At 68.7% G+C, this 56,453-nt stretch carries 52 protein-coding genes (1 of these 52 only partly in view); 40 read left to right on the plus strand and 12 right to left on the minus strand.

The genetic code is table 11. The features are described from left to right. Positions 1 to 26 precede the first annotated feature (26 nt). Together N177_RS19110 and N177_RS19115 are read left to right on the plus strand one after the other, a co-directional pair. The gene (locus N177_RS19110) at positions 27 to 2,534 is read left to right on the plus strand and encodes a GcvT family protein (RefSeq protein ID WP_023434070.1); all 2,508 of its coding nucleotides are present in this window, start codon (positions 27 to 29) and stop codon (positions 2,532 to 2,534) included. A 60-nt stretch (positions 2,535 to 2,594) separates the two neighbouring features. Continuing rightward, complete coding sequence (locus N177_RS19115; protein WP_023434071.1) at positions 2,595 to 3,230, plus strand: YrbL family protein; 636 nt, start codon at positions 2,595 to 2,597, stop codon at positions 3,228 to 3,230. A 28-nt stretch (positions 3,231 to 3,258) separates the two neighbouring features. On the opposite strand, the gene N177_RS19120 is transcribed toward N177_RS19115, so the two are convergent. Together N177_RS19120 and N177_RS19125 are read right to left on the minus strand one after the other, a co-directional pair. Next, complete coding sequence (locus N177_RS19120; RefSeq protein ID WP_023434072.1) at positions 3,259 to 4,347, minus strand: AI-2E family transporter; 1,089 nt, start codon at positions 4,345 to 4,347, stop codon at positions 3,259 to 3,261. Continuing rightward, on the minus strand, positions 4,344 to 5,336 hold the full coding sequence (locus tag N177_RS19125; protein WP_023434073.1) for a GlxA family transcriptional regulator: 993 nt from the start codon (positions 5,334 to 5,336) through the stop codon (positions 4,344 to 4,346). The genes N177_RS19120 and N177_RS19125 overlap by 4 nt, the downstream gene beginning before the upstream one ends. Before the next feature lie 176 nt (positions 5,337 to 5,512). Here N177_RS19125 and N177_RS19130 point away from each other — a divergent pair, with 176 nt between their 5' ends. Genes N177_RS19130 through N177_RS20810 form a run of 4 tightly spaced genes read left to right on the plus strand, consistent with a single transcriptional unit; the run spans position 5,513 to position 10,784 of the window. Then, positions 5,513 to 6,763, plus strand: a complete 1,251-nt coding sequence (locus tag N177_RS19130) for a sarcosine oxidase subunit beta family protein (RefSeq protein ID WP_023434074.1) — start codon at positions 5,513 to 5,515, stop codon at positions 6,761 to 6,763. A gap of 13 nt (positions 6,764 to 6,776) precedes the next feature. Continuing rightward, positions 6,777 to 7,154, plus strand: coding sequence for a sarcosine oxidase subunit delta (locus N177_RS19135; protein ID WP_023434075.1), 378 nt, complete (start codon positions 6,777 to 6,779; stop codon positions 7,152 to 7,154). After that, positions 7,151 to 10,165, plus strand: a complete 3,015-nt coding sequence (locus N177_RS19140; RefSeq protein ID WP_023434076.1) for a sarcosine oxidase subunit alpha family protein — start codon at positions 7,151 to 7,153, stop codon at positions 10,163 to 10,165. Before N177_RS19135 ends, N177_RS19140 begins: the two co-directional genes overlap by 4 nt. After that, positions 10,158 to 10,784 carry a sarcosine oxidase subunit gamma gene (locus tag N177_RS20810; RefSeq protein ID WP_023434077.1) on the plus strand — a complete coding sequence of 209 codons (627 nt, stop codon included), beginning with the start codon at positions 10,158 to 10,160 and terminating at the stop codon, positions 10,782 to 10,784. Before N177_RS19140 ends, N177_RS20810 begins: the two co-directional genes overlap by 8 nt. A 132-nt stretch (positions 10,785 to 10,916) precedes the next feature. Here N177_RS20810 and N177_RS19150 read toward each other — a convergent pair whose 3' ends face one another. Further along, a complete protein-coding gene (locus N177_RS19150; RefSeq protein WP_023434078.1) occupies positions 10,917 to 11,225 on the minus strand; it encodes a YjiS-like domain-containing protein in 309 nt (102 codons plus the stop codon). A 167-nt stretch (positions 11,226 to 11,392) separates the two neighbouring features. On the opposite strand from N177_RS19150, the gene N177_RS19155 reads away from it, so the two are divergent. The 9 genes from N177_RS19155 (at position 11,393) to N177_RS19195 (ending at position 21,234) form a co-directional block, all read left to right on the plus strand. Continuing rightward, positions 11,393 to 12,313, plus strand: coding sequence for a LysR substrate-binding domain-containing protein (locus N177_RS19155; RefSeq protein WP_023434079.1), 921 nt, complete (start codon positions 11,393 to 11,395; stop codon positions 12,311 to 12,313). Between the two features lie 203 nt (positions 12,314 to 12,516). After that, on the plus strand, positions 12,517 to 13,932 hold the full coding sequence (gene cysG, locus N177_RS19160) for a siroheme synthase CysG (RefSeq protein ID WP_023434080.1): 1,416 nt from the start codon (positions 12,517 to 12,519) through the stop codon (positions 13,930 to 13,932). 17 nt (positions 13,933 to 13,949) lie between these two features. Further along, positions 13,950 to 14,252 carry a DUF2849 domain-containing protein gene (locus N177_RS19165; RefSeq protein WP_023434081.1) on the plus strand — a complete coding sequence of 101 codons (303 nt, stop codon included), beginning with the start codon at positions 13,950 to 13,952 and terminating at the stop codon, positions 14,250 to 14,252. A 17-nt stretch (positions 14,253 to 14,269) separates the two neighbouring features. Continuing rightward, entirely contained in the window at positions 14,270 to 15,940 is a 1,671-nt protein-coding gene (locus N177_RS19170) for a nitrite/sulfite reductase (protein ID WP_023434082.1), read from the plus strand. Next, a complete protein-coding gene (locus N177_RS19175) occupies positions 15,930 to 16,679 on the plus strand; it encodes a phosphoadenylyl-sulfate reductase (RefSeq protein WP_023434083.1) in 750 nt (249 codons plus the stop codon). The genes N177_RS19170 and N177_RS19175 overlap by 11 nt, the downstream gene beginning before the upstream one ends. Further along, a complete protein-coding gene (locus tag N177_RS19180) occupies positions 16,676 to 17,182 on the plus strand; it encodes a DUF934 domain-containing protein (protein ID WP_023434084.1) in 507 nt (168 codons plus the stop codon). Before N177_RS19175 ends, N177_RS19180 begins: the two co-directional genes overlap by 4 nt. 334 nt (positions 17,183 to 17,516) lie before the next feature. Then, positions 17,517 to 18,035: a 2Fe-2S iron-sulfur cluster-binding protein gene (locus tag N177_RS19185; RefSeq protein WP_244444313.1), complete on the plus strand. Its 519-nt coding sequence runs from the start codon at positions 17,517 to 17,519 to the stop codon at positions 18,033 to 18,035. After that, the gene (locus tag N177_RS19190; RefSeq protein ID WP_023434087.1) at positions 18,032 to 19,015 is read left to right on the plus strand and encodes an FAD binding domain-containing protein; all 984 of its coding nucleotides are present in this window, start codon (positions 18,032 to 18,034) and stop codon (positions 19,013 to 19,015) included. The genes N177_RS19185 and N177_RS19190 overlap by 4 nt, the downstream gene beginning before the upstream one ends. Beyond that, a complete protein-coding gene (locus N177_RS19195; RefSeq protein WP_023434088.1) occupies positions 19,012 to 21,234 on the plus strand; it encodes a xanthine dehydrogenase family protein molybdopterin-binding subunit in 2,223 nt (740 codons plus the stop codon). The genes N177_RS19190 and N177_RS19195 overlap by 4 nt, the downstream gene beginning before the upstream one ends. An 83-nt stretch (positions 21,235 to 21,317) precedes the next feature. On the opposite strand, the gene N177_RS19200 is transcribed toward N177_RS19195, so the two are convergent. Beyond that, a complete protein-coding gene (locus N177_RS19200; RefSeq protein WP_023434089.1) occupies positions 21,318 to 22,133 on the minus strand; it encodes a class I SAM-dependent methyltransferase in 816 nt (271 codons plus the stop codon). Positions 22,134 to 22,332: 199 nt separating this feature from the next. Between N177_RS19200 and N177_RS19205 the strand changes: the two genes are divergently transcribed. Then, the gene (locus tag N177_RS19205) at positions 22,333 to 23,304 is read left to right on the plus strand and encodes an AraC family transcriptional regulator (RefSeq protein WP_040486182.1); all 972 of its coding nucleotides are present in this window, start codon (positions 22,333 to 22,335) and stop codon (positions 23,302 to 23,304) included. Positions 23,305 to 23,346: 42 nt separating this feature from the next. On the opposite strand, the gene N177_RS19210 is transcribed toward N177_RS19205, so the two are convergent. From N177_RS19210 to N177_RS19225, 4 genes are all read right to left on the minus strand, one after another. Continuing rightward, positions 23,347 to 24,723 carry a glutamine synthetase family protein gene (locus N177_RS19210; protein WP_051402484.1) on the minus strand — a complete coding sequence of 459 codons (1,377 nt, stop codon included), beginning with the start codon at positions 24,721 to 24,723 and terminating at the stop codon, positions 23,347 to 23,349. A gap of 71 nt (positions 24,724 to 24,794) precedes the next feature. Then, positions 24,795 to 26,003 carry a GNAT family N-acetyltransferase gene (locus tag N177_RS19215; RefSeq protein ID WP_023434092.1) on the minus strand — a complete coding sequence of 403 codons (1,209 nt, stop codon included), beginning with the start codon at positions 26,001 to 26,003 and terminating at the stop codon, positions 24,795 to 24,797. A 108-nt stretch (positions 26,004 to 26,111) separates the two neighbouring features. Next, positions 26,112 to 27,290 carry a vWA domain-containing protein gene (locus N177_RS19220; protein WP_040486183.1) on the minus strand — a complete coding sequence of 393 codons (1,179 nt, stop codon included), beginning with the start codon at positions 27,288 to 27,290 and terminating at the stop codon, positions 26,112 to 26,114. 6 nt (positions 27,291 to 27,296) lie between these two features. Further along, a complete protein-coding gene (locus tag N177_RS19225) occupies positions 27,297 to 28,274 on the minus strand; it encodes an AraC family transcriptional regulator (RefSeq protein WP_023434094.1) in 978 nt (325 codons plus the stop codon). 78 nt (positions 28,275 to 28,352) lie between these two features. On the opposite strand from N177_RS19225, the gene N177_RS19230 reads away from it, so the two are divergent. Next, on the plus strand, positions 28,353 to 29,558 hold the full coding sequence (locus N177_RS19230) for an MFS transporter (RefSeq protein WP_040486184.1): 1,206 nt from the start codon (positions 28,353 to 28,355) through the stop codon (positions 29,556 to 29,558). A 54-nt stretch (positions 29,559 to 29,612) separates the two neighbouring features. On the opposite strand, the gene N177_RS19235 is transcribed toward N177_RS19230, so the two are convergent. Beyond that, positions 29,613 to 30,143 (minus strand): hypothetical protein, encoded by a 531-nt coding sequence (locus N177_RS19235; RefSeq protein ID WP_023434096.1) that lies wholly within the window; start codon positions 30,141 to 30,143, stop codon positions 29,613 to 29,615. Positions 30,144 to 30,349: 206 nt separating this feature from the next. Between N177_RS19235 and N177_RS19240 the strand changes: the two genes are divergently transcribed. The 3 genes from N177_RS19240 (at position 30,350) to N177_RS19250 (ending at position 34,792) form a co-directional block, all read left to right on the plus strand. Beyond that, positions 30,350 to 30,751 (plus strand): hypothetical protein, encoded by a 402-nt coding sequence (locus tag N177_RS19240; RefSeq protein ID WP_152527969.1) that lies wholly within the window; start codon positions 30,350 to 30,352, stop codon positions 30,749 to 30,751. Next, positions 30,748 to 32,943, plus strand: coding sequence for a pyrroloquinoline quinone-dependent dehydrogenase (locus N177_RS19245; protein ID WP_023434098.1), 2,196 nt, complete (start codon positions 30,748 to 30,750; stop codon positions 32,941 to 32,943). The genes N177_RS19240 and N177_RS19245 overlap by 4 nt, the downstream gene beginning before the upstream one ends. 148 nt (positions 32,944 to 33,091) lie before the next feature. Further along, positions 33,092 to 34,792, plus strand: coding sequence for a catalase (locus N177_RS19250; protein ID WP_023434099.1), 1,701 nt, complete (start codon positions 33,092 to 33,094; stop codon positions 34,790 to 34,792). Between the two features lie 265 nt (positions 34,793 to 35,057). Here the strand turns inward: N177_RS19250 and N177_RS19255 are convergent, their stop codons facing one another. After that, positions 35,058 to 36,257, minus strand: a complete 1,200-nt coding sequence (locus N177_RS19255) for an aminotransferase class V-fold PLP-dependent enzyme (RefSeq protein WP_023434100.1) — start codon at positions 36,255 to 36,257, stop codon at positions 35,058 to 35,060. Positions 36,258 to 36,433: 176 nt separating this feature from the next. Here N177_RS19255 and gcvA point away from each other — a divergent pair, with 176 nt between their 5' ends. After that, positions 36,434 to 37,348 (plus strand): transcriptional regulator GcvA, encoded by a 915-nt coding sequence (gene gcvA, locus N177_RS19260; RefSeq protein WP_023434102.1) that lies wholly within the window; start codon positions 36,434 to 36,436, stop codon positions 37,346 to 37,348. Positions 37,349 to 37,454: 106 nt separating this feature from the next. Continuing rightward, positions 37,455 to 38,069 (plus strand): ATP-dependent Clp protease proteolytic subunit, encoded by a 615-nt coding sequence (locus N177_RS19265; protein WP_040486185.1) that lies wholly within the window; start codon positions 37,455 to 37,457, stop codon positions 38,067 to 38,069. A 92-nt stretch (positions 38,070 to 38,161) separates the two neighbouring features. Here N177_RS19265 and N177_RS19270 read toward each other — a convergent pair whose 3' ends face one another. Further along, on the minus strand, positions 38,162 to 38,842 hold the full coding sequence (locus N177_RS19270; RefSeq protein WP_023434104.1) for an HAD family hydrolase: 681 nt from the start codon (positions 38,840 to 38,842) through the stop codon (positions 38,162 to 38,164). 101 nt (positions 38,843 to 38,943) lie between these two features. Here N177_RS19270 and N177_RS19275 point away from each other — a divergent pair, with 101 nt between their 5' ends. Beyond that, complete coding sequence (locus N177_RS19275) at positions 38,944 to 39,759, plus strand: ion transporter (RefSeq protein ID WP_023434105.1); 816 nt, start codon at positions 38,944 to 38,946, stop codon at positions 39,757 to 39,759. Positions 39,760 to 39,788: 29 nt separating this feature from the next. Here N177_RS19275 and moaA read toward each other — a convergent pair whose 3' ends face one another. Then, positions 39,789 to 40,814 carry a GTP 3',8-cyclase MoaA gene (gene moaA, locus N177_RS19280; RefSeq protein WP_051402495.1) on the minus strand — a complete coding sequence of 342 codons (1,026 nt, stop codon included), beginning with the start codon at positions 40,812 to 40,814 and terminating at the stop codon, positions 39,789 to 39,791. A 266-nt stretch (positions 40,815 to 41,080) separates the two neighbouring features. On the opposite strand from moaA, the gene N177_RS19285 reads away from it, so the two are divergent. The 17 genes from N177_RS19285 to N177_RS19360 form a co-directional block, all read left to right on the plus strand. After that, positions 41,081 to 41,662 (plus strand): TorD/DmsD family molecular chaperone, encoded by a 582-nt coding sequence (locus N177_RS19285; RefSeq protein WP_023434107.1) that lies wholly within the window; start codon positions 41,081 to 41,083, stop codon positions 41,660 to 41,662. Positions 41,663 to 41,754: 92 nt separating this feature from the next. After that, positions 41,755 to 41,958: a hypothetical protein gene (locus N177_RS19290; RefSeq protein WP_023434108.1), complete on the plus strand. Its 204-nt coding sequence runs from the start codon at positions 41,755 to 41,757 to the stop codon at positions 41,956 to 41,958. 60 nt (positions 41,959 to 42,018) lie between these two features. Beyond that, complete coding sequence (locus tag N177_RS19295) at positions 42,019 to 44,913, plus strand: formate dehydrogenase subunit alpha (protein WP_023434109.1); 2,895 nt, start codon at positions 42,019 to 42,021, stop codon at positions 44,911 to 44,913. Between the two features lie 14 nt (positions 44,914 to 44,927). Continuing rightward, on the plus strand, positions 44,928 to 45,524 hold the full coding sequence (gene fdh3B, locus N177_RS19300; protein ID WP_023434110.1) for a formate dehydrogenase FDH3 subunit beta: 597 nt from the start codon (positions 44,928 to 44,930) through the stop codon (positions 45,522 to 45,524). Positions 45,525 to 45,528: 4 nt separating this feature from the next. Continuing rightward, on the plus strand, positions 45,529 to 45,720 hold the full coding sequence (locus N177_RS19305; RefSeq protein WP_023434111.1) for a hypothetical protein: 192 nt from the start codon (positions 45,529 to 45,531) through the stop codon (positions 45,718 to 45,720). 102 nt (positions 45,721 to 45,822) lie between these two features. Further along, complete coding sequence (locus N177_RS19310; protein WP_023434112.1) at positions 45,823 to 46,962, plus strand: formate dehydrogenase subunit gamma; 1,140 nt, start codon at positions 45,823 to 45,825, stop codon at positions 46,960 to 46,962. A gap of 16 nt (positions 46,963 to 46,978) precedes the next feature. Then, positions 46,979 to 48,325: a c-type cytochrome gene (locus tag N177_RS19315; protein WP_023434113.1), complete on the plus strand. Its 1,347-nt coding sequence runs from the start codon at positions 46,979 to 46,981 to the stop codon at positions 48,323 to 48,325. Further along, positions 48,322 to 48,450 carry a hypothetical protein gene (locus tag N177_RS22275; protein WP_023434114.1) on the plus strand — a complete coding sequence of 43 codons (129 nt, stop codon included), beginning with the start codon at positions 48,322 to 48,324 and terminating at the stop codon, positions 48,448 to 48,450. Before N177_RS19315 ends, N177_RS22275 begins: the two co-directional genes overlap by 4 nt. Positions 48,451 to 48,487: 37 nt before the next feature. Beyond that, complete coding sequence (locus tag N177_RS19320; protein ID WP_023434115.1) at positions 48,488 to 48,679, plus strand: DUF6494 family protein; 192 nt, start codon at positions 48,488 to 48,490, stop codon at positions 48,677 to 48,679. 10 nt (positions 48,680 to 48,689) lie between these two features. Beyond that, the gene (locus N177_RS19325; RefSeq protein WP_023434116.1) at positions 48,690 to 49,439 is read left to right on the plus strand and encodes a biotin/lipoate--protein ligase family protein; all 750 of its coding nucleotides are present in this window, start codon (positions 48,690 to 48,692) and stop codon (positions 49,437 to 49,439) included. A 2-nt stretch (positions 49,440 to 49,441) separates the two neighbouring features. Beyond that, entirely contained in the window at positions 49,442 to 49,915 is a 474-nt protein-coding gene (locus N177_RS21765) for a DUF6505 family protein (protein WP_244444321.1), read from the plus strand. Further along, positions 49,915 to 50,958, plus strand: coding sequence for a DUF6352 family protein (locus N177_RS19335; protein WP_023434118.1), 1,044 nt, complete (start codon positions 49,915 to 49,917; stop codon positions 50,956 to 50,958). The genes N177_RS21765 and N177_RS19335 overlap by 1 nt, the downstream gene beginning before the upstream one ends. 1 nt (position 50,959) lies before the next feature. Beyond that, positions 50,960 to 51,253: a hypothetical protein gene (locus N177_RS19340; RefSeq protein WP_040486186.1), complete on the plus strand. Its 294-nt coding sequence runs from the start codon at positions 50,960 to 50,962 to the stop codon at positions 51,251 to 51,253. A 318-nt stretch (positions 51,254 to 51,571) separates the two neighbouring features. Further along, positions 51,572 to 52,747 carry an FIST signal transduction protein gene (locus N177_RS19345; protein ID WP_244444315.1) on the plus strand — a complete coding sequence of 392 codons (1,176 nt, stop codon included), beginning with the start codon at positions 51,572 to 51,574 and terminating at the stop codon, positions 52,745 to 52,747. 13 nt (positions 52,748 to 52,760) lie between these two features. Then, complete coding sequence (locus N177_RS19350; RefSeq protein WP_023434121.1) at positions 52,761 to 54,725, plus strand: putative bifunctional diguanylate cyclase/phosphodiesterase; 1,965 nt, start codon at positions 52,761 to 52,763, stop codon at positions 54,723 to 54,725. Between the two features lie 87 nt (positions 54,726 to 54,812). After that, positions 54,813 to 55,679, plus strand: coding sequence for a diacylglycerol/lipid kinase family protein (locus N177_RS19355; RefSeq protein WP_040486187.1), 867 nt, complete (start codon positions 54,813 to 54,815; stop codon positions 55,677 to 55,679). Continuing rightward, on the plus strand, positions 55,676 to 56,453 hold the 5' portion of the coding sequence (locus tag N177_RS19360) for an inositol monophosphatase family protein (protein ID WP_023434123.1). Its footprint extends 50 nt past the window's final position; only the first 778 of its 828 coding nucleotides appear in the window; the start codon lies at positions 55,676 to 55,678; its stop codon lies off the right edge, out of view. Before N177_RS19355 ends, N177_RS19360 begins: the two co-directional genes overlap by 4 nt.

A 56,453-nucleotide genomic window follows, 5' to 3' on the forward strand; every position in this document is an offset into this window, starting at 1 on the left:
GCGGTAACCGGCGGGAGTGGGTCGGAATGAAGTCTCGGGCCAAGGCGGTCGTCATCGGCGGGGGAGTCGTCGGGGTCTCGACGCTCTATCACCTCGCGAGGAAGGGCTGGTCGGATGTCGTTCTCGTCGAGCGCAAGGAGCTGACATCCGGATCGACCTGGCACGCCGCCGGCCTCCTGCCGCTCTTCAACATGAGCTATTCCGTCGGCCAGCTGCACAAATACTCCGTCCGCTTCTACCAGGAGCTCGCCGAGGAGACCGGCATGGACACCGGCTTCCGGAAGGTGACGAACGTGCGCATGGCGCGCACCGCCGACCGGTGGGACGAGTTCATGTACTACGCCGGCATCGCCCGGACGATCGGGATCGACGTGAGGACGCTAACGCCGTCCGACATCAAGGCGACCTGGCCCTATGTCGAGACGGACGGCATCATCGGCGCCATCCAGCATCCCGAGGACGGCTACATCCAGCCAGCCGACCTGACCCAGGCGCTCGCCCGCGGCGCCCGCGACCGGGGCGCCGAGATCTACCGCAACACCGCCGTCACCGCGATCGAACGGGCCGGTGACGGCTGGGTCGTGCACACCGGCAAGGGCGAGATCGCGTGCGAGCACGTGGTGTCGTGCACAGGCAACTTCGCGAGGCTCACGGGCCAGATGATCGGCCTCGACATCCCGGTCATCCCGGTCGAGCACCAGTACATCGTGACCGAGCCGCACCCGGCGATCCAGGAGTTCCGCAAGGCCGGTGGCCCGGAGCTCTGCGTCTTGCGCGAGGCGGATTCCTCCTGGTACATGCGCGAAGAGGCGGGCGGGCTGCTGCTCGGGCCATACGAGCTCGGCGCGCCGTGCTGCTACGTCGACGGCCCGCACGAGCAGTCGGAGTACGAGCTCTTCCAGGAGGACATCGAGCGGCTGATGCCGCATATCGAGACCGCGATCGCCCGCGTGCCCTATTTCGGCGAGGTCGGCATCAAGAAGACCTATAACGGCGCGATCGCCTATACGCCCGACGGCAGCCCGATCGTCGGGCCCGCGTGGGACCGCAAGAATTTCTGGCTGAACGAGGGACATTCCTTCGGCGTCACCGCCGCGGGCGGCGCCGGATGGCAGCTGGCCGAGTGGATCGTCGAGGGCGAGCCAACGATCGACATGCTGGGCGTCGATCCGCGCCGCTTCGGCCCGTACGCGACGAGGAGCTACCTCAAGGCGAAGAACGAGGAAGCCTACGCCAACGTCTTCACGCCGCACTACCCCGACGAGGAGCGCTCCGCCGCGCGGCCGCTGAAGACGACCCCCTGCTACGACCGGATGGCGGCGCGTGGCGCCGTGTTCGGATCGGTCTACGGCTGGGAGCGGCCGAACTGGTTCGCGCCCGAGGGCTATGCCGTTCCGGAGGAGGAGCTCGGCACCGGCGACGTTCTCCTCAACCACAACCATCCCCCCGCCGACCACACGGGCCGGATACGCGAGCGCTGGTCGTTCCGCCGCTCGAACTACTTCCCCTTCGTCGGCGACGAGGTGAGGAACGTCACCGAGAATGTCGGCGTGCTCGACATGACGGCCTTCGCGAAGATGGAGGTCTCCGGGCCCGGCGCGCGCGAATGGCTCGAATCGATCCTCGCCAACCGCATTCCGAAGAAGGCAGGCCGCATCGCGCTCGCCCATCTCCTGACGCCGAAGGGCGGCGTGAAGTGCGAGTTCACCGTCTACGAGTTTGCGCCCGGCCGCTTCTACCTCGTCTCCGCCGGGGCCTTCGAACGCCACGACCACGACGTGCTGCGCAAGCTCGCGCCCGAGGACGGTTCCGTCCACCTCTCGACGATCACGAACCGCTGGGGCGTGCTCGTCCTGGCGGGGCCGCGGTCCCGCGACGTGCTCCAGAAGCTGACGGACGCCGACCTCTCGAACGAGGCCTTCCCCTGGCTTTCGGGCAAGATCATCTCGGTCGGTCCGGCCTTCGCCCACGCGCTGCGCGTCAATTTCGTCGGGGAGCTCGGCTGGGAGCTCCACCACCCGATCGAGATGCAGAACGCGATCTTCGACCTGCTCTTCGAGGCGGGCGAGGAGTTCGGCATCAGGCCGTTCGGCATCCGCGCGATGGATTCGATGCGGCTCGAGAAGTCGTACCGCCTCATCCCGCGCGAGCTGTCGGTGGAGTATTCGGCGCTCGAGTCGGGGCTCGAGCGGTTCGTGCCGGTCAACAAGGGCGAGTTCCTCGGGCGCCAGGGACTGACGGAGTGGCGCGAGCGCGGCTTCGCCAACGCCTTCGTCACGATGGAGGTGCACGACGTCGCGAACGCCGACGCGCGCGGGTCCGAAGCCATCTGGAAGGGCGACGAGGTCGTGGGCCGTTGCACCTCCGGCGGCTATGGCTGGCGTGTGGGCAAGTCGCTGGCCCTCGCCATGGTGCGGCCCGAATTCGCGGCGCCGGGCACGGAGCTCGAGGTCCAGATTCTCGGGGAGTACCGCCGCGCCACGGTCGTGGCGGAGTCGCCGTTCGATCCGGAGAACGCCCGCCTCAGGGCTTGACGGGCGGCAGCGGCAGGAGCAGGTGTTACACGTCTGTCATGGAACCGACGTGTCACCGTCATGCTGCGCCTGCGCTCCGCCGACCTCATCTCGTCCGGCGCCTTTCGCTCCTGCTACCGCCACCCGGAGGACCCCAAGCTGTGCGTGAAGATCGCGCGGCCGCGGGCGGCGGCGGGACGGGCGGGGCATCTCGACCGCCTGTTCCGCCGGCGGATGGCGGGCGCGAACGAGCGCGAGTGTCGCGAGTACGGGCGACTGAGCTCGGCCGGTGTGCCGCTGTCACGGTACTTCCCGGCGGTTCACGGTTTCGTCGAGACCGATTTGGGGCGCGGCCTCTGCCTCGACCTCGTCGAGGGTAGCGACGGACAGGGGCCGTTGAGCCTGACCGACATCATGGCCGGCCGGATCTGGCCGGACCTCGATGCCGAGTTCGTGCTCGACGAGGTGCGGCAGTTCGGACGGTTCTGCGAGCGGTACGGCATTCTTGCCTCCTGCGACGAGCCCAGCAATATCGGCTTCGTGCGCGAGGGGGCGGGCTTCCGGCTCGTGGCCTACGACCTCAAGCTGCGCCCGAACAAGGAACTGATCCCGATCTCGACGCTGTTCCTCGCGCAGCGGCGGCGCAAGATCGCGCGTCGGTTCGATAGGCTCTTCGCGCCGCTCGCCGCGGCGCTGCGGTGGCCCACCGCGACCTGATCGTCCCTGCGGCCGTGCCCCGACGCGATCATGCCTGCGTCACGGACGACCCCGGCGCCTTGATGCTCGGAATGTCGCCGTCGTTCGACAACACCACGGCGACCCAGCGCCAGGCGGGGACCTGGGAGGCGACGATCAGGACCGTCACCATGATCGGCACCGACAGGAACATGCCGACGACGCCCCAGAGCGCGCCCCAGAACGTCAGCGACAGGATGATGACGAGCGGGCTGAGGTTCAGCGACCGTCCCATCAGCGCCGGTTCCACCACGTTGCCGATGAAGAGCTCGATCGCCGTCACGCCGAGCCCGACGATCAGGAAGGGGCCGAGCGTGTCGAACTGGACCAGCGCCACGAGGGTCGGCGCGATCGTCGCGATCACGGAGCCGATATTCGGAATGAAGTTCAGGATGAAGGCGAGGAGGGCCCAGGTTTCCGCGAAATCGAGGCCGAGCGGCTTCATCACCGCGTAGGCCGCGAGCCCCGTCATCGAGCTGACGACGAGCTTCACCCAGAAGTAGCGCTCGATGCTCTCGTTGATGGCACGGATGACGTGATGGGCCTGGTGCTCCGGCCCCGCATCGAGGACGCGACCGAGCTTCGACCAGAAGACCGGCCGCTCGGTGAACATGAAGGCGAGGTAGAGGACCACGAGCGAGATGCCCGTCAGCATCGCGCCGGCCGACCCGAGGATGCGCGGCAGCCGTTCCGCCAGGTTGATCTCCCGGAAGGCCGCCGCGAAATCGGCGGACAGGTCCTCCCCGGCGAAGCTGCCGAGGTCGCGCACCAGGTCGTCCATCCTCTGGAGATATCGCGGCATCGCCTCGACCACCGCGTTCACCTGTTGCGAGAGGATCGTGGTGAAGACGAAGAGCACGAAGGCGATGATCGCGATCCCGATCGCGGCGGCGACGCCGCGCGGCATCGCTCGGCCCGCCACGCGAAACCCCGCGATCCGGTTGATCATCGAGTTCAGCAGGACGAACAGCATCAGCGCCACGACGATCGGCACGAGGAACGCCCGCGCCCACCACAGGCCGGCGATGACGATCGCGGCGAGGATGACGTTGATGTACCAGGCCGGCGGCCCGGCGACCTGCCGCGACGGCGGGTTCACTCCGTCAGCTCCCTTTCGCGCCGCTCCGTCAGAGGCGAGCGGTTGAAATACTCGCGGTAGACCTTCGAGAAGTGCGAGGCGGAAACGAAGCCGCAGGCGACCGCCACCTCGACGACGGGCAGGTTCGACTGGCGCAGCAGGTGACGCGCACGGTCGAGCCGGAGCTCGAGATAGTAGCGCGCCGGCGAGCGCCCCATGGAGCGGCGGAACAGTCGCTCGATCTGCCGGCGCGAGAGCCCGCTCGAGTTCGCGAGGTCGCCGAGCGAGAGCGGCTCGGAGAGGTTCGATTCCATCAGCTCGATGATCTGCAGCACCTTCGGGTTCTGGATGCCGAGCCGGGCACGCAGCGGCAGCCGCTGGCGATCATGCGAGTCGCGGATCCGGTCGGCGAGGAGCTGCTCGCAAACACGGTTGACGATCGCCTCGCCCAGATCCTCCTCGATCAGCGTCAGCATCATGTCGAGCGGGGCGGTGCCGCCGGCGCAGGTGTAGATGTTGTGGTCGATCTCGAAGAGGTCGGAATAGACCTCGGCCTTCGGGAAGTTCTCGGAGAAGCCCGGCAGGTTCTCCCAGTGGATCGCGCAGCGCCGGCCATCGAGGAGGCCGGCCTTCGCCAGCACCCAGGCGCCGGTGCAGAGCGCGCCGACTGCGACCCCGCTTCTGTGCGCCTGGCGCAGCCAGGTGTGCAGCGCGCGCGAATCGTAGCGCTCCACCGCGATGCCGGAGCAGACCAGCAGGAGGTCGGGCCGCTCATCCCCCGCGGCCCGGCGCTTGATGTCCTCGAGCGAGGCCGTCGCCTCGATCCGCAGGCCGTTCGAGGCGAGCGCCATGCCCCCGTCGCCGGTCACGATTTCCCAGCGGTAGAAGGAGTAGCCGAGTTGCCGGTTCGCCAGGCGCAGAGGCTCGATGGCGCTGGTGAACGCGATCATCGAGAAATTCGGCACGAGGAAGAAGACGATCCGGCGCGACCCTCTTGTCGCCGCGTCCATGGGGAACTCCGCAAGTGGGCCACGGGCCTTCGCAAGGCCCGCCCGTCCGATGTCGCAATCAGACCATCCTCTCCGCCAACGTGACAATAGCGTGGCGCGGATTCGAGGGTGGCTTTCGGAAAGGCCGAAGTGCCGCCTCGCGCCGAGGCCATCACCCGGGACGACGGCTGGAGAGCATGGACCGATACTCCGCTATAAGGCTGATCCGCGAGGGGCTCAACGGCCACAAGGGCTGGGGCCGGATCTGGCGCGGCGCGACGCCGAAGGCAAGCTACGATGTCGTCGTCATCGGCGGCGGCGGCCACGGCCTCGCGACGGCCTACTACCTGGCCAAGATCCACGGCATCACGAATGTCTGCGTGATCGAGAAGGGCTGGATCGGCGGCGGCAATTCCGGCCGCAACACGACGATCATCCGCTCGAACTACCTCTTCGACGCGTCAGCCGCGATCTACAACCACGCGCTCGAGCTGTGGAAGGGGCTGGGGCGGGAGCTGAACTTCAACATCATGATGAGCCACCGCGGCGTCCTCAACCTCGCCCATGACGAGCACGAGGCGCGGGGCCTGAAGCGCCGGGTCGAGGCGAACCGCCTGAACGGCGTCGACGCCGAGTGGCTGGACGCCAAGCAGGTGAAGGAGTTCTGCCCGGTCATCAACATCTCGCACGACATCCGCTATCCCGTGCTCGGTGCGACGCTTCAGCGCTCGGGCGGCGTCAACCGGCACGACGCTGTGGTGTGGGGATATGCGCGCGCCGCGAGCGCCCTCGGCGTCGACATCGTCGAGCAGTGCGAGGTCACGGACATCCGCACGGAGGCCGGTGCCGTGACGGGCGTCGAGACCACGAAGGGCTTCATCCGCACGCCGAAGGTCGCGAGCGTCACCGCCGGCCACACGAGCGTCATGGCCAAGATGGTCGGCGTGAAGCTGCCGATCGAGAGCCATCCGCTGCAGGCGCTCGTCTCCGAGCCGATCAAGCCGCTCGTGCCCTGCGTCATCATGTCGAACGCCGTGCACGTCTACTGCAGCCAGTCCGACAAGGGCGAGCTCGTCATCGGCGCGGGGATCGACGCTTACAACTCCTACACCCAGCGCGGCTCGATGGACATCATCGAGCACCAGATGTCCTCGCTCTGCGAGCTCCTGCCGGTCGTCTCGCGCCTGAGGATGATGCGCCAGTGGGGCGGCATCGTCGACACCTGCCCGGACGCGAGCCCGATCATCACGAAGACGAAGGTGAAGGGCTTCTACATCAACGGCGGGTGGGGGACCGGCGGCTGGAAGGCGACGCCGGGCTCCGGCCACGCCTTCGCCGATCTCGTCGCCAGGGACGAGCCGAACGCCATCGCCGCGCCCTTCACGGTCGACCGGTTCTACTCGGGCGACCTCGTGGCGGAGCACGGCGCCGCCGCCGTGGCGCACTAGGGACACGAAGCACATGTTCGTCATCACCTGCCCCTATTGCGGCGAGCGCGACCAGGCCGAGTTCGTCAGCGGCGGCCAGGCCCACCGCACGCGGCCCCTGAACGCCCACGAGATGAGCGATGCCGATTGGGGCGACTGGGTCTTCATGCGCGACAACCCCAAGGGGATCTTCGCGGAGCGCTGGTTCCATTCCGCCGGCTGCCGGCGCTGGTTCAACGCCCTCAGGAACACCGCGACCGACCAGTTCCTGGCGTTCTATCCGATGGGAGAGGCTCCGCCCGCCGTCGAGGCGGTGCTGCCCGCGACGCCGGCCGGCGAGGCGCCGATCGGCTCCGGCAACGACGCCGTGAAGGTGATGCGGCCCGGCGAGAGCGAGGGGACGACGACGTGACGAGCCAGCCTTTCCGCCTGCCCCAGGGAGGTCTCGTCGACCGCTCCCGCCTCGTCACGTTCCGCTTCGACGGGCGGGAGTACACGGGCCATCCCGGCGACACGCTCGCCTCGGCGCTGATCGCCGGCGGCACGCACATGGTCGCGCGCAGCTTCAAGTATCACCGGCCGCGCGGCATCCTCGGTGCGGGCGTCGAGGATCCGGCTGCGCTCGTCGAGATCGGCTCGGGCATCCACCGCGACCCGAACGTGCGGGTGACCGAGGCCGAGATCCATGACGGGCTCGAAGCCCACGCCCAGAACGTCTGGCCGTCGCTCACCTTCGACGTCGGCGAGGCGAACGACCTCCTGTGGCGGTTCTTCCCGGCCGGCTTCTACTACAAGACCTTCATGGGCGGCCCCCGCGGCTGGATGACGTGGGAGCCGTTCATCCGCCGGGCGGCCGGCATGGGCCGGGCACCCGACGGCCCGGACCCTGACCCCTACGAGCAGACGAACCGGCACTGCGATGTCCTCGTCGTCGGCGCCGGGCCGGCCGGCCTGATGGCGGCGCTCTCGGCGGCGCGGTCCGGCGCCCGCGTCATCCTCGCCGAGGAGACCGCGGCCCTCGGCGGGCGGCTCCTCTCGCGCGATCCGGCGGCGACGCATCTGGACGACCGCGCCGCGCCCGAGTGGATCGGCGCGGTGGCGGCGGAGCTTCGCTCCCGCGAGGACGTCACCGTCCTCACCCGCACCTCGGCCTTCGGCTATTACGGCGAGAACTTTCTCGGCCTCTGGGAGCGCGTCGGCGACCACCTGCCGCGCCACGAGCGCTCGCCGAACCTGCCGCGGCAACGCCTCTGGCGGGTGCGCGCGAAGCAGGTGGTGCTCGCCACCGGTGCGATCGAGCGCCCGCTCGTCTTCCACGAGAACGACCGGCCCGGCATCATGCTGGCGAGCGCAGCCGTCACCTATGTCCACCGCTACGGCGTTCTGCCGGGCCGCAATGTCCTCGTCTTCGCGAACAACGATTCCGGATGGGGCGCGGCCTTCGACCTCGCCGAGTCCGGCGCCTCGATCGCGGCGATCGTCGACGTGAGGCGCGAGATCGACGGGGCGCTCCTCTCGCGCGCGGCGGCGCTCGGCATCGCCATCCATGCCGGATGCGGCGTCGTCGGCACGTCGGGCCGCTTCCGCGTCACCGGAGCGAAGGTGCAGCCCGTCGAAGGCGCGGGCGGCGTGTCAGATATCGCATGCGACCTGGTCGCGGTGGCGGGTGGCTGGACGCCGAACACGGCTCTTTTCGCGCAGTCCCGCGGCAAGCTCCGCTGGGACGACGACCTCGCCGCCTACCGGCCGGGCCTCTCCTGGCAGAAGGAGGCGTCCGCCGGCGCCTCGAACGGCGTCTTCGACCTTTCGGGCTGTCTCGCCGCCGGCGCCGAAGCCGGCGCGAGAGCCGCGGATGCGGCGGGCTTCTCTGCCGTGCCCGCGCCGGTGCCGGCGCTGAGGGCCGAGGAAACGCTGCAGCGCTCGATCCACTTCGTCGCCGAGGTGCCCTCGCACCGCAAGCCGGAGGACACGCGGGCCTGGGTCGACCTGCAGGACGACGTGACGACGAAGGACCTGAAGCTCGCCCTGCAGGAGGGCATGCAGTCGATCGAGCACGCCAAGCGCTACACGACGACGGGCATGGGCACCGACCAGGGCAAGGTCGCAAACCTCAACGCCTTCCGCCTCGTGTCGGACAAGCTCGGGCGGCCGATGCACGAGATCGGCACGACGACCTCGCGCCAGCCGTGGAAGCCCGTCACGTTCGGCGCGCTCGCCGGCCAGCATGTCGGCCACCACTTCCACCCGCGGCGCGGCACGCCGATGCACGACTGGCACCGCCGGCACAGCGCGGTGTTCGAGCCGGTGGGCGACTGGCTGCGGCCGCGCGCCTTCCTCAAGGCCGGCGAGAGCTTTGAGCAGGCCGTGCAGCGCGAGGCGAGGGCGGCACGGGAGGGCGTGGCGGTTCTCGATGCGACGACGCTCGGCAAGATCGACATTCAGGGGAAAGGCGCTCGCGAGTTCCTGAACCGGGTCTACACGAGTGCCTGGACGAAGCTCGCGCCCGGTCGCTGCCGCTACGGCTTCATGCTCGGCGAGGACGGCATGGTGCTCGACGACGGCGTGACGTCCTGCATCGCCGACGACCACTTCCACATGACGACGACGACGGGCGGCGCCGCGCGGATCTACCAGTGGCTCGAGGACTACGCCCAGACGGAGTGGCCGGATCTCGAGCTCTATCTCACGAGCGTCACCGAGCAGTGGGCGGTCGCCTCGCTGTCCGGGCGGGATTCCCGCGCCGTGGTCGAGGAGATCTGTGACGATTTCGACGCCGATCCCGCGACCTTCCCGTTCATGAGCTTCCGCGACACGACGATCGAGGGCGTGCCGGCGCGCATCTTCCGCATCTCGTTCACCGGCGCGCTTTCCTACGAGATCAACGTGCCGGCCAGCTACGGCCTGTGGCTGTGGGAGAAGATCTTCGAGGCCGGCGCCCGCTTCGGGATCACGCCCTACGGCACCGAGACGATGCATCTCCTGCGCGCGGAGAAGGGCTTCGTCATCGTCGGCCAGGACACCGACGGCACGGTGACGCCACATGACCTGCGCATGGACTGGATCGTCAGCGACACGAAGGGCGACTTCATCGGCAAGCGCTCGCTGTCACGTTCGGACACGGCCCGGGCAGACCGCAAGCAGCTCGTCGGCCTCCTGACGGAGGACCCCGGCCTGATGCTGGAGGAGGGCGCGCACGTCATCGCGACGGAGAACGAGCCGGCGCCGCCCGTGCCGATGCTCGGCCACGTCACGTCGAGCTATTTGAGCCCCAATATCGGGCGCTCGATCGCGCTCGCCCTCGTCGCGGGCGGCGGCGACCGCATGGGCGATCGCCTGTGGGTGACGCGGCCCGGCGGAGCGCCGATCCCCGTGCGGGTCACGGAGACGGATTTCCTCAAGCTGAAGGAGGAGGGGCATGTCTGACGCCCGCCGCCGCTCGCCCCTCCATGGGCGCAGCGAGATATCGAGCGGCGAGGCCGCAACGGTCCGCGAGCACGCCTTCCTCGGCAAGCTCGTGCTTCGCGGCGCGCCCGGCGACATCGCTCCCGCCCTGCGGGAGCTGACCGGAACCGCCGGCCCGGAGGACGCCTGCCGCTCGGCCTCGTCGAACGGCCGGTCCGTCCTCTGGATCGGCCCGGACGAGCATTGGCTGGTCGTTCCAGCCGAGACGGAGATCGAGCTCGCGCGGGATCTGGACTCCCGTCTCGCAGGCGTGCGCCATCACGTCGTCGACGTCACGGACTATCACGTCGCCATCGGCCTCTCCGGCACGAAGGCGTGGGAGGTGCTCGCCAAGCTCACGCCGTTCGACGTCCATCCGAAGGCGTTCGCTGTCGGCGCCGTGGCCGGCACGGTGATCGGACGGGGGCAGGGCGTCCTGTGGCGGCCGGCGGAAGGCAGCGCATTGGACTCCGACTACATCGTCTTCATCCGCAGCTCGATGGCCGACTATCTCTGGTGTCTCCTCGCGGAGGCGGGCCGGCAGTTCGGCATGACGCCCGAGACGCCGATCGGCGGCGAGACCTGGCGCCTCGCGCGGTAGAGCGGGATGAGGAAGAGTGGGAACCGGTTTTCCGCCCGCATCCCGCTCTGCATCAACGTGATCCAGAGGCCAAAAACGAAGCAGCCCGCCTCCGGGTGGAGGCGGGCTGCTGGAAGCCGGAAGAGCGGGCGGTCAGCGGCGGCGGAAGGCCTTGATTTCTCTTTCACGGCGCTTGCGGGCCATTTCGCGCAACGCGAGCGACGCGTTCACCTCGAGCGGCAGGCTCGCCGCATCCTCGACCTCGTAGCGGGTGAAGCCGATGTCGTTGAGGGTCTTGTCGTCGAGCTCGAGCAGGTTGCGGAAGGCCTGGCGACGCAGCTTCAGCTGCGCGCGCTCGCGGCGTTCGGCGATCAGCTTGCGAAGGAAGTCGGTGAGGCGGGGCGCGAAGGGTTCGGTACGGCCGGCCGTGCCCTGGGCAACCGGGCCGGAGATCATCGTCATCGGTCTTCTCCATTGGTAGAGCTCAGCAAATGCGCACGGATTGCGCATTCTTCAGGCAATCGACGCCTTCTGGCCCGTATATGGTGCCGGCGGCTTGTTCAATCAAACGCAAAGGACTTATCTTTAGGATCAATTCCATTGAACCAAGCCGCATCGGTGCCAAGGCCATGACGCCAACCGGAAGGCAGCTTCCGCTGCTCGAGATCGACCTCCTGAGGACCTTCGTCGAAATCGCCGAGACGGGCTCCTTCAGCCGGGCCGCGAGGTCCGTCGCACGCACCCCGTCGGCGGTGTCGATGCAGATGAAGCGGCTCGAGGAGATCGTGGGGAAGACGCTGTTCGTGCGCGACGCGCGGTCGGTCCGGCTGACGGGCGACGGCGAGGCGCTGATCGGCTATGCCCGCCGCATCCTGCGCCTGTCGAACGAGGCGGTCGGCATGTTCCGGTCGCCCGAGCTCGAGGGCCTCGTGCGGCTCGGCACGCCGGACGATTTCGGCACGCGGTTTCTGCCGAACATCCTCTCCCGCTTCGCGCGCACCCATCCGGGCGTCGAGGTGCAGGTGACGCTCGGCATGTCGAAGGGGCTCCTGAAGCGGCTGGACGCGGGCGCGCTCGACCTCGCGCTCGTGACGACCGGCGGGGGCAGGCAGATGCTGGAGCGGGGACGCGTCGTCTATACGGAACCGCTCGTCTGGGGCGGGCTCGAAAACGGCTGCGCCTACGAGCAGCGACCTCTGCCGCTCGCGCTCGCCACCAATGGCTGCGCCTGGCGGGCCAGCGCGCTCTCCGCCCTCGACGCCGCCGGCCTGCCGTACCGGGTCGCCTATTCGAGCGAGCACTGCGCGGGGCAGATGGCGGCGATCCGCGCCGACCTCGCGATCGCGCCCTTCGCCGAGAGCCTGATCGAGCCGCCGCTCGTGCGCCTCGACGAGCGCCACGGCCTGCCGCCGATCGGCGACTACCAGATGGTCATCGCGGAGGGCCGCAACCTCGGACCCGCCGCCGAGGCGCTCGTGCAGCAGGTGGTCGACGGCTTCGACGAGATGACCGGCAGGCGCCCGGACCCGGCCCAGGTCGCCGCGGAATAGCGCCAGGGGAGCGCCGGGACGCACCTCCCGATCTCCGGGGACGGCGAGCGGCGAAACGGATTTCTCCCAAGCCCTCCGATCCAGGGCATGGCCTTCCAACTTTCGGCAAGCATCTGAACTTGCTTGTTTTTTGCGCCGCACCCCGTTCCATTCGGAGGCCTGCGGGGCGATATTCCGTGCCGGTTTTCCCCGAAGGACGCGGCATGGACAAGCTCAAGACATTTCCGGTTTCGACGGTCGTCGCGGGTCGTCGCGTCGTGGTCGCCGGAGGCGGCGACGAGGCGCTCGGGAAGCTGCGCCTCCTGGCGAAGACGAGCGCCGCCGTCGAGGTCTACGCGGCGGATGTCGAGGCCGAGGTCGCGGCCTTTGCGATCGAGAACGACTATACGGTCGTGCCCCGCCCTGCCGTGGTGGCGGATTTCGCCGGCGCCGCGCTCGCCTTCATCGGCACGGGCGACGAGGCCGAGGATCGCCGGCTTGCGGACCTGGCGCGCGAGGCGAAGGTCACGGTCAACGTGGTCGACCGGCCCGAGCTCTGCGACGTGCTGACGCCGGCGATCGTGAACCGCGCGCCCTTGAGCATCGCCATCTCCACCGAGGGCGACGGCCCGGTCCTGGCCGGCATCATCCGCAGCCGCATCGAGGACATGCTGCCGCAGGGCATCGGCCGGCTCGTCTCGATGGCGGGCTCGATGCGCGACCGGGTCGCCGAACTCCTGCCGCCGGGCCGGCGTCGGCTGAGGTTCTGGCGCGACTATTTCTCCGACGAGCAGCTCGCCGTGCAGGCGGTCGAGGACGAGGCTGTGGCCCGCCGCAGCGCGCTGCGCAAGCTCGAGACGGCCCGCAGCGCCGCGGACGGCGAGGGGCATGTCTGGCTCGTCGGCGCAGGGCCGGGCGCGGCCGATCTGCTGACGGTGCGCGCCCGGCGCGTCCTCTCGGAGGCCGACGTCATCGTCTATGACAGCCTCGTCGACGAGGCCGTGCTCGAGGCCGGCCGGCGCGACGCCCGGCGCATCCATGTCGGCAAGCGCAAGGGGCGGCACTCGGCCCGCCAGGACGAGATCAACGCGGTGCTGATCGCCGAGGCCAGGTCCGGCAACAGCGTCGTGCGCCTGAAGGCCGGCGACCCGATGGTCTACGGCCGCGCCGGCGAGGAGATCGCGAGCCTGCGCGAGGCGGGCGTCGCCTTCTCGATCGTGCCGGGCATCACGGCCGCGCTCGGGGCGGCGGCGGAAGCCGCGATCCCGCTGACGCATCGCGAGCACGCCTCCTCGCTGATCTTCGCGACCGGTCATGCCGCGACGGGCGAAGCCGGCATCGAGTGGGCTCAGGTCGCCCGCCACGACGCGACGCTGTCGCTCTACATGGCGAAGTCGGTCGCCGACGAGGTGGCGGCGCAGCTGATGGCCGCAGGGCTCTCGCCCGACACGCCGGTCGGCGCCGTGGAGAATGTCGGCCGCGAGGACGGCCGGCGCTTCTACGGGCGTCTCGACGAGCTCGGCCGTCTCGCGGGCATGCGGGTCGACGGACCGGTGGTGATCTTCGTCGGCCGCGCGGTGGCCGAAGGCGAGTGGGCCGAGGCGGTGGCGTTCGCCGAGGCTGAGGCCCTGGCGGCCTGAGTAGGAGGACACGGGGCATGGCGAAGAAGCTAGTTGCCGAGCAGATGGTGTTGACGGCGAACCGGCTGGCCGACGGTCGCGTGATCTATCTCGGCGCCGACGGCTGGACGATCGACCTCGACGAGGCGCGGATCGTGCGGGGCGCGGAGGAGGCCGAGGGCGCCGAGGAGGCGGGCCGCAAGGCCGTCGCGGACCGGATCCTCGTCGAGCCCTACCTGATCGAGGTCGTGACGGTCGGCGGCGGCGTCGAGCCGGCGCGCCTGCGGGAGAAGATCCGCTGCGCGGGTCCGACCACCGGCCACTCGAGAAGCGCCGCCTGAAGGACGGATTTATCCAGATGTATCGCTACGACGAGTTCGACGCGGAGTTCGTGAACGACCGGGTCGCCCAGTTCTCCGACCAGGTGCGCCGCCGTATCGCCGGCGAGCTGACCGAGGAGCAGTTCAAGCCGCTGCGGCTGATGAACGGCGTCTACCTGCAGCTGCACGCCTACATGCTGCGCATCGCGATCCCCTACGGCACGCTGTCCTCGACGCAGATGCGCAAGCTCGCCCATATCGCGCGCACCTACGACAAGGGCTACGGCCACTTCACGACGCGCCAGAACCTGCAGTTCAACTGGCCCTCGCTCGAGGACATCCCGGCGATCCTGCAGGAGCTCGCGGAGGTCGAGATGCACGCCATCCAGACCTCGGGCAACTGCATCCGCAACACGACGGCCGACCACCTGGCGGGCGCGTCGGCCGACGAGCACGCCGACCCGCGCGTCTACGCGGAGATCATCCGCCAGTGGTCGTCGCTCCACCCGGAATTCTCGTTCCTGCCCAGGAAGTTCAAGGTGGCGGTGACGGGAGCCTCGACCGACCGCGCGGCGATCCGCGCGCACGACATCGGTCTCGAGATCCGGCGGGGCGAGAACCGGCAGATCGGCTTCCGGATCTTCGTCGGCGGCGGGCTCGGCCGCACCCCCATGCTCGGCAAGGAGATCCGCGACTTCGTCGAGGAGAGGGACCTGCTCGCCTATCTCGAGGCGATTCTGCGCGTCTACAACCGCTGGGGCCGGCGCGACAACAAGTACAAGGCGCGGATCAAGATTCTGGTCCACGAGCGGGGCATCGAGTCGATCCGCGAAGAGGTCGAGGCGGAATTCGCCGAGATCCGCGGCGGCGCGCTCGACCTGCCGCAGGAGGAGCGCCAGCGCATCGCCCGCTACTTCGCGCCGCCCCCGTTCGAGGAGGGGCCGATCGACGCGGCGCGGCTGACCGAGGCGATGGCGAAGGATCCCGCCTTCGCCGTCTGGGTCGAGCGCAACACGCACGCCCACAAGCAGCCGGGCTACACCTCGGTGACGATCTCGCTGAAGCCCATCGGCGGCGTCCCGGGCGACGCGAAGGCCGACCAGATGGACAGCGTCGCCGACATCGCCGACCGTTTCGCCTTCGGCGAGATCCGGGTGAGCCACGAGCAGAACCTGATCCTGCCGCACGTGAAGAAGAACGACCTGCCGGAGATCTACGCCGCGCTGGCCGAGGCGAAGCTCGCCACGGGCAATCGCGGCCTCGTCACCGACATCATCGCCTGCCCGGGCCTCGATTACTGCGCGCTCGCGAACGCGCGCTCGATCCCGATCGCGCAGCGCCTGTCCGAGCGCTTCGCCGACATCGAGCGGCAGCGCGAGATCGGCGACGTGTCGATCAAGATCTCGGGCTGCATCAATGCCTGCGGCCACCACCACGTGGGCCATATCGGCATCCTCGGCGTCGACCGGAAGGGCGAGGAGTTCTACCAGATCACGCTCGGCGGGGCGCCGGGCGAGGACGCCTCGATCGGCGAGATCGTCGGCAAGGGCTTCTCGGCCGACGAGGTGGTCGATGCGGTGGAAACGCTGGTCGACACCTATATCCGGCTGCGCACCGATCCCAAGGAGAGCTTCCTGACCGCCTACCGGCGGCTCGGCGAGGCACCCTTCAGGGACGCGCTCTATGGAGAGGCAAGCCGTGCGGCATAGCGACATCTCGGGGCGCCTGCCGATGGCGATGGCGCTCGACAGGCTCCTCTCCGGCGAGCCGGCCCGCGACGTGATCCGCTACGTGCTGGCGGACATGGCGCCGGGCCGCAGCGCGGTGGTGTCGTCGTTCGGAGCGGAATCCGTCGTGCTTCTGCACCTCGTGGCGCAGGTCGATCCGGACACGCCCGTGATCTTCATCGACACGCAGAAGCACTTCGCGGAGACGCTTCGCTATCGCGACACTCTGGTGGAGAGGCTCGGCCTCACGAACGTGCGCTCGACCGTGCCGGATGCCGGCCGCCTCGCGGCCTACGACACGACGGGCGAGCTCCACGCCGTGAACCCGGACCTCTGCTGCCACCTGCGCAAGACCGAGCCGCTCGAACGCGCGCTGTCGGGGTTCGACGTGTGGCTGACGGGCCGCAAGCGCCACCAGAACGCCGTGCGCCAGGCCATGCCGATGGTGGAGGAGGAGGGCGGCCGCATGAAGGTCAATCCTCTCGCCGACTGGACGCCCTCCGACACGAGCTCCTACATGGTGCTGCACGAGCTGCCGGCGCATCCCCTGATCGGCCAGGGCTACCGCTCGATCGGCTGCCGGCCCTGCACGAGCCCAGTCGCCGACGGCGAGGACGAGCGCGCCGGCCGCTGGCGGGGCACGGGCAAGACCGAGTGCGGCATTCACCTGACGCGCAACGGCGTCCCGGTCGGCGTGATCGAGAGGAGCGTGGGAGCATGAGCGCGAGACTGTGGACGCGGGACGGCTTCGCCGAAGACCGGTGGCAGGCCGTTCCCGACGAGACGGCGCTGCCGGGCGAAGGCGCGGTGATCGTCTCCTCGGCCCGCCTCGAGGAGGCGCGCGAGACGAACGCGCTCGAGCTCGGCGTCGCGCTCGAGCCGGGCGAGCCGGTGGAGGATATCGCCGAGCACCTGTCCCGGCTGTCGCTCGTCTCGCTGCCGTTCCCGGCCTTCACCGACGGCCGCTCCTACTCCGCCGCCCGCCTCCTGCGCGAGCGCTACGGCTTCGAGGGCGAGATCCGGGCGCGGGGCGACGTGCTGATCGACCAGATCCCCTTGATGCTGCGCTGCGGCTTCACGTCCTTCCTCGTGAGCCACGAGCCGACGCTGAGGCGGCTCGAGACCCGCGACCTGCCCGAGGTGCCGCTCTACCTCCAGCCGGTCGGCAGCGAGCGGGAAGTCCCCGTGGGCACGCGCCCCTGGCTACGTCGCAGGGCCGGCTGAGCGAACCACCCGCCCTCAGATCACGCCGAAAAAGGCGAGCAGGGCGAGGGTGATCACGGCCGACACGGCGATCGAGCCGAGGCAGCCGAGGCGGTTCGAAAAGAAGAAGAACATGGGCTCTCCGGGCCTGTGGTGCGGGACTTTCCGAACGTCGGCTCCGGCGCAGGGTTTCGTGCGTCGCCCCTCTCCGCCTGCAATTGCCGGCATGGCGTCCGGACACGCGTCGCCCGGCCCCCGCTTTACCTCTGCTCCCACCGCTCCAGATCAGTTGGTGATCCGAACGCGCCGGTGAACGTCACGCGTGCCGGCGCGTTGAGGCCCCGATCCCTCCCTGATGCTGAGGAGCATACCCATGCGGTTGACCGTCAACGGGCAGTCCCATGACGTCGAGTTCGACGTCAGAACCTCTCTACTCGACCTCCTGCGCGAGACGATCGGCCTCACCGGCACGAAGAAGGGCTGCGACCACGGCCAGTGCGGTGCCTGCACGATCCTCGTCAACGGCCGCAGGATCAATTCCTGCCTAACCCTCGCCGCCATGCACGAGGGCGACGAGATCACGACGATCGAGGGCCTCGGCTCGCCCGACGGGCTGAGCCCGATGCAGGAGGCCTTCTTCGAGCATGACGGCTACCAGTGCGGCTTCTGCACGCCGGGGCAGATCGTCTCGGCCACGGCGATGCTGGAGGAGGCGGGGAAGGGCTGGCCGAGCCATGTCAGCGCGAGCCTCGAGGGCGAGATGAGGCTCACGCCCGAGGAGATCTCGGAGCGCATGAGCGGCAATCTCTGCCGCTGCTCGGCCTATCCCAACATCAATGACGCGATCGCCGAAGTTGCGGGAGGCAAGTCGTGAGGGAGTTTCAATTCGCCCGCGCCGCCGATCCGGCCGGCGCCTGTTCCGCGGCGGCCGGTGCCGGCCGCTTCATCGCCGGCGGCACGAACCTGCTCGATCTCATGAAGCTCGAGATCGAGCGGCCGGAGAAGCTCGTCGACATCAGCCGGCTGCCGCTCGACGAGGTCGAGGAGACGCCGGAGGGCGGCCTTCGCATCGGTGCGCTCGTGCCGAACGCCGACCTCGCGGCGCATGCGGCGGTGCGGATGCGCTACCCCGTGTTGAGCCGCGCCCTGCTCGCCGGCGCCTCGGGCCAGCTGCGCAACAAGGCCTCGACGGGGGGCAACCTCCTGCAGCGCACCAGGTGCTACTACTTCTACGACACGGCGATGCCCTGCAACAAGCGCGACCCCGGATCCGGGTGCGGCGCGATCGGCGGCTTCAACCGGATCCACGCGATCCTGGGGGCGAGCGACAAGTGCATCGCGACCCACCCCTCCGACATGGCCGTCGCGATGCGGGCGCTCGACGCGCAGGTCGAGACGCTGAAGGGAGACGGCTCCACGCGCAGCATCGCGATCTCCGAGCTCTATCGCCTGCCGGGCGACACGCCCGAGATCGAGAACGTGCTCGAGCAGGGAGAGCTCATCACCCACGTGGTGCTGCCGCCGCCTCCGCCGGGCCGGCACGCCTACCGGAAGGTGCGTGATCGCGCCTCCTATGCCTTCGCGCTCGTCTCCGTCGCCGCGATCGTCGCCGTGGAAGACGGCAGGATCACCTCGGCCCGGCTCGCCTTCGGCGGGCTCGCCCACATGCCGTGGCGGGACCCGGCGGTGGAAGACCTGCTGGTCGGTCAGGCGCCGGGTGAGGAAGCCTTCCGCCGCGCCGCCGACAAGCTCCTCGAAAACGCCAGGGGATACGGCGGCAACGACTTCAAGATCCCGCTCGCCAGGCGGACGCTGATGGCGACCCTTCACGACATTGCCGGAGGACGGGCATGAGCGAGTACAAGATGGACCAGCCGGTCGGCGCGAGCCCGCTCGACCGCGGCGTGCAAGGCATCATCGGCGAGCCGCTGAACCGCGTCGAAGGCCGCCGCAAGGTGGCGGGCGACGTGCCGTACGCCGCAGACCACAAGGTGGAAGGCAAGCTCGCCGTCGGCGTCGCGATCTGCTCGACGATCGGCTTCGGCAGGGTGAAGGGCTTCGACACGTCGAAGGCCGAGGCGATGCCCGGCGTCCTCGCCGCCATCGTCGACGATCCCCGCATCCCGCGCGAGACGGCGGGCTTCTCCGACGAGAAGCTCGTGACCGGCAACGACCGGGTCGACAGCTACGGACAGAGCCTCGGCGTGGTCGTGGCCGAGACGTTCGAGCAGGCGCGCGCCGCCGCGAACGCCGTGAAGGTCGAGTACGATCCGGGCGAAGGTCGCTTCGACGCAGGCGCAGGCCGTGGCGGCGCCCGTCCGCTGGGCGACGAGGGCATGGTGCCCGACACGACGGTCGGCGACATCGACGCGGCGATGGCATCGGCGCCGCACACGCTCGACCGGACCTACGAGACGCCGAGCCACGCCCATGCGGCGATGGAGCCGCACGCAGCGATCGCGGTGTGGGAAGGCGACAGCCTGACCGTCTACACCTCCATCCAGATCACGTCGGGCGCGAAGAAGAAGCTCGTCAACACGCTCGGCCTCGGGTCCGACAAGGCCCGGATCGTCTCGCCCTATATCGGCGGCGGATTCGGCGGGAAGGGTGGCCTCGGCACCGAATGCGTTCTCGCGGCGATCGCCGCGAAGCGGATCGGCCGGCCCGTGAAGCTCGTCATCACGAGGCAGCAGCTCTTCCATCTCGTCTACCGCAGGTCCGACACGGTGCAGCGCATGCGGCTCGCCTGCGACGCCGACGGCAGGCTCACGGCGTTCGGCCAAGACTCGATCGTCAGCCAGAACGACGGCCGCCCGTTCTACGAGCCTGTGCCGCTCGGCTCTCTCGCCCTCTATGCCGGCGCGAACCGCAGCTTCACGACGAAGGCCTATACGCTCAACATCCCCCATTGCGGCTCCGTCCGCGCGCCGGGCGAGGCCGTCGGGATCCTCGGGGTCGAGTGCGCGATGGACGAGATGGCGGAGCAGCTGGGAATGGACCCGGTGGAGTTCCGCAAGCTCAACGAGCCGGAGAAGGACCTGACGCGAAACCGCCCCTTCAGCGAGCGCCAGCTCGTGCAGTGCATGGAGGAGGGCGCACGCCGCTTCGGCTGGGAGAGGCGGAACGCGAAGCCCCTGCAGGAGCGCGAGGGCGAGTGGTGGATCGGCCGCGGCATGGCGGCCGCAATTCGCGTCAACATGCTGACGAACGCCCAGGCGCGCCTGCGCATCGAGCCCGGCGGCAAGGTCGTCGTCGAGACGGACATGACGGACATCGGCACCGGCAGCTACACGATCCTGTCGCAGATCGCGGGCGAGATCCTCGGCATGCCGATCGAGAGTGTCGAGGTCCGCCTGGGCGACTCGCTCTTCCCGGCGGCCTTCGGCTCGGGCGGCTCGATGGGCGCGGCGAGCTCGGGCTCGGCGGTGGCGCTCGCCGCCGAGGATGCGGTGGCGGAGCTCGCCGCACGCATGGGCACGAGCGTGAAGGACCTCACGCTGAAGGACGGCCACGCGATCGCCGGGAACCGGCGCGTGCCGGTCGGCGACCTCGTCGCCCAGAAGACGATCGAGACGACGGGCACGATCAAGCCCGGCGCGATGGCGAAGCAGTACGACCAGGCCGCCTACGGGGCTCACTTCGTCGAGGTCGCCGTCAGCGGCGTCACGGGCGAGACGAGGATCCGCAAGGTGACGAGCGTGTTCGCGGCGGGCCGCATCCTCAACGCCAAGACGGCGCGGTCGCAGGCGATCGGCGGCATCATCTGGGGCATCGGCGAGGCGCTGACCGAGGAGGCGGTCACCGATCCGCGCTACGGCAACTTCGCCAACAACGACCTCGCCGAGTACCACGTGCCGGTGCATGCCGACATTCCGCATCTCGACGTGACCTTCCTGCCGGAGCTCGACGACAAGACGAACCCGCTGAAGATCAAGGGTATCGGCGAGCTCGGCATCGCGGGCATCGGCGCGGCCGTCAACAACGCGATCTACAACGCCACCGGCGTGCGCGTCTACGAGTTCCCGATCACGCTCGACAAGGTGCTGGCCGGCTTGCCGGCAGAGGCCGCATAGGGCCTGATGCAGCGGGAGGGGCGGTGGTCCGCCCCTCCAGCCGTCGCGCGGACCAGAGCTTCGTCGCGCGCGTCGGCCGGCGGTCATCTCGTGGTGATCACCACCTCGAGATACTCGCTCGGCACGATCAGCGTGTCGGAGCCGCCGCGGTTGAGGCCGTCGAGAAGCGCGCGGATGTCGCGCTCGAGCGCCTCCTGGCCGGCTTCGTCCAGCGCGGCGAATGCGCGGTTCGTCGGGCCGTACCAGGTGCGGAACACCTCCAGCCAGTGGTCCGCCGACCTGTAGCGGAAGTTGAAGACGCGGCGCTCCGCGGAGACGTGATGGCCGGGGAAGAGGTGGGCGAGCCGGTCCTCGGTCCCCCACAGCGAGGGAGACATGAGGCCCGCCGGTGGCGCGACATGGCGGCCGATCGTCTTGAAGAGCTGGCCGATGAACCCGTCCGGCGTCCAGTTCGCGAGGCCGATCCGTCCGCCCGTCCTCACGACCCGCGCCATCTCCGACGCCGCCTTCTCCTGGTCCGGCGAGAACATGACGCCGAAGGTCGAAAGGACGACGTCGAAGACGTGGTCGTCGAAGGGAAGCGCCTCGACATCCGCCTCCTTGAACGTCACGGTCTGCCGCTCCGCGTGAGCCCGCTGCCGCCCGCGTTCGAGAAGCTCGGGCACGTAGTCGGTCGAGGTGACCTGGGCGAAGCGCCTCGCCGCCGCGAGCGTCGCATTGCCGTTGCCGGCCGCCACGTCGAGAACCTTCTCGCCTGCCCGGAGGTCGACGGCCTCGCACAGGCTCTCGCCCACGATCTGCAGCGTGGTGCCGATGACGGCGTAGTCTCCCGCCGCCCAGACCGCCCGCTGGCGCTGCTTGATCGCCCCGTAGTCGGGCGCATCCACAAGGGTCGTCATTTCCGTTTCCTCCATCGCTTCCGGCTCCCGCCGCAGCGGCGACCCGCTTGACAGGTCCGGCCGAGGGGGCTGGACTGTCGCCGTCGGGGTCTGGCCGTGCGGCTATCCGGTGCCGGATCTTCTAGTCCCCGGGGCGCGGACGGCGAATGATCGGGCGTCCGCCTCTCATGACCATTCGTCCGGATGTTGGATGGGGCGGATGTCGGATCCGCTGTCGGACGTTCTTCGCTCGGTCAAGCTGACAGGCGGCGTCTTCCTCGACGTGCGGCTGACGGCGCCCTTCTGCGTCGTGTCGGAGCTGACCTCGGAGGACGTGCGCGCGATCCTGCAGAACCCGGTGCAACTCGTCTTCTTCCATGTCGTCATGGCCGGCCGCATGCTGCTCGAGGTCGAGGGCGAGCCTGCCGTCGAGGTGGAAGCCGGCGAGATCGTCCTGTTGACGCACAACGACGTGCACACCCTGGCGAGCGAGCCGGGCCTCGTGCCGGTCGAGGCACGCAGCCTCGTCGTCGTGTCGGAGGATGGCGGGCTCGCGCGCATCTCTCACGGCGGAGGCGGCGAGGAGACGCGCATGGCCTGCGGCTTCCTCGGCAGCGCGGCCGACGTCAATCCCGTGTTCCGGATGCTGCCGCGCGTCCTGAAGCTCGACCTGCGCCATGCCGCGTCGCGCGACTGGGTGGAGAGCTCGGTGCGTTTCGCCGTCGCGGAGCTGGCGCGGGGGCGGCTCGCGTCGGCAGGCGTCGTGTCGCGGCTGGCGGAAGTGCTCTTCGTCGAGGCTGTTCGCCACCACGTGCAGTCATCGGCCCCGGGAGATCACGAGCCCCGCTGGCTGACGGGCTTGACCGACCCGCACGTCGCGGACGCGCTCGCTCTGATCCACCGCGACCTGCGACGGGAGTGGGTCACGGGTGATCTCGCACGCGCCGTCGGCATGTCGCGCAGCGTGTTCGTCGAGCGCTTTACCTCGCTCGTCGGCCTGCCGCCGATCAGCTACCAGAGACGGCTGCGCATGGCGCTGGCGTGCCAGCAGCTGCGGGAGGGCCGCTTCGCGATCTCCCAGGTCGCCGACGCTGTCGGCTACGAGTCGGAGGAGGCCTTCAGCAGGGCGTTCAAGCGGGCGATGGGGACGTCGCCGGCCCAGTGGAGACTGCGATCGGCGCTGGCGCCCTGAGGCGGCGGGCCCGGTCGCCCCGCCCGGCGCTCCCGCAAGCCTCTACACGTTCAGAAGCAGATACTCGCGCTCCCAGCTCGAGATGACGCGGTTGTAGAGCTGCCATTCCAGGTGCTTCACCTCGATGAAGGCGTCGACGAAGCGGCTTCCGAAGACCTCGCGCAGCGGCTGGCAGCCGGCCAGAAGCTCGAGCGCGTCGTGGTGGTGGCGCGGCAGGCCGAAGGGCAGCGTGTGGGCGTCGATCGTCACGACGGGCTGGGGCTCGACCTTCTCCCGAAGGCCGATGAGGCCGCAGGCGAGGGTGGCGGCGAAGGCGAGATAGGGGTTCGCGTCGACTCCCGGCACCCGGTTCTCGACGCGCCGCGCGGCGGGAGGGGAGCCCGGCACCCGGAGCCCGCAGGTTCGGTTGTCCTTCCCCCAGTGCACGTTGATCGGCGCGTCGCTCTCAAGGCGGATGCGGCGATAGGAGTTCACGTTCGGGGCGAAGAGCGGCATCGCGGCGGGCACGTAGCGCTGCAGCCCGGATATGTAGTGGAGGAGGGCGTCGGAATCGCGGCCGTCCTCCTCCACGAAGATGTTGCCGCCGCCATCGGCGCGCACGATCGACTGGTGCACGTGCATCGCGGAGCCGGGCTCGTTCTCGTGCGGCTGCGCCATGAACGTCGCGTACATGCCGTGCTTGATCGCGGCCTTGCGGACGGTGCGCTTGAACAGGAACACCTGGTCGGCGAGCTCGAGCGGATCGCCGTGCTTGAAGTTCATCTCGATCTGCGCCGGCCCCGCCTCGTGCGCCATCGTGCCGATGTCGATGCGGGTCGCCTCGCAATAGGCGTAGATGTCCTCGATCGCGGGGTCGAACTCGTTCGCGGCTTCGATGCCGTAGGCCTGGCGCCCGGATTCCTTGCGGCCGGAGATGCCGACCGGCGTCGTCAGGGGCAGGTCCGGATCGGTCGACTTCTCGACGAGATAATATTCGAGCTCCGGCGCGACGATGGGTCTGAGGCCCTTCTCCTCGTAGAGCGAGAGCACCCGCTTGAGCACGGAGCGCGGCGCGAAGTCGACGAGGCTGCCGTCGTCGTAGACGCAGTCGCAGATCACCTGCGCCGTCGGCTCGTCGTACCACGGCACGACCCGGACCGTGCCGACGTCGGGCAGGGTCACGATGTCCTGGTCGACCTCGGCGGCGACCTTCGTCTCGTAGACCGTGTCGCCCGTGACGGCCTGGACGAGGATCGTCTCGGGCAGCTTGAGACCGTTCTCGATGTTCCGGATGAAGTCCTCGCGCGGGATGATCTTGCCGCGCATCATGCCGGTCATGTCCGGGACCAGGCACTCGACCTCGTCGATCTGGCGCTGCCGCAGCCAGCGCACGATGTCGTCGGTCGTCTGCGGGCGGTCTTCGTGCTCGTCGGGAATCATGGGCAGGCGCAACCCCTCGCTGTCGACCGCACAATGTGATGGAGAGCGCGCGGACTGTCGAGCGGGCGCGCTCAGCGGGCGAGGAAGCGCAGCCTCGATCTCACCGGGCGCGGCAGTCTCTCGAATGTGGCCTTCGCCATGGCCGGCACCCTCAACACCCAGACGGCGGGCAGCATGCCGGAGGGCTTCAGGATGACCGCGTGATCGGCGACGGGCACCCGGTGGTCGGCCCAGTCGTCCTTGTAGCCGCCCCCCGGCGGCAGGAGGTCGTAGATCTCCACCCCGCGCCCGGCGAGCGCCTCGACGGTGTGCTGCATCTGCAGCTTGCCCACGCCGAGCTTGTTGAGCTCCGGCGAGAAGGCGCCGAGGAAGGCGCAGTAACGTGGCCCGGAACAGAAGCCGATCTCGATCGCGATCGGCTCCCCGTCGAGCCGCAGGCAGGACGCGAGCGTGCCGCCGTCGGGCATGCGCACGAGGGCGTCGAGCGCCGCCAGGATCTCCGGGTCGGCGAAGGCGCGCCCAACGCGTCCGCTATTGGCCAGCCACTCTTCCTTCATCGCAATCCCCTGGCGCAGGAGCGCGCCTGCCTCGGCGCCGCCGGCGACGATATCGAAGCTCAGCACGCCCCGCTTCTGGAGCTGGCGGGTGGTCCGGCCGTTGCGCTTGTCCATCGACGGATGGGTCGCGGCGATCGTCCCGGCTTCCCTGACGCCACCGAGGCGGAGGGCGGGCGCCTCGCCGACCGAGCCGATCGCCTGCCCGTTCGTATTGAGCCATCGCGCGATGGCGGCATCGTCCCGCACGGCGTGGAAGAGAACGGCCGCGATGCCGAAATCCGACCGGAGCCGTTGCAGCGCCTGCCGCAGCAACGCGTCGGGCACCGCTCCGGCGACCAGCGCGTCCCCGTACTGGCACAAGGGGCGACCCGCCACCTCGGCGACCGTCCCGAAGGGCGTCGTCCGCTCGACCAGGGGCAGGGAGAGGACGAGCCTCTCGCCCTGCCTCAGCGCCAGCAGCCGAAGCTTCTCGGGCGGGCAGGCATGTCGCGCCCAGCTCGTCAGGAAGGCGTGGGTCTGGAACGGCGTGATCGCGCGCGACGCCGCCTCTTCGAGCGCGCAATGCTCGGGCCCCAGCCGATCGAGGCTTTCGAGGTCCGTGACGATCTCCACGCGGGCGTCGCGCGGGATCGCCGGCGGAGCGGCTCCCTCCGCCCCAAGCGCTAAGCCCGGCAGCGACGCGAGGCTGCCGAGATGAGCCGTGATGCCGACCAGCTCTTCCATGACCGTTCTCCACCCGTTGCGACACCCTTGGTCAGGTGGGGTGGATATTTCGCAAACGCCGGTGCCGATCGCGGTCGAGGGTTAACGCTTGCTTGGCCGAAAGGCGCATCAGCGGGACAGCTCCCGCACAGCACCCTCGAGGCCTTCGAGCGTGAGCGGGAACATGCGGCCCGCGAAGATCCGGCGGATCATCTCGATCGACTGCGTGTGCCGCCAGTGCTCCTGCGGCACGGGGTTGAGCCAGACCGCGTGGGGATAGACGCCGGTCACGCGTTCGAGCCAGGCACCGCCGGGCTCCTCGTTCATGTGCTCGACCGATCCGCCGGGAATCGCGATCTCGTAGGGGCTCATCGACGCGTCGCCGACGAAGATGACCTTGTAGTCGCTGCCATAGGTGTGAAGCACGTCCCAGGTCGGCATGCGCTCCTGCCAGCGGCGGCGGTTCTCCTTCCACACGCCCTCGTAGAGGCAGTTGTGGAAGTAGAAATGCTCGAGCGTCTTGAACTCGCTGCGGGCGGCGGAGAAGAGCTCCTCGCACATGCCGACATGCCAGTCCATCGATCCGCCGACGTCGAGGAAGAGCAGGATCTTCACGGCGTTCCTGCGCTCGGGCCGGAAGGAAAGGTCTAGATATCCCTTGTCGGCCGTGCGCCGGATGGTGTCGTCGAGGTCGAGCTCGTCTGCCGCGCCGGTCCGGGCGAACTTGCGGAGCCGCTTCAGGGCGACCTTGATGTTGCGCGTGCCGATCTCGACGCTGTCGTCGAGATCCCTGAACTCGCGCTTGTCCCACACCTTCACGGCGCGGAAGTTGCGATTGCCGTCCTGGCCGATACGGATGCCCTCGGGGTTGTACCCGTAGGCGCCGAAGGGCGAGGTGCCTCCGGTGCCGATCCACTTGTTGCCGCCCTCGTGGCGGCCCTTCTGCTCGCGAAGCCGCTCGCGCAGCGTCTCCATCAGCCTGTCCCAGCCGCCGAGCGCCTCGATCCGGGCCTTCTCCTCGTCGCTGAGGTGCTTCTCGGCGAACTTCCTCAGCCACGCTTCGGGTATGTGCGCCGGTTCGGGCGCGTCGGACAGGAGCTCCAGGCCCTCGAAGACATGGCCGAAGACCCGGTCGAACCTGTCGAGATGGCGCTCGTCCTTCACGAGGATCGCGCGGGACAGGTAGTAGAAGTCCTCCACCCGCTTGTCCGCCAGGTCCGCCTCCAGCGCCTCCATGAGGTTGAGGTACTCGCGCAGGCTCACGGGGATCCCAGCTTCACGAAGCTCGTGGAAAAAGCCTACCAGCATGCGAGCCTAGCCCCGCTGCCCATTGAGCCGCCGCGCCTGCCCCGGAGGATGGCCCGTCAGGCGCCTGTAGGCACGGCTGAACGCGGCCTGCGAGCGATAGCCCAGCCTGCGGGCGACGAGGTCGATGGGCATCCGTTCGCGTCCGATCCATTCCGAGGCCAGCCGCATTCTGAGCGCCGAGAGATAGCGCAGCGGCGTCGTTCCGGTGGCCGCCGCGAAGCGCTCGGCGAAGACCGAGCGGGAACAGCCCATCGTTGCCGCCATCTCCGCGAGCGTCCAGTCGCGTCCGGGCTCCCGGTGCAAAGCCGCGAGCACCCTGCCGAGGCGCTCGTCGCGGAGCGCCGCCACCCATCCGGTGGCGTTGCCGCAGCCGCGCTCGACCCAGCCCCGCACGACGGACGCCGCGACCACGTCCGCCAGCCGCGCGAGGATGCCGGCTGAACCCACCCGCTCCTCCGTCATCTCCCGCTCCATCGCCTCGAGCAGCGGCCGTATCTCCGGCTGGCGGCCGAGGAGAGAGCAGACGAACAGAAACGGCGGCATCAGCTCGATCAGCGGATGCATCGTGCCGAGCTCGAATTCCATGCTGGCCGTGAAGATCAGCACGTCCTTCGTCCGGCACGTCTCCGCCGAACGGGCTTCGATCGCACAGACGCCCGAGCAGAGCGGAACCGTCTCGAACTCCTCGTAAGGCCGGGTCCGGACCTCCTTGCTCGAGATCAGGGCATGCGGCTCGCCGCGCGGAAAAAGCACCGCGTCGCCGCTGGATATGGAGAGGACGTCTCCATCCGCCGTGCGAAGGAGTGCCTCGCCATGGGCGACGAAGTGGAAACGCGCGTGGTCGGAGCGGGCGAAGGCGACGCCGAAGGGCGGCGAAAAGCTGAGCTTGCCGTAGCTCGCCCCGCGCAATCGCATGCCCATCAGGAGATCGCTCAGCGGATCTCCCGAAGAAGACGTGTCAGGTCCGGACGTTCGGTCAAGCATTGCGGAATTTCTGTCATAGATCGTGCGGAAGCGCCACCCATCTCTGAGCCTCACCTTCTCAGCATGGGACTTCCAAGCATGAGCCCACACCGCACCACCGCCGGGGAACCGGCCGCATCGCTTGCGCCCGCCTGGGCCGCCGTAGCCTCGATGAGCCTCGGCGTCTTCGGGCTCGTCGGCGCCGAGTTCCTGCCCGCCAGCCTGCTGACGTCGATGGCCTCCGACCTCGCCGTCAGCGAAGGCATGGCGGGGCAAGCCGTCACCGCGACGGCGGTCACGGGTCTGCTCGCGAGCCTGACGGTCGCGGCGCTGACCTACGGGATCGATCGCCGCCGGGTTCTGCTGGGCTTCTCGGTGCTTCTCGTGTTGTCGAACTTCGTCGTCGCGCTCGCGCCCAACATGTGGGTGCTGCTTCTCGGCCGCATTCTGCTCGGCGCCGCCCTCGGCGGGTTCTGGTCGCTGTCCACCGCGGTGGTGATGCGGCTCGTCCCGCCTGCCGACGTCCCCCGGGCCCTCTCGATCGTCGTCTCGGGCGTCTCGGCAGCCACGATCTTCGCCGCCCCCGTCGGCAGCTTCCTCGGCGAGCTCTGGGGGTGGCGGTCCGTGTTCGTGGGGGCTGCCGTGCTCGGCGGCATCACCTTCATGATGCAGCTCGCCACGCTGCCCGCGCTGCCGCCGCGCGGCCGTGCGAGCCTCGGCACCCTCGCGAGGCTCCTGGCGCGCCGGCGGGTGGCGCTCGCGATGCTGGCGGTGCTGCTCGTCTTCGCCGGCCACATGGGCATGTTCACCTATGTGCGGCCCTTTCTCGAGGGGGTGACGGGCATCGGTGTCGGCGCCGTCTCGGCCACGCTGCTCGCCTTCGGCGTCGCGAACTTCGCCGGCAACTATCTCGGCGGGCTCATGGTGGCACGCTCGCTGCGGCTGACGCTCGCGCTCGCGCCGTTGACCATCGGCACCCTCGCGATCCTGCTGGCCGGCACGGGCGGGAGCTTCGTGACGGATCTCGCCATCGTGTCGCTCTGGGGCCTGAGTTTCGGGACCGTGCCCGTCGGCTGGTCGGCGTGGATCGCCCGCTCGGTGGAGGACGAGGCGGAGAGTGCCGGTGGCCTGCTGGTCGCGGCCATAAACCTGGCCATCGCGCTCGGCGCGGCCGTCGGCGGTCTGGTGCTGGAACTGAGCGGCATCGAGAGCGTGTTCGTGGCCAGCGGCTCGCTGCTCCTGCTCGCGGCCGCCACCGTCCTCGCGGCGGTCCGGCCGGCTGCCATGGCTGCGAAGGCTACCTGACCCCACGCGAGGCGCTTCTGCCGCTCCGGTCGCACGGTGCGGCAGAAGTGGTCCTCAGTTCTCGCGTTCGAATACGATCCGGCCGACGTCGAAGCGGCCGCGGTTCGGGTCGACCCCCGTCATTTCCATCACATAGGCGCCGGATTGCCCGAATCTCAGCGTGATCGTCGGCGAGGCGCCTTCGGGGATGCCGCCGCCCGATTCCAGCACGAGGTTCAGCAGATTCTCCTGGGCCGTGCCCGAGACCTGGGCGCTGCCCATCCCTGCGTCCCAGCTGCCGGCGTAGAAATCTCCGCCCTGGGCGACGACCCGTGCGGAGATGCGGCGGGTGTCCTCGCCGGCGGCGCAGCGGCCCGACTGCTCGAGCACCGTCCCATCCTGGGCGAGCTTTGCCGAGATGCGGCAGAAGGCGCTGCGTGGCTGGCCTCCGGGCTCCATCACGACCTCTCCACGGCCGACCCACTGGCCCTCGAAGCGCTGCAGCAGGGGGTCGGCCTGCGCCGGGGCGGCGAGGGTGGCCCCGACGGCGAGGGTCGCCGCTGCCGCAGCCAGAGTTCCGCGACGAAGATGAGAGCTCGAGATCATGTGGCGCTCCGCGAAAGGCTGCATCTCGCAGCCAATGTAGTGGCTTGGCTGGGCATAACCAGTGGCCCGTATTTGCGGCGAGGGAGAGGCGATCCCTGAGGACGCAGCCGAAGAAGGATCGATTTCTGCGCTTCTGCCGTTGATGGATGAGGTCTGCCCGCTAGGTGCATCGCGGCGACCAGGAGCGCTAGAGGGGAGAAGCGGATATGGCTTCGAGGGCTGGAAGCGGCGCGGCGTGGGGCGTGTGGCTGCTGTTGGCGGGCTCGATCGCGGCGCTCGCGGCCGCGGCGTTCTACACGTTCAACGACGGCAACGGTATCGCCTTCACGGGCGGGACCTACCTGGTGCTCGTCTCGACGGCCCTCTTGCTCGCGGGCGCGATGATCCTGACGCAGTACCGGGACATGCCCGGATGGTTCAGCGGCACGCTGGGGCTCCTGATCCTTCTCGACATACTGGGAACGGCGGCAGCCGCCTATTTCCTCCTTGCCTGGGTTCTTCTCGGGCTGATGGGCTTCTGCCTCCTCGCCTGGCTCCTCCACCTCTTCGCCGATCCCGCGAGATACCGGGTCCTGGAAAGCCGAGCGATCGAAAGGAAAACCGCATGACGAAGACGAGGCTGATCGCCCTCAGCACAGTCGCTTCCCTGGCACTGACGGCCGCGATGGCGCCTGCCCTGGCTCAGGAAGCCGGGACGGACCAGCCGCCGATCGCGGGCGAGCCGGAGGACACCGGACAGGGGCAGGGCGGCACGCCGTCCGGGCCGGAAGGTGGTGCCGACGAGCCGTCGGGGGAGGGCGCCGGCTTCACAGGTGAGACCGAGTCGTCGATCGACCACACGGGAGCGGACGCGGATCCATCGCGTTACGAGACCGAAGCCACCACGACCGAGCCCGCCGGAATGGGCGCGACCGTCGAGAGCGGCCCCGCGGCCGGGGCTGGCGGGCGGGGGCCCGATGCATGGATGGAGACACCGGACAGCTGGGCGACGTTCAACGGCGACCTGATGGCGCAGAAATACTCGCCCGCCGACCAGATCACGCCGGAGAACGTCGGAAACCTCGAGAAGGTCTGGGAGTACCACACCGGCGACGTCTCCGACGGCTCGGAAGACATCCCCACGACGGTGTGGTCCGCGACCCCGCTCTTCGTCAACGACACGCTCTATATCGGGACGCCGTTCTACCGGATCATCGCGCTCGAGCCCGCGACGGGCGAGGAGAAGTGGGTCTTCGATCCCGATGCCCGGCTCGAGGCCCTGACGCAGCCGGCCATGAAGAACCGCGGCGTCGCCTACTGGCAGGCGGACGAGCCCCAGGAGGGCGAGGCCTGCCAGAAGATCGTCTATATCGGCACGATGGACGCCAAGCTCTACGGCGTCGATGCCGACACGGGCGAGACCTGCGACGGCTTCGGCGACGGCGGCGTGGTCGACGTGAACCAGTGGAACACGGTCAACGCGAAGTGGCCGCTCTCGCTCCTGCAGCCGCCGACGGTCTACAACGACACGCTGTTCCTCGGCTGGGCCGGCAAGGACTGGACTGATTCGGCCGCGCCTCCGGGCACCGTCTTCGCGCTCGACGCGCGCTCGGGCGAGCTCAAGTGGATGTTCCATGCCCTGCCGAACGAGGTGATCGAGCGCACGGGCACGGCGAATGTCTGGGCGTCGATGTCGCTCGACCCGGAGCGGGGCCTTCTCTACCTGCCGATCTCCTCTCCGAGCCCGAACTACTACGGCGGCAACAGGCTGGAGGAACTGCCGCTGGCGACGTCCGTCACCGCGGTCGACACGGAGACGGGCGAGGTCGCCTGGAGCCGGCAACTCGTCCACCACGACATCTGGGACTACGACACCGTCGCGCCCCCGACGCTCGTCGACATCGAGAAGGACGGGGAGACGGTGCCGGCCCTCGTCCAGACGTCGAAGCAGGGCTTCATCTACGTCCTGAACCGCGAGACCGGCGAGGACGTCTATCCCGTCGAGGAGCGCCCGGTGCCGGCCTCCGACATCGAGGGCGAGGAGGCGTCGCCGACCCAGCCCTTCGTGGATACGCCGGCACCCGTCGTCGACGACGACTGGCCGGGCGTCTTCTGGCTCGCCGATCTCGTCGCGTTCGGCGGGTGCTCCGAACGGGCGGAAGGCGTGCGCTGGGAGGGCAGGTTCACGCCGCCGAGCCTCGAGGGCACGATCGCCTACCCGCCGACGACCGGCGGCGCCCAGTGGGGCGGCGGCTCCGTCGACCCCCGGACCGGCATCTATGTCGTCAACACGAACTCGGTCGTGCAGATCTACACGCTCATCCCGCGCGAGGAGTTTCAGGAGGAGGGGCAGGAAGGCGAGACCGCCGGCTTCTATGCCCAGGGCGACGTGCCCTACGGCTTCCAGCTCGAGACCTTCCTCAACTGGGCCGGCATGCCGTGCTGGAACCCGCCCTACGGCCACATCCAGGCCTACGATCTGAAGACGGGCGAGCGGCTGTGGCGGCATCCCTTCGGCCAGGTGCAGAGATACGGCTTCTACATGCCGGAATCCTGGGGCTCGGTGACGATCGGCGGGCCGGTGATCACGGCGTCCGGCCTCATCTTCATCGGCGCCTCGATGGATAGCCGCGTCCGTGCCCTCTCCCTCGAGACGGGCGAGGTGCTCTGGCAGGACCTCGTCGAGGCGCCCGCTGTCTCGTTGCCGGCGGTCTACACCTATCAGGGCCGGCAATACGTGACCTTCATCGTCGGCGGGAACACGATCCTCCTGCCGAAGGTCAGCGACCAGGTCGTGACCTACGCGTTGCCGCAGGACTGACGGTCCTGGAACGGGCGAACAGCGTCTTGCTTCTTCGGGCGGCGGGAAAAACCTGCCGCCCGCATGAAACGATTCCCCGCGTGAGGTGTTCACCGGTTCGAGGGGCGGTGTGTGGAACGCCCGTCCGACCACCGAACAGGAGGAATCCATGGACAGGAACCCGACCGGATCCGGAGGGGGAGGCGACCGGACGCTGACCAACCGCCAGGGTCATCCCGTCACGAACAACCAGTCGAGCCGTACCGTCGGCAGCCGAGGCCCGGCGACGCTCGAGAACTACCAGTTCCTCGAGAAGATCTCGCATTTCGACCGCGAGCGGATCCCCGAGCGCGTCGTGCACGCGCGCGGCTTCGTCTGCTACGGCGAGCTGGAGGTCACCGGCAAGATCGGCGACGAGCCGGCCTCGAAATACACCCGCGCGAAGCTCTTCCAGGAGGCCGGCAAGAAGACCCCGCTCGCCATCCGCTTCTCGACCGTCATCGGCGGCCGCGACTCCTCGGAGACGGCGCGCGACCCGCGCGGCTTCGCCGTCAAGTTCTACACCGAGGACGGCAACTGGGACCTCGTCGGCAACAATCTCGCGGTCTTCTTCATCCGCGACGCGATCAAGTTCCCCGACGTCATCCACTCGCTGAAGCCCGATCCGGTCACGTTCCGGCAGGAACCGAACCGCATCTTCGACTTCATGAGCCAGACGCCCGAATCCATGCACATGCTGACGCATCTGTTCAGCCCGCGCGGCATCCCGGCGAGCTACCGGCACATGGAAGGCTTCGGCGTGAACACCTACAAGATGGTGAACGCCGACGGCGGAACGGTGCTGGTGAAGTACCACTTCCACCCTCGCCAGGGCGTGGCGAGCCTCACGGCCGGCGAGGCCGCGAAGGTGCAGGGCCAGGATCTCGGCTCCGCCTCCAAGGATCTCTATTCCGCGATCGAGATGGGCGAGTACCCGCAGTGGGACATGTACGTCCAGATCATGGAGGACCACGATCACCCAGAGCTCGACTGGGATCCGCTCGACGACACGAAGATCTGGCCGGAGAAGGACTTCCCGCTCCGCCACGTCGGGGTGATGACGCTCAACCGCAACGTCGATGACTTCTTCAACGAGAACGAGCAGATCGCGATGGGCACCGGCGTGCTCGTCGACGGGCTCGACTTCTCCGACGACAAGATGCTCGTCGGCCGGACGTTCTCCTATTCCGACACGCAGCGCTACCGGGTGGGGCCGAACTACCTGCAGCTGCCGGTGAACCAGCCGAAGAACGCGCGGCAGCACACGAACCAGTCGGGCGGGCAGATGTCGTTCTACCGGGACGCGGCGCCGGGCCAGAACCCGCACGTGAACTACGAGCCCTCGATCCACAACGGGTTGCAGGAGGCCTCTCACGAGGAGCCGAACAACCCGCCGGAGATCAAGGGCCGGCTGACGCGCAGCGTGCTCGAGCGGCGCAACGACTACGTCCAGGCCCGCGGCCGCTTCAACACGATGATGGACTGGGAGCGCGACGACCTCGTCGCCAACATGGGCGACCTCCTGTCGCAGTGCGAGCGCGACGTGCAGGAGCGGATGATCTGGCACTTCTTCATGGTGCATGACGACTACGGCAAGCGTGTCGGCGACGTCATCGGCATCACGGCGGACGACGTGAAGAAGCTCGGCCCGCTGCCGAAGCAGGTGCTGACGGACGAGGACAAGCGCCGCCTGGAGAAGCTCGGCAACAACGGCGACAAGATCGACCCGACCGTCTGGGGCCAGTGGACGAGCTCGGTCGAGAACCGCAAGGCGACCGCCGAGGAGGTCCTCGGAATGCAGAAGAAGGCGATGGGACAGGCGGCCGAATAGGGCCGCGGGTGAGACTGAATCCGGCTCGGCCGGCGCACCCACGCTAAAGAGGAGGGCTCCGAAACGTTCGGGGCCCTTTCACTTGTTTGCTTATGCCCGGAGGCTCGACGGGCGGTTCGGGATCACCCTTCGCCCAGGTCGCATCGACGGGAACGGAACCGCCGCAGCGCGGTCGCCTGGTCGCGCTGCGGCGGCTGTCTCGCCCCGGGAGGATCAGCGGGGCGGAGTCTCGGGCGGATGGGGACCTTCTGCCCGGGTTTCGTCCTCAGGCGGCGGCGCGGGTCGACGAAGCTCCGGCCGCGCTGCGGCGGTAGTGCTCCTCGGCCGCCGCGACGCCGACGCCCGCCTCAACCTGCATGCCGAGGTCGCGCATCGTCATCTCGACGCCGGCGAGCGCCTGCATGATCATCAGCTCGTTCATCCAGCCGAGATGGCCGATCCGGAAGACCTTTCCGGCGACCTTCGACAGCCCCGCGCCGAGCGAGAGGCCGTAGCGGTGGTAGGCGTGGCTCACGACCTTGCCCGCGTCGAAGCCCTCGGGCACGAGGATCGCGCTGACGGTGTCGGAGTGCCACTTCGGCTCGCGGGCGCAGAGCTTGAGGCCCCAGGCGTCGACGGCCTTGCGCACGCCCTCGGCGATCCGGTGGTGCCGCGCGAAGACGTTCTCCAGCCCCTCTTCCTCGAGGAGGTCGATCGAGGCGCGCAGGCCGTGCAGGAGCGGCGTGGCCGGCGTGTAGGGGAAGTAGCCGTCCTTGTTCAGCTTCAGCATGTCCTCGAAGCTGAAATAGGTGCGCGGCAGCTTTGCGCGGGTCGTCTCGCCGATCGCACGATCGCTCGCCGCGACGATCGAGAGGCCTGTCGGCAGCATGAAGCCCTTCTGCGTGCCGGACACGCAGATGTCGACGCCCCACTCGTCCATGCGGAAATCGATCGAGGCGATGGAGGACACGCCGTCGACCATCAGCATCGCCGGGTGACCCGCCGCGTCGAGGGCCTTGCGCACGGCGGCGACGTCGCTCGTCACGCCCGTGGCGGTCTCGTTATGGCAGACGAGGACGGCCTTGATCTCGTGGTTCTTGTCCGCGGCGAGACGCTCGGCATACGTCTCCACCGGCACGCCCTCGCCCCACGGCACCTCGATCGCGTCGAGGTTGAGGCCATGGCGGCGGCACATGTCGGCCCAGAGGTGGGAGAACTGGCCGAAGACCGAGGTCAGCACCTTGTCGCCGGGCGACAGCGTGTTCGTGAGGGCCGCTTCCCAGCCGCCGGTGCCGGAGCCCGGGTAGAGGAAGACGTGGCCGCTCGACATCTTGAAGATGCGCTTGATGTCGTTGAACAGCGGCACCGTCAGCTTCGGGAAGTCCGGCGACCGCTGGTCCTCGGAGGGAACGAACATGGCCGTCCGAAGGCGTTCCGGCAGATTTGTCGGACCGGGAATGAAAAGTGCATGATAACCGGCACGCATGTCGGGTCTTTCCTCCTTGAATGGGCGAGGCGGGGCCGCGGTGTCCTGGTGGAGAGAGGGGTCGCGAGCCCGTCCTTACGTCTTGTTGTATGTCACAGCGCCTCAGCCATCACATTGGACAGAGAGGACGCTATTGCGTAAACCAGCTAATTCTCGCACCACGATGAGTTGAGATCATGGCCAGCCTTCGCAGGCGGCTTCCGCCGCTGAACGCGCTCCTGACTTTCGAGGCCGCCGCGCGCCACTTGAACTTCACTCGCGCCGCCGAAGAACTGCTCGTCACCCAGGCTGCCGTGAGCCGCCAGGTCCAGCATTTGGAGGAGCATCTGGGCGCCACGCTCTTCGAGCGGCGGCATCGCCAGCTCGAGCTGACAGGCATCGGCCAGCGGCTGGCCCGCGCCGTGGCGATCGGCTTCGAGCATGTGGCGCAGGCCGCCGACGAGATCGTCGAGGAGCGTACGCGAGCGGACGTGACGGTGTCGTCGAGCGTGACCTTCGCCTCCTACTGGCTCATGTCGCGGATCGCGAACTACCGGGCCAACTATCCCGACGTCGACCTGCACCTCGTGGCGACCGCGAAGACGCGGGACATCACCCGGTCGGGCATCGACCTCGCCATCCGCTACGGGCGGGGCGAGTGGCCGGGACTGAGGGCGCACTACCTGTTCGACAACGACATCTTCCCGGTCTGCGCGCCGCGCTTCCTCGCGGAGCACGGGCCGATCGACACGCTCGCGGCGCTGAGGAAGGCGACCCGCCTGCACATGGTCCAGTTCGACCGGAACTGGGTGACCTGGCCCTCGTGGTTCGCCGAGTTCGGCATCGACGAGCCGGGCGAGGAGGGCGGGCTGTCCTTCGACAACTACATGCTTCTGATCCACGCCTGCATCCGGGGGGAGGGCGTCGCGCTGTGCGGCGGCAGGCTCGCGGAGGATCTGATCGCGCGCGGCGACCTCGTGCGGCCGCTCAAGTCGGCGATCCGCTCCGACCGCGCCTTCTACCTGCTCGAGCCGGACGGTATTCCGGCCCGGCCCGCGGTCCGGCACTTTCGCGACTGGCTCCTGGGCGAGGCGCGCCGCGGCAACGAGTGAGGCAGGACGCGCACGGGTGGAAGCGGGCGGTCGGGTCGATTAGTAAGGACCGGGACCTGACGTCTCTCCGAATCAGCCGCCATGCGGCAGGAAGCGAGTTACCCCTATGAGAGCAGTTTCGATGCAGGAGCCGGCACGGCTCGAGGACGAGAAGCCGTCCAAGGAGAAGGACGCGCCGTCCTTGCAGGTCGACAACCACCTGTTCGACGCGCGGACGGTGCTGATCACCGGGCAGATCAAGGACACCGTGGCGCGCGAAGTGTGCTCGCGGCTCCTCGCGCTCGCCCAGGTTTCGAACGATCCGATCACGGTGATCGTCTCCTCGCCCGGCGGGCATGTCGAGTCGGGCGACATGATCCACGACACGATCCGATTCATCGCGCCGGACGTGCGCATGGTCGGGATGGGCTGGGTCGCGAGCGCCGGGGCGCTCGTCTACGTCTCCGTGCCCAAGGAGAGGCGGTTCTGCACGAAGAACACCCGCTTCCTCCTGCACCAGCCCCACGGCGGCGCGGGCGGCATGGCCAGCGACATCGAGATCCAGGCGCGCGAGATCATCCGGATGCGCGACCGCCTCAACAGGATCTTCGCGGAGGCGACGGGCCAGACGTTGGAGCGCATCGTCGCCGACACGGACCGCGACTACTGGATGAGCGCGCAGGAGGGCGTCGAGTACGGCCTCGTGGGCAAGGTCATCGACAATGTGAGCGAGTTGCGCTGACGACCCTCACGGATCACGGATGAAACCGGACGCCGGCGGCAAGACGCCGGCGTCCTCGCATCCGCCCGTGTGAAGGCCGTGGCGCCGCGGCGTCAGAGCGCCTCGGGGTTCCATTCCCTGAGCGCCAGGATCGTCGCCTGGACGTCCCTCAGCCGGTTCACCACGGTCACCGCGCCCGCCTCCGTCAGCACCTCCGCGTGGCCGGTATAGGTGTGGCTCGCGCCGGTGAAGCCGATCACGCGCATGCCTGCGCGCATGGCGCCGGTGACGCCAGTCGGCGAATCCTCCACCACGATCACCTCCCGCGGATCGATCTCGAACTGGCGCGCGGCGTGGAGGAAGACGTCGGGCTCGGGCTTGCCGCGGCCGTCTCCGATGTCGCGAGCGGAGAAGATATGCGGCTCGAGCCGGCCCCAGAGACCGGCCGCGCGGAGGCTGACCTCCAGCCGCTCGCGGCGCGAGTTCGAACAGACGCAGCGGTTGCCCGGCAGCTGGTCGAGCATCTCCTTCGCGCCCGCCAGCGCCTTCACCTCGCTCTTCAGGCGGCGATCAGTCTCCGCCTCGGCCTTCTCCACCATCCCCTCGGGGAGAGGCCGCCCGACCTCGGCCGCGGCCGCCTCGAAGATCCTCTCGGTCGTGAAGCCCGCGAACCGCTCGGCCATCTCCTCGGGCTTCACCTTGTAGCCGATCGTGGCGAGCAGCCCGGCGTCGACCCGGGCGGAAATGATCTCGGAGTCGATCAGCACTCCGTCGCAGTCGAATATCGTCAGCATCGGAAGGGTCGCTTCTTCATGTTCTCGTGCGCGCCAGGCTCTTGACGCCGGGGAGGGGTAGAGGGCCATTCGTCGGCCACAACCTCAAGCGAATCGGCCTCATGCGCAACGCACTCGCCAGCTTCCTCCGTTCCCGCAGGTGGGAATATTTCATCATCGGCGTCATCGTCCTGAACGCGATCGTGCTGGGCCTCGAGACGAGCGGCGCGGCCATGGCGGCCGTGGGGCCCCTCCTCATCGGGATAGACCGCGCGATCCTCGGGATCTTCGTCGTCGAGATCGCCCTCAGGATCTTCGCCTTCGGGCCGCGCTTCTTCCGCGACCCGTGGAGCCTCTTCGACTTCACGATCGTGGCGATCTCGCTCCTGCCGGCGACGGGGCCCCTTCAGGTGCTGCGCGCGCTGCGTATCCTCCGCGTGCTGCGCCTCATCTCGGTCGTGCCCTCGCTCAGGCGGGTGATCGGCGGGCTCGTGGCGGCGCTGCCCGGCATGGGCTCGATCGTGATTCTTCTGGGGCTCGTCTTCTACGTCTTCGCGGTGATGGCGACGAAGCTCTACGGCGAGACGTTTCCGGACTGGTTCGGCAGCATCGGCGCCTCGATCTACACGCTCTTCCAGGTGATGACGCTGGAGAGCTGGTCGATGGGCATCGTGCGGCCGGTCATGGAGGCCTATCCGCAGGCCTGGCTGTTCTTCGTGCCGTTCATCCTGTGCACGACCTATGCCGTCCTGAACCTCTTCATCGGTGTGATCGTCTCGGCCATGCAGGAGGAGCACCAGGCCTTCGCGGAGGCGGAACAGGAGATGGTCCACGCGGAGAACGCGATGCTGCTGGAAGAGCTCAGGGCCCTGCGTCACGAGGTCGCGGAACTTCGCGCTGTCCATGCCGCCCAGGCGGGAGGCGGCGCGAAGCCGTGAGATGACGGATGCGGCGGCGCCGCTTGCGCTCAGCCGCCCGTGAGGCTCATGTGCCGGCCGACGCTCGGCTTCTTCGAGCGCCGGTCGATGACGAAGTCGTGGCCCTTCGGCTTGCGGGCGATCGCCTCGGCGATTCGCTGGTGCAGGAGCTCGTTGCCCTCCGAGGCACGCACCGCCTCGCGCAGGTCGGCCGCGTCGTCCTGGCCGAGGCACATATAGAGCGTGCCCGTGCAGGTCAGCCGCACCCGGTTGCAGCTCTCGCAGAAATTGTGGGTCATCGGCGTGATGAAGCCGAGCCGTCCGCCGGTCTCCTTCACCTCCACGTAGCGCGCCGGGCCGCCGGTCTTGTACGGGATGTCCTCGAGGGTGAGGGCTTGCGCCAGCCGCGCACGCACGAGGCTCAAGGGGAGGTACTGGTCCGTCCGGTCCTCCTCGATCTCGCCCATCGGCATCGTCTCGATGATCGTCATGTCCATGCCGCGGCCGTGCGCCCAGCGCAGCATCGATTCGAGCTCGTCCTCGTTCACCCCCTTCAGCGCGACGGTGTTGATCTTCACCTTCAGTCCCGCCTGCTGGGCCGCGTCGAGCCCGGCGAGGACCTTGTCGAGGCTGCCCCAGCGCGTGATCGCCTTGAACTTGTCGTGATCGAGCGTGTCGATCGACACGTTGATGCGGCGCACACCCGCGGCGTGCAGCCCCTTGGCGAAGCGCTGGAGCTGCGAGCCGTTCGTCGTGACGGTCAGCTCCTCGAGCGCGCCCGATTCGAGGTGCCGCGACATCGCCTCGAAGAACGACATGATGTTGCGCCGGACGAGCGGCTCGCCGCCGGTGATGCGCAGCTTCCTGACGCCGCGCTCGACGAAGGCCGTCGACACGCGGTCGAGCTCCTCAAGCGTGAGAAGCTCCTTTTTCGGCAGGAAATTCATGTGTTCCGACATGCAATAGACGCAGCGGAAGTCGCAGCGGTCCGTCACCGAGACCCGGAGATAGGTGATCGCGCGCTGGAACGGGTCGACGAGCGGCGCCCGTGCGGTGATGTCTGAAATGGCACTCATGTTCACGCCGTGGGCGGTTCGAGGTCTAAAGGGCCGGTTGTTTCGTCGCGGCGACCGTAGCGTCAGGCAGACGCCCGCGCATGTGCCACCATAGCCTGCCCGGAATTTCTGCCCATTACATGCGGATTTTGCGCGCCCGTTCAATGGGGTGTCGTTGTTGCAGCGCAACATCGAGCGGACTTGCACGAAAGCTGATTTCTTGTGCAAGATGTTCCTTGGAGAGAGGCGCGGCCTTCGGGCCGTGGGTGAGAGTGTCGAAAGCAGCGATGGAAATCGCCGCGGAAGATGTGGCGCGCGCGCAGTTCTACAGGCTGCTCGCCCGCCTTCTGTCGCGGCCAGCCTCGGAAGGCGATCTCGGACTCTGTCGTGCGCTCGTGGGCGACGACAGCGAGATCGGCCGCGCGATTCGGGCGGTGGCCGAGGCCGCGCGCGAGGCGACGCCGGCGAGCGTCGAGCGCGAGTATCACGACCTCTTCATCGGGCTCGGCCGGGGCGAGCTCGTCCCTTACGGCTCCTACTACCTGACCGGATTCCTGAACGAGAAGCCGCTGGCGCGACTGCGCCAGAGCATGGCGGAACTCGGCATCGAGCGCTCGCCGGAGGTCAGGGAGCCCGAGGACCACATCGCCGCCGTGTGCGACATGATGGGCGGGCTGATCACGGGCGATCTCGCGCCCGGCGCCGGTCTCGAAGAGCAGAAGCGCTTCTTCTCCAGTCATCTGGCCCCTTGGGCCAGCCACTTCTTCAAGGATCTCGGGAACGCGAAGACGGCCCGCTTCTATGCCCCGGTCGGGGCGCTGGGGCGGAGCTTCGTCGAGGTCGAGGAAGCCGGATTCGAGATGGTCTGAAGCGGACGCTGCCGCCGGCCGGCGCCACGTCCGTTACCGGAAGTTGATGATCCTTCCTCCAGGAGGAGGGAGCGTGGAGAGAGGAGTTCGATATGGAACGCCAGGACAACAAGGCCGGGGAATCCCGGCGCGGGTTCCTGAGGCTCGCGGGGCTCGGATCGGTGGTCGCCGGGGCGACGCTGGTCGCCGGGAAGGGCGAGGCCGAGGCGGCGGTCGCCGCCGCCGACGGGACGTCCGGTGCCGGCTACCGGGAGACCGAGCACGTGCGCAAGGTCTACGAGGTTTCGCGCTTCTGATCCGCTTCGCCCCAGGAGGGCCGCGCCCGATCGTGAAGGGCGCGGTGGAGGAGAGAGACAATGCTTAGGAAGAAGACGACCGGGTCCCCCCGCGCCTCGCGGCTCTCGCAGGCAATGGCCGGGTTCGCCCACGAGACGATCGACCGCCGCACGTTCCTGCGCCGCTCCGGCCTCGTCGCCGGCGGCGTGGCCGCCGCCTCGACGCTGGGCAGCGGCATGGTCCGGAAGGCCGAGGCCGCGGGTCCCGCGACGCCCGGCAACGTGACCATGCACAAGTCGGTGTGCACGCACTGCTCGGTCGGTTGCACGGTGCTCGCCGAAGTCTCGAACGGCGTGTGGATCGGGCAGGAGCCCGGTTTCGACAGCCCGTTCAACCTCGGCTCTCACTGCGCCAAGGGCGCCTCGGTGCGCGAGCACGCGCATGGCGAGCGGCGGCTGAAATACCCGACGAAGATGGTCGACGGGAAGTGGACGCGGATCTCCTGGGACCAGGCGATCGACGAGATCGGCGACAAGATGCTCGAGATTCGCGAGCAGTCGGGGCCCGACTCCGTCTACTGGCTGGGCTCGGCCAAGCATTCGAACGAGCAGGCCTACCTGATGCGCAAGTTCGCGGCCTTCTGGGGCACGAACAACATCGACCATCAGGCGCGCATCTGCCATTCGACCACCGTCGCCGGCGTGGCCAACACGTGGGGCTACGGCGCGATGACGAACTCCTACAACGACATCCACAACTCGCGCGCCATCTTCCTCATCGGCGGCAACCCCGCCGAGGCGCATCCGGTGTCGGTGATGCACCTCCTGAAGGCGAAGGAGGAGAACAACGCTCCGCTCATCGTCTGCGACCCGCGCTTCACGCGCACGGCGGCCCACGCGACCGAGTATGTGCGCTTCCGGCCCGGCGGCGACGTCGCGCTGATCTGGGGCATTCTCTGGCACGTCTTCGACAATGGCTGGGAGGACGCCGAGTTCATCCGCACCCGCGTGTGGGGCATGGACCAGATCCGCGAGGAGGTGGCGCGCTGGACGCCGGAGGAGACCGAGCGGGTCACCGGCGTTCCCGGCGAGCAGCTGCGCCGGGTGGCGCAGACGCTGGCGAACAACCGGCCCTTCACCATCATCTGGTGCATGGGCGGCACGCAGCACTCCAACGGCAACAACAACACGCGCGCCTACTGCGCGCTCGGCCTGGCGCTCGGCGTCATCGGCACGGCCGGCGGCGGCACGAACATCTTCCGCGGCCACGACAACGTCCAGGGCGCCACGGATTTCGGCGTCGTGATGGACTCGCTGCCGGGCTATTACGGCCTCGCCGAGGGGTCGTGGAAGCACTGGGCGCGCGTCTGGGACGTCGACTACGACTATCTTCTCCAGCAGTTCCACTCCAAGGACATCATGGAGAAGGCGGGCATCCCGGTCAGTCGCTGGTTCGACGGCGTGCTCGAGGCGAAGGAGGTGCTGGACCAGCCGGACAATGTCCGCGGCATGGTGTTCTGGGGGCACGCGCCGAACTCGCAGACCCGCCTGCCGGACATGAAGAAGGCGATGGAGAAGCTCGACCTCCTCGTCGTGATCGACCCCTATCCGACCGTTTCGGCGGTGCTGCACGACAGGAAGGACGGCGTCTATCTCCTGCCGGCGGCGACACAGTTCGAGACCTACGGCTCGGTGACGGCGTCCAACAGGTCGCTGCAGTGGCGCGAGAAGGTGGTCGACCCGCTCTTCGAGTGCCTGCCCGACCACACGATCATGTACAAGTTCGCGAAGAAGTTCGGCTTCGACCAGGAGATGTTCAAGAACATCGAGGTCAACGGCGAGGAGCCGCTGGTCGAGGACCTGACGCGCGAATACAACCGCGGCATGTGGACGATCGGCTATACCGGCCAGTCGCCGGAGCGCCTGAAGCTCCACATGGAGAACCAGCACACCTTCGACAAGACGACGCTGAAGGCGAATGGCGGCCCGTGCGACGGCGACTATTACGGCCTGCCGTGGCCCTCGTGGGGCACCGCCGAGATGAAGCATCCGGGGTCTCCGAACCTCTACGACATCTCCAAGCCCGTCGCCGACGGCGGGATGGGCTTCCGGGCCCGCTTCGGTGTCGAGCGCGAGGAGAACGGGCAGATCTACAACCTGCTCGCCGAGGGGGTGTATCCCGTCGGCTCCGAGATCGAGGACGGCTATCCCGAGTTCACCATGGGCATGCTCATGAAGCTCGGCTGGGACGGCGACCTGACGCCGGAAGAGCGCGCCACGATCGAGCAGATCGGCGGCGACAAGGTCGAGGCCGTCAACTGGAAGACCGACCTCTCGGGCGGCATCCAGCGCGTCGCGATCCAGCATGGCTGCGCGCCCTACGGCAACGCGAAGGCACGCGCGGTGGTGTGGGACTTCCCGGACCCGGTGCCGCTGCACCGCGAGCCGCTCTACACGGCGCGTCGCGACCTCGTGGCCGATTATCCGACCTACGAGGACAAGAAGATGCACCGCGTGCCGGTGCTCTACAAGTCGATCCAGGTGAACGACTTCTCGCAGGACTTCCCGATCGTCCTCACGTCGGGGCGCCTCGTGGAGTACGAGGGCGGCGGCGACGAGACCCGGTCGAACCCGTGGCTCGCCGAGCTGCAGCAGGACATGTTCGTCGAGATCAACCCCTACAACGCCAACTCGCTGGGCATCAGGGACGGCGAGATGGTCTGGGTCCACGGGCCCGAGGGCGGCAAGGTCAAGGTCATGGCGATGGTCACGGAGCGCGTCGGGCGCGACGTGGCGTTCATGCCCTTCCACTTCGGCGGCTGGTACCAGGGCGCGGATCTGAGGGGCAAGTATCCCGAGGGCGCCGACCCGATCGTGCTCGGCGAATCCACCAACACCGCCCAGACATACGGCTACGACTCCGTGACGCAGATGCAGGAGACGAAGGCCACGCTCTGCCGGATCGAGCGGGCCTGAGGGAGGAATAATCTATGGCACGCATGAAGTTTCTCTGCGACGCCGAGCGCTGCATCGAGTGCAACGCCTGCGTCACGGCCTGCAAGAACGAGCACGAGGTGCCGTGGGGCATCAACCGCCGCCGCGTCGTGACGATCGGCGACGGCCAGCCCGGCGAGCGGTCGATCTCGGTCGCCTGCATGCACTGCTCCGACGCGCCGTGCATGGCGGTCTGCCCGGTCGACTGCTTCTACCAGACCGAGCAGGGCGTGGTTCTGCACTCCAAGGACCTCTGCATCGGCTGCGGCTACTGCTTCTACGCCTGTCCCTTCGGCGCGCCGCAGTACCCGCAGGCCAGCAATTTCGGCAGCCGGGGCAAGATGGACAAATGCACCTTCTGCGCCGGCGGCCCCGAGATCGCGAACTCGGAGGCGGAGTTCCAGAAATACGGCCGCAACCGCCTGGCCGAAGGCAAGCTCCCGCTCTGCGCGGAGATGTGCTCAACGAAGGCGCTGCTAGCCGGCGACGGGAACACCGTTTCCGACATCTACCGCGAGCGCGTCGTGGCCCGCGGCTTCGGTTCGGGGGCCTGGGGCTGGGGCACCGCCTACGGGGCGAACACCGGAGGCTGATGACGTGCCGGCAGCCAAGCACCTCGTTCTGGGCGCTCTCGTGATCGTGGCGGCGGGCCTTTCGGCCTGCCGCGACGACGCGCTCGAGCGGGACTACATCAGCGAGAAGGGCGTCTACGAAGGCCCCGCGGACACGCCGCTGACGGCCGAGCAACAGCGCGAGCTCGAGCAACGGGCATTGCGCCAGAAGTTCTGATGAGCGGGCGGCAGCCGATCGGCGCCGCTGGACAACACGACGGGACGAAGCCGTCGGCCAATATGGCCGAGGCGGGCGACGTTTCATCAGGAGACGACCGACATGCCGATCCTCCTCCGCCGCATGGCGCTTTACCTTCTGCCCCTGCTGGCTGTCATCTGCCTCAGCCTGGGGCAGGCGGCGTTCGCGCAGTCGGGCGTCGATCCGAACGTGGCGCAGCCCGCTCCACAGGCCAGCCCGGAAGGCGGGCAGGTGCCGGGTGGCGTTCGGGGCACCACCTCGGACGCGGATATGTGGCGCGCCGTCCGCCAGGGCACGTTCGGCACGGTCTCGATACCCGACCGGAAGGCCGGCCAGCTCATCCAGTCCGAAGGGGAGAACTGGCGCGTCGTTCGCAACGGCGCGGTCTCCTACTATGGGATCTGGGGCCTGCTCGGGATGATCGGGCTGCTCGCCCTGTTCTTCCTCGTCCGTGGCCGCATCATGATCGAGGCCGGCAAGGACGGCCGCACGATCACGCGCTTCGACTTCACCGAGCGCATGGCGCATTGGCTCCTCGGCGTGTCCTTCATCCTGCTGGCGCTGACCGGGCTGAACATCCTCTACGGCCGCTACGTGATCATGCCGGTGGTCGGACCGGAGATCTTCGGTGCGGTGACGAATTTCGGCAAGCACGTCCACAACTACATCTCGTTCGCCTTCATGGTGGGGCTCCTGATGGTCTTCGTCATGTGGGTCGGACGGAACATCCCGGGCCGCACCGACCTCAAGTGGCTCATGAAGGCAGGCGGGCTGTTCTCGAAGGGCGGGCACGCATCGTCCCACAAGTTCAATGCCGGCCAGAAGATCCTCTACTGGCTCGTGCTGCTGCTCGGCCTGTCGGTCAGCCTGTCCGGCATCGCGCTGCTCTTCCCGTTCGAGTTCCCCCTGTTCGCCAAGACGTTCGCCTTCCTCAACGTCTTCGGGTTCGATCTGCCGACCACTCTGAGCGTCGTGCAGGAGATGCAGCTCGCGCAGATCTGGCACGCCATCATCGGGCTCGTGATGATCGGCATCATTCTGGGCCATATCTACATCGGCACGATCGGCATGCAGGGCGCGTTCGCGGCCATGGGATCCGGCCAGGTCGACCTGAACTGGGCACGCGAGCATCATGATCTGTGGGTCGAAGAGAAGCTCTCCAGGCGTGGTGACGACGCGGTGCACGGCGGTCCGGCACCCAAGGCGCACCCTGCCGAATAGGGGCGGGGGACACCTGATGCCGCGAGCCCTCCTCGCGCTCGCGGTGGCGCTTCTGCCCACCGCGGCCGCGGCCTGGCCCGACGCGCTCGACGGCCATGGCGGGCCCATCCGGGGTCTCGCCGGGGGAGAAGGCGAGATGCTGTCGGCGTCCTTCGACTACACGATCATCCGTTGGCGGCTGAGCGAGGAGAAGGCCGAGGTCGCCGCGCGCCTCGTCGGCCACGAGGCGGCCGTGAACGATGTCGCCTATGTTCCGGGCGGCCGGCTCGCGGTGTCGGCCTCGGACGACGGCTCCGTCGGGCTCTGGGATCTCGAGGCCGGGGAGTTGGCGCAGCGCTTCGCCGGCTCCGGCGAGAAGGTGCTCGACGTGGCGGTCAGCCCCGACGGCACGCTCGCCGCATCGGCCGGCTGGGATCATGCCGTGCGCGTCTACGACGTCGCGGCGCGCGAGGAGGTCGCGGTCCTCGAGGGGCACGACGGCAACGTGAATGCCGTGGCCTTCGCCCCGGACGGGCGCACGCTCTACTCCGGCGGCTATGACGGCACCGTCAGGCGCTGGGATCTGGAGACGATGCGGGCGGAAGCTCCGCTCGTCAGGCATGGTTGGGGCGTGAACGTCCTGCAGGCCCTGCCGGGCGAGACGCTTCTCTACGGCGCGGCGGACGGTGTCGTGGGGCTCGTCGACCTGAGGCTCGGGCAGGAGCTCAAGTCGCTTCCGCCGATGGGAGGGCCGGTTCTCTCGGTCGCCTTCGACGAGGCCAGTGGACGCGTTGCGGTGGGCAGCGCCAAGGGGGAGCTCGTGCTCTACGACCTCGCCGACTGGAGCGTGGTAGCGCGCTTCGAGACGCCCTACGGGCCGATCTGGGGCCTCGCCTTCGCACCGGACGGGCGGGCGATCTACCGCGCGGGGCTCGACGACCGCGCCTTCCTCTGGAGGTTCGATCCGGCGAACCCGTTCGAGCCGCTCGACGAGGAGTTTCCGCGCAGGTTCCAGGTGGGTAGCGACGACGGGATGGGGGCCGGCGAACGGGAGTTCCGCCGCAAGTGCTCCGTCTGCCACACGCTCACGCCCGACGGGGAAAACCGCGCAGGACCAACGCTTTACCGCCTCTTCGGGCGGAAGGCCGGCACGGTGCCGGGCTATCCCTACTCCGACGCGCTGAAGGAACTCGACATCGTGTGGACGGAGGAGACCGTGAGCCAGCTCTTCGACCACGGCCCCGATATCGTGACGCCTGGCTCGAAAATGCCGCTGCAACGGCTGAAGAACGACCTCGACCGGGACGCTCTCGTCGCATATCTGAAGGAAGCGACCGAGCCCTCGCCCGCAGACGACACCATCATGAAGGGAGACGGAGGATGAAAGCCTTCCTCGCCGGCTGTGCGCTCATGACCATTATCGGCGTGGCCGCCTGGGTCGCGCTCGGATCGATCGACATGTCGGCCTCGAGCGTTTACGTCTCGGAGCGTGGCTCCGTGCGTCTTTGAAGGCGACGCGGGGCCGAACAGACAGGCTGGAGGCCCTATGAACGAAGACCGGTTCAACATGTCGCTCAGGAAATTCCTGAAGCAGGTCGGTGTCACGTCGCAGCGCGAGATCGAGCGCATCGTGCACGAGGGCAAGGTCGACGGCGAGAGCGTGACTGTCCGCGTGGTCCTCACGGCCGAGGGAACGGATCTCGAGCACGTGGTCGAGGGGAAGATCGACCTCGTCTGAGCCAGCGATCATGCATTTGCCGGAGCCGATCCTCCCTCCGCTCCTGAGCGGCCGGTCCGTGAAAACCCCCGCGCGGCCGTTCGAGGCGGCCGTCGAGGCCGCACGAACCGGCGAGGCCGGGGGTGGCGACGTGGTGTGGGGACGCGACGCGGCGCACTTCATGATGGCGTTGGTGCTCGAGCCCGACACGCCGCGCCGCCGGGCCATCGAGATGCTGCCCGTGGCCGTCGCGGCGCTGACCGACGCGCTGGCCTCGCTCGCGCCGCCGGAGACGTCGGTGACGGTCGACTGGCCGAACACGGTGCGCGTGAACGGCGGCCGGGTCGGCGGCGTGCGGATCGCCGTGTCTCCCGAGGCGGCGCTCGACGACATACCCCTATGGATGGTCGTGGGGATGGACATCGCCCTGATGCGGCAGGGCTCCCGGGCCGATCCGGGGCTCGAGCCGGACGTGACGGACCTTCACGAGGAGGGCTGCGGCGAGATCACCCGGACGGATCTCGTGGAGGCGGCCAGCCGCCACATGTTGGCGCGCGTTCACGAGTGGGAGGCCGAGGGCTTCGCTCCCGCGCATCGCACGCTGATGTCGCGCATGCCGGAGCCCGGCTCGACGCTCGAGCTGCACCACGAGGGGCGCCGGTACGAGGGGCGTTTCCTGGGTCTCGCGGAGCATGGCGATCTCGTGCTCGGGACGAGCAGCGGAACGATCATCCTCGAGGCTGCGGGCGCTTGCGGGTCACCGGAAGAGGCCCTGCGGTGAAGATGCTGCGGACGATACGGCTCGATGCCTCGGACGAGCACGTCTTCGCGCCGGCCGCGGCGCCGGGCGAGCTGGCGGTCTCGGGGGCCTTCGCCTTCGCGGCGATCGAGCCGGAGGGGCTCGCCGGAAAGACCCGGCAAGCCTTTGCGAACGGTTTTCTCGGCCTCACGAGCTTCGGCCGGGCAACCTTCGTCGCGGTGACGGAGGCGGACGAGGTGGAGCTCGAGGCTGCGCGCGAGGCGCTGGCCCGCCATTTCGTGGAGCACTACGGCGCGCCGGGGCTTGCCGAGGCGCGGCCCGAGGCGGAAGCCGAGCTGGCCTTCGCCATGGATCTTGCCAAGGATGCGCTGTTGAACACGATCTTCACGGTCTGGCGCGGGATCGGCGAGGACGGCGGCATTCGCGAGGCCTTTCGCATCGTCGAGCCGACGCGAGAGCCACAGCACGCGCGCGTTTGGGACGTCGTGGAGGAATGATGGCCACCGGCGAGGGAGATATCTGGCTCGACACGCGCGAGTTCTGGCTGTCTTCCGGCTACCAGCTGACGGAGCCGGCAGGGAACGGATGGCTGGGCGTGACTCCGGACTATATCCGCGCCTATCTCGCGCGGCCCGAGATCAAGCCCGTAGAGGAATCCTGTCTGGCCGAGGAGCAGCTCTACGACTCGCTGCTCGCCGACCCCGCGCGGATGGTCTCGCCGGTCGAGCTGCAGGCCCTCGCCGACGAGGACGCCGCCGAGAACTATCGCATCTTCCTGCGCTTCCGGAACCTGCTTCTCGGCGAGGGGACGCTCGAGGGCGCGTATATGGCGATCGTCTCCGGGCGCAGCGACCCGGTGCCCCCGCTCTTCGTCGACCAGCTCGCGCACGCGATCCTGCGCAACGTCCTCAAGACCGCTTCCGACCCCTTCCGAATGCGCGCAGGCGAGATCTTCTTCCGCGAGCAGAGCGTCAGTCTCGACGACGGCCGGATCATGCTCGCCGACCACGAGATCGTGGAGATGATGGCGGCGTCGGGGGGGCTCGGGGGGCTCGGCCAGCTCATGGCGATGACGGGAACTCCGCAGCGCACGGTCGAGATGGACGTGCTGAGCGACGACAACAAGGAGACCTACTGGGCGCGCAGCGACCGGTTCGACACCGTGGCCGACTTCCGTTTCACGGAACCGGCGCTCGACGCCTTCGCGCGGGTGATCGAGGCGTGGATCAAGCACTTTCTGGGCCTTGCAGTCCGGGTGCAGCCGATGCAGTCGATCAAGGACGAGCGCTGGACCTGGCATATCGGCCTCGATGCCGAAGCCACCGCCATCCTGAACGCGCTCTACGAGGGGAAGGACGTGGACGACGAACGGCTTTCGCGCGTTCTGGCGCTGTTTCGGATGGAGATCCGCGACGAGGAGGCCGTCATGGAGCGGATGCGGGGCAAACCCGTCTATCTCGGCCTCGCCATGAGCGCCGATCGCCGGCTGCGCATGAAGCCGCAGAACCTGCTCGTGAACCTCCCCCTGGCGGGGCGCTGAGATGGCGGCTCCACAGGGTGATCGCGACCCGCTGAACGGGCCTGTCGCCCGCGGCGTGGCAGCGCTCGTGCTCGTCGGGGTGATCGCGCTCCTCGTCTACCTGAACCGGTACGAGCTCTTCCGCGAGCGTGTCGAAACCTCGGGCCTGCCGCCCGCCGTCCAGGACTGCGTGACCGAGCGGCTCTCGCGTCTCGACGACCAGATCTCCCGCGGGCTCGTGACCCAGGAGATGGCAGCGCCGATCCGCGAGAGCGTCGTCAATTTCTGCAGGGAGACGGTGGGCGAGGGGGGCTGAGCCCGTGTGGGAGCCGAGCCACCCTTCGCCAATTCGGGTTCCGCGCATCCGGCGGCGACGACTGCCCGCGACGAAGAAGTCCCACAGTCGAAATCCATTGAAACCTTCATAACCTGTCAGTCCCGATCAATCTCTTCTTAATCGAGGGGAAGTTACCGATAGGGCCGGTGGGAATGCCGTCTCGGGGCATTTCGCAGGCCTGCGTCGCCGGGGATGGGCTTCGCCCACGGGGGATGGCGGCGGCCGGCTCGGTTGGGGAACCGGAACATGGTGCGGGTGCAGTCTGTCGTGGCCGCCGGGGATAGCCCGGCGGAAGCCTTGTCCGATCTCAGACGCAAGCTCGACACGATGGACCTCTCCCCCTCCTTCCTTTTTGCCTTCTACGCGTCGACGCAGGACGACGCCGACCTGTACCGCGTCCTGGCGGAGCGGTTCCCCGGCGTGCCGCTGGTCGGCGGAACATCCTGTTCCGGCGTCATGTCCGGGAAGGGCCTCGGCGGCAGGCACTCGATCGGGCTTCTCGGTATCGAGGATCCCGATGGCAACTACGGTTCGGCAGCGGAACGCCTCGGTCATGACGCGGCCGGTGCCGCGGAGCGAGCGCTCGCATCCGCGCTCGACGCCGCCGGTTGCCCCGGAGAACTGCCGGAACTCATCTGGATCTATCAGACGCCCGGGCACGAGGAAGCGGTGATCGAGGGCCTGCGGCGGACGGTGGGCGACGGCTGCCCCATCGTGGGCGGCAGCGCCGCCGACGAGGCCGTCAGCGGCGAGTGGCGCCAGCTCGGCCCCGAGGGGCCGATGCGGGACGGGGTCGTGGTCGGCGTCCTGTTCTCCACGGGCGGCATCGGCCTCGCCTTCCGAGGCGGCTACGAGCCGGCGGGGCCGAGCGGCATCGTCACGCGGATCGACGGCGAACGCGGATCGGAGAGCGGTATCGTCACGAAGGCGCGTGGCCGCCGGATCCTGGAGATCGACGGTCAGCCGGCCGCGGAGGTCTACGACCAGTGGATCGGCGGCGGGCTCGCCGGCAAGATCGCCTCGGGTGGGCCGATCCTGGCTGACACGACGATGTGGCCGCTGGGACTCGACGCCGGATCGCTGGCGGACGTGCCTCACTATCTGCTCGTACATCCGGAGGCCGTCACTGCCGAGCGCGGGTTGTCGACCTTCGCCACGATCGAGGAGGGGACGCGCCTCTACGCGATGCATGGCGATCGCAAGCGACTGATCGACCGGGCCGGGCGCGTCGCGGCGGCGGCACTGGACGAGGTGGTCGGCGCGGGCGGGCGGCTGGCGGGGGCGATCGTCGTCTATTGCGGCGGGTGCAGGCTGGCCGTGGGTGACGAGATGCCGAAGGTCGCCTCGGCAATCGCGGAGCAGCTCGGCGGCAGCCCGTTCCTTGGATGCTTCACGTTCGGCGAGCAGGGGCTGCTGCTCGGGCGAAACGTGCACGGCAACCTGATGATCTCCGCCGTGGCCTTCGGCACCTGAGCGAGGCCGGTTCATGGGAAGCTCCGAGGAACTCCGCGAAACACTCGTCGCCATGGAGCGGCAGATCGACCGGCTGCGCACGGACAATGCGCACGCGACGCTGTTGATCGACGCCCTGGAGGCGCTGCTCTGCGAGGAGGAAGGGGAGCACTTTGCCGGCGTGTTCGGCGCCTTGCGCGACGTCTTCGCCTTTTCGCAGGCGGTCGTCCTGGCGGAACGGGAGACGGGGGGCGGGGACCTGGAATGTGTCGCGGCGGAGCCGGCGGCCCTCTGCGACACGCTCTGGACGGTCGGCCGCTTCTTCCGGAAGGTCCTCGACGGGCGTGTGGCGGCGACATTCGACAATAGCGGGTTCGAGGAGTGGCAGACCCATCCCGGCGGAGGGCTTTCATCCGAGCAGCCGGCGCTCTACCTGCCGATGCGCGTGCGCAATCGCCGCGGCGTGATGATCCTGTTGCGACGGCAGGGAGAGGCGGGCTTCGACCGCAGCCATGTCTCGCTCGCCCGGAAGTTCGCGCTTCTCGCCTCTCACGCCTTCGCGGCCCGCTACGCACATCAGAGCGAGGTGGAAAGCCAGCGCCTGCGCAGCCTCATGCAGCGCCTGGAGGACACCCAGGCCGCGCTCGCCCACCGCGTGAACCACGACCAGCTGACGAACCTGCCGAACCGCAGCTGCATCGAAGATACGGCGCAGCGCATCCTCTCCGATCCCGGGAACGGCGAGACGCTTGCCCTGGCCTTCATCGATCTCGACGATTTCAAGCAGGTGAACGACGCCTACAGCCACCTCATGGGCGACGCCCTGCTGCAGGCCGTGGCGCGGCGCATCCGTGCCAATGTCCGCGAGACCGACATCGTCGGCCGGATCAGCGGCGACGAGTTCGTGATCCTCTTCCGAGGCTTTCAGGACGCCGCCGATCTCTGGCGGATGGCGGAGCGCCTGAAGGCGCAGCTCGGTCTCCCCTACCTCATCGATGGTCTCGAGCTCCAGGCCACCGCCTCGATCGGCATCGCGCTTCATCCCGAGCATGGTGTCGACTACGACACGCTTCGCCGGAACGCCGACACCGCGATGTACAAGGCAAAAAGTGCGACCAAGGGCTCGGTCGCGTGCTTCGACGAGGAGATGGGGCGCGCTGCGCGAGCACGGGTGCTTCTCGAGCGGCGCCTGCACCGGGCCGTCCGCAAGGGCGAGTTCCGCTGCGCGTTCCAGCCGAAGATCGACCTCGCGACCATGCGCCCCGTGGGCTTCGAGGCGCTCGTGCGGTGGGTGGACGGCGACGGACGGGTGCACCAGCCCGGCGCGTTCATCGACGCGGCGGGCGAATTCGGCATTCTGAACCGCATCGCGGAGTTCGTCATCGAAGACGTCGTGGACCAGATGTCCTTCCTCGACACGCATTTCGGCATGGGCACCCACTTCAGCGTGAACGTGTCGGCGCGGCAGACGGCGGATGCGGGCTTCATGGAGAGCCTGATCGCCCGCCTGGGCGCGGCGAAGCAGCCGGACCGCTTCGTCGTCGAGGTGACGGAAGATGCGTTCGTCTCCGGAACGTTCCAGTCGAGGACGCTGCCAAGGCTGAAGGACCTGGGCGTCAGCGTGTCGATCGACGACTTCGGCACGGGGTATTCCTCGCTCGCGACATTGGCCGACGTGACCGCCGACGAGCTGAAGGTCGACAGATCGTTCATCTCGGGCATCCACCAGCGGCCGCGCAGCCAGAGCATCCTGAGGATGATCGAATCCCTCGCCGGCGCGCTCGGCATGACGGTGGTGGCGGAAGGCGTGGAGACGGGGGAGGAACTCGACTACCTCCTCGGGGCCTCATCGATCAGGCTCGCGCAGGGCTTCCACTTCTCCCGACCGCTCTTTCCGGCGCAGCTGGTGTCTGAGGGCCGGCTCCACCAGCCCCTCGCGGCGGTGGCCTCCGGCCTTTCCCTGCCGGGCGACCAGGGCAGGCTGGTCGCGGCAAGGTGACGGCGTCCGGCGCCGGAGCCGCCCCTTCGCCGGGAGAGGCGGCCGCGGATCTGGAACCACAACCGGCCTGCCCCCCTTTCATGAGCCATGAAAGCGCTCCTCTTCCACAACCCCACCGCCGGTGAAGGCGATTGGCCGGCCGAACGCGCCCGCGAATGCGTGCGTCGGGCCGGCGCCCAACACGAATACGTCTCGACCAGTGAAGACGGATGGCGCGAGCAATTGGGGCAGCCATGGCCGCTCGTGGTGGCCGCGGGCGGGGACGGCACCGTCGAGAAGGTCGCCTGCGGGATACGGGGGCACGAAGCGCCGATCGCCATCCTGCCGACCGGCGGCTCGAACAACCTCGCGCGCCTGTTCGGCGCCGGCCTCTTCGAAGGCATGCTGAACGGCAGCGGCGCGGATGTGTGCGAGCTGCCCCTTCATGTGGCCTCCGCCACCTGGCCGGGGGGCGCGCAGGACTTCATCGAGTCCGTCGGTGTCGGCCTCGTCGCCGATGTCGGCATCGACGGGCGCAAGCTGAATGACAGGGACGAGAAGAGGGAGGTCGGCCGCCGAAGGCTGATCGACGGGCTTCGCGATCCGAGGACGGTCCGCGCGTCCGTCACGATCGACGGCGAGCCGATGACGGAGCCGGCGCTGATGGTCGAGGTCATGAATATCGGGATGGTGGGGCCGAACCTGATGCTCGCTCCGGGATTCGATCCGGCGGAGAGGCGACTCTCGGTCGTCTGGGTGCCGCTCGAGGCGAGGGAGGCGATGCTCGACTGGCTGAGGGATCCCGACGCCTCCGAGGCGCCGGTGCGGCAGGCGAAGGCCGACCGCGTCGTGCTGACGCTCGACGGAGAGGCGATGCATGTCGGAGACGACGTCTACGAGGGCATCGAAGGTGACGTGAGGGTCGCCCGGAAGGAAGGCGCTCTCCGAGTTCTCGTGCCGGGGGTGGAGCCATGACCGACCGAGCAGGCTTCCTGCCGCAGGAGAGCCTCGAGGCACTGGAGCGGGCAGCCGCCGAGCTAGCGGCCCTCGCCGGCGCCGAGATCTCGGGCGCGCTCGGCGCAACGCTGGCGGTGCGCTACAAGGGCGGCGGCCCTGAGGGCGACATCTTCCGCGATCCCGTGAGCGAGGTCGACCACCGCACCGAGATGCTCATCCGGGAGCGGCTCGCGCGGGACTTTCCCGGCCACGGCATCCTCGGCGAGGAGCTCGACGACGTGCCGGCGGACGAGAAGGGCCTCGTCTGGGCGGTCGATCCGATCGACGGCACGACGAACTTCGTCAACGGCTTCCCGCTCTTCGCCGCTTCCGTGGGGGTGCTTCACCACGGGCGTCCGGTCGCGGGCGCGGTCTGGTGCGCCACGAGCCATGCGCTGCGGCCGGGCGTCTACCATGCGCGGGAAGGGGGGCGGTTGAGGTTCGAGAGCGAGGTGCTCGAGCTGCACCCGAACCCGGCCGTCCGGCGGCGCCTCGCGGGCTCGCCTGGCCTGGACCCGAAGCCCGCGCCGCACTGGGACCACCGCAAGACCGGCTCCGCCGCGGTCGAATGCGCGTTCGTCGCGGCCGGGCTGATGCAGGTCGCGTGGTTCGCGACCCCGAATGTCTGGGACGTGGCGGGAGGCATCGTGCTCGCACAGGCGTCGGGACGGACCGTGCATTCAGGCGGCGGGGCGGGCTGGGCCCCGTTCCAGGGGTTCGACCCGGCCGACCTGCACGGCTGGCGCGGCCCCC

Source organism: Lutibaculum baratangense AMV1 (assembly GCF_000496075.1).
Taxonomy (GTDB): domain Bacteria; phylum Pseudomonadota; class Alphaproteobacteria; order Rhizobiales; family Tepidamorphaceae; genus Lutibaculum; species Lutibaculum baratangense.

Excerpts from the sequence above, each read along its gene's own strand:
- N177_RS19215 (WP_023434092.1), bottom strand. The coding sequence starts at position 26,003 with ATGGAAGAGCTGGTCGGCATCACGGCTCATCTCGGCAGCCTCGCGTCG.
- N177_RS19155 (WP_023434079.1), top strand. The coding sequence starts at position 11,393 with ATGACGCCAACCGGAAGGCAGCTTCCGCTGCTCGAGATCGACCTCCTG.
- N177_RS19350 (WP_023434121.1), top strand. The coding sequence starts at position 52,761 with ATGGGAAGCTCCGAGGAACTCCGCGAAACACTCGTCGCCATGGAGCGG.
- N177_RS19115 (WP_023434071.1), top strand. The coding sequence starts at position 2,595 with ATGCTGCGCCTGCGCTCCGCCGACCTCATCTCGTCCGGCGCCTTTCGC.
- N177_RS22275 (WP_023434114.1), top strand. The coding sequence starts at position 48,322 with ATGAAAGCCTTCCTCGCCGGCTGTGCGCTCATGACCATTATCGGCGTG.
- N177_RS19320 (WP_023434115.1), top strand. The coding sequence starts at position 48,488 with ATGAACGAAGACCGGTTCAACATGTCGCTCAGGAAATTCCTGAAGCAG.
- N177_RS19295 (WP_023434109.1), top strand. The coding sequence starts at position 42,019 with ATGCTTAGGAAGAAGACGACCGGGTCCCCCCGCGCCTCGCGGCTCTCG.
- N177_RS19185 (WP_244444313.1), top strand. The coding sequence starts at position 17,517 with ATGCTGAGGAGCATACCCATGCGGTTGACCGTCAACGGGCAGTCCCAT.
- N177_RS19195 (WP_023434088.1), top strand. The coding sequence starts at position 19,012 with ATGAGCGAGTACAAGATGGACCAGCCGGTCGGCGCGAGCCCGCTCGAC.
- N177_RS20810 (WP_023434077.1), top strand. The coding sequence starts at position 10,158 with ATGTCTGACGCCCGCCGCCGCTCGCCCCTCCATGGGCGCAGCGAGATA.
- N177_RS19135 (WP_023434075.1), top strand. The coding sequence starts at position 6,777 with ATGTTCGTCATCACCTGCCCCTATTGCGGCGAGCGCGACCAGGCCGAG.
- N177_RS19325 (WP_023434116.1), top strand. The coding sequence starts at position 48,690 with ATGCATTTGCCGGAGCCGATCCTCCCTCCGCTCCTGAGCGGCCGGTCC.
- N177_RS19230 (WP_040486184.1), top strand. The coding sequence starts at position 28,353 with ATGAGCCCACACCGCACCACCGCCGGGGAACCGGCCGCATCGCTTGCG.
- N177_RS19180 (WP_023434084.1), top strand. The coding sequence starts at position 16,676 with ATGAGCGCGAGACTGTGGACGCGGGACGGCTTCGCCGAAGACCGGTGG.
- N177_RS19255 (WP_023434100.1), bottom strand. The coding sequence starts at position 36,257 with ATGCGTGCCGGTTATCATGCACTTTTCATTCCCGGTCCGACAAATCTG.
- cysG (WP_023434080.1), top strand. The coding sequence starts at position 12,517 with ATGGACAAGCTCAAGACATTTCCGGTTTCGACGGTCGTCGCGGGTCGT.
- N177_RS19265 (WP_040486185.1), top strand. The coding sequence starts at position 37,455 with ATGAGAGCAGTTTCGATGCAGGAGCCGGCACGGCTCGAGGACGAGAAG.
- N177_RS19335 (WP_023434118.1), top strand. The coding sequence starts at position 49,915 with ATGGCCACCGGCGAGGGAGATATCTGGCTCGACACGCGCGAGTTCTGG.
- N177_RS19170 (WP_023434082.1), top strand. The coding sequence starts at position 14,270 with ATGTATCGCTACGACGAGTTCGACGCGGAGTTCGTGAACGACCGGGTC.
- N177_RS19290 (WP_023434108.1), top strand. The coding sequence starts at position 41,755 with ATGGAACGCCAGGACAACAAGGCCGGGGAATCCCGGCGCGGGTTCCTG.
- N177_RS19205 (WP_040486182.1), top strand. The coding sequence starts at position 22,333 with ATGTCGGATCCGCTGTCGGACGTTCTTCGCTCGGTCAAGCTGACAGGC.
- N177_RS19315 (WP_023434113.1), top strand. The coding sequence starts at position 46,979 with ATGCCGCGAGCCCTCCTCGCGCTCGCGGTGGCGCTTCTGCCCACCGCG.
- N177_RS19210 (WP_051402484.1), bottom strand. The coding sequence starts at position 24,723 with ATGATTCCCGACGAGCACGAAGACCGCCCGCAGACGACCGACGACATC.
- N177_RS19165 (WP_023434081.1), top strand. The coding sequence starts at position 13,950 with ATGGCGAAGAAGCTAGTTGCCGAGCAGATGGTGTTGACGGCGAACCGG.
- N177_RS19110 (WP_023434070.1), top strand. The coding sequence starts at position 27 with ATGAAGTCTCGGGCCAAGGCGGTCGTCATCGGCGGGGGAGTCGTCGGG.
- moaA (WP_051402495.1), bottom strand. The coding sequence starts at position 40,814 with ATGAGTGCCATTTCAGACATCACCGCACGGGCGCCGCTCGTCGACCCG.
- N177_RS19285 (WP_023434107.1), top strand. The coding sequence starts at position 41,081 with ATGGAAATCGCCGCGGAAGATGTGGCGCGCGCGCAGTTCTACAGGCTG.
- fdh3B (WP_023434110.1), top strand. The coding sequence starts at position 44,928 with ATGGCACGCATGAAGTTTCTCTGCGACGCCGAGCGCTGCATCGAGTGC.
- N177_RS19355 (WP_040486187.1), top strand. The coding sequence starts at position 54,813 with ATGAAAGCGCTCCTCTTCCACAACCCCACCGCCGGTGAAGGCGATTGG.
- N177_RS19130 (WP_023434074.1), top strand. The coding sequence starts at position 5,513 with ATGGACCGATACTCCGCTATAAGGCTGATCCGCGAGGGGCTCAACGGC.
- N177_RS19245 (WP_023434098.1), top strand. The coding sequence starts at position 30,748 with ATGACGAAGACGAGGCTGATCGCCCTCAGCACAGTCGCTTCCCTGGCA.
- N177_RS19240 (WP_152527969.1), top strand. The coding sequence starts at position 30,350 with ATGGCTTCGAGGGCTGGAAGCGGCGCGGCGTGGGGCGTGTGGCTGCTG.
- N177_RS19275 (WP_023434105.1), top strand. The coding sequence starts at position 38,944 with ATGCGCAACGCACTCGCCAGCTTCCTCCGTTCCCGCAGGTGGGAATAT.
- N177_RS19225 (WP_023434094.1), bottom strand. The coding sequence starts at position 28,274 with ATGCTTGACCGAACGTCCGGACCTGACACGTCTTCTTCGGGAGATCCG.
- N177_RS19150 (WP_023434078.1), bottom strand. The coding sequence starts at position 11,225 with ATGACGATGATCTCCGGCCCGGTTGCCCAGGGCACGGCCGGCCGTACC.
- N177_RS21765 (WP_244444321.1), top strand. The coding sequence starts at position 49,442 with ATGCTGCGGACGATACGGCTCGATGCCTCGGACGAGCACGTCTTCGCG.
- gcvA (WP_023434102.1), top strand. The coding sequence starts at position 36,434 with ATGGCCAGCCTTCGCAGGCGGCTTCCGCCGCTGAACGCGCTCCTGACT.
- N177_RS19340 (WP_040486186.1), top strand. The coding sequence starts at position 50,960 with ATGGCGGCTCCACAGGGTGATCGCGACCCGCTGAACGGGCCTGTCGCC.
- N177_RS19270 (WP_023434104.1), bottom strand. The coding sequence starts at position 38,842 with ATGCTGACGATATTCGACTGCGACGGAGTGCTGATCGACTCCGAGATC.
- N177_RS19200 (WP_023434089.1), bottom strand. The coding sequence starts at position 22,133 with ATGACGACCCTTGTGGATGCGCCCGACTACGGGGCGATCAAGCAGCGC.
- N177_RS19220 (WP_040486183.1), bottom strand. The coding sequence starts at position 27,290 with ATGCTGGTAGGCTTTTTCCACGAGCTTCGTGAAGCTGGGATCCCCGTG.
- N177_RS19235 (WP_023434096.1), bottom strand. The coding sequence starts at position 30,143 with ATGATCTCGAGCTCTCATCTTCGTCGCGGAACTCTGGCTGCGGCAGCG.
- N177_RS19250 (WP_023434099.1), top strand. The coding sequence starts at position 33,092 with ATGGACAGGAACCCGACCGGATCCGGAGGGGGAGGCGACCGGACGCTG.
- N177_RS19310 (WP_023434112.1), top strand. The coding sequence starts at position 45,823 with ATGCCGATCCTCCTCCGCCGCATGGCGCTTTACCTTCTGCCCCTGCTG.
- N177_RS19125 (WP_023434073.1), bottom strand. The coding sequence starts at position 5,336 with ATGGACGCGGCGACAAGAGGGTCGCGCCGGATCGTCTTCTTCCTCGTG.